We start from the raw sequence: 45,963 nt of genomic DNA, 5'->3' as shown, positions 1-45,963 counted from the left end.
TCTGATTAATCGAGCTCAGGTTACTAAATTATTAAAAGTAACTGTTTTGGCAGTAAAAACAGCAATAGCTGCCCCAATGCTTCTTCTAATTCTATCACCTGTTATTTGGGCGTAATTGCCATCGTTACCATACCCGTGTTGAATGGTAAATCCATCCAATACAGAACCATCGGCATCATCTCTTGCCGCTACTACGTGGTAAGCATCATCTGTATTGGCGGTATTGCTATTGTTTAAATCTCCACTTAGTATAGTTTCATTAAGGGTAGTAATGCTAGTTCTTTCGGCAATAGTTGCTTCTGTGCCAGCAAAGCCGCCATAAATTGCCACACCAGTTTTTAGTATAAATGACTTATCGCTATCGTTGGCAGCAGTTGGTGCAATAGTACCATCATCTGTACGTGCTGCATATATTTCTTCAGAAAGACGTTCGGTAGGTTTATAAATACCTTTTGCCACCCATACTTGTTTTGTTGTTGCACTTTCGGCTTCATTAATAGCCTGTTGCAGTTGGGTATTATCATAGGCATTGGCCCATGATGTTCCGTTTTTAAGGCCTGCACCCGCTTCGGTAACATAGATTTGAGCCATTAAAGCCGGAGAACCGAGCATCAATGATAATAGGGATAAGTAAATTTTCTTCATAATTTCTCTTGGTTTTTAGGTTAGTAATTAATTTAAAAGAAGCATTAAGCCTTTTGTAACCTAAAGACTGATTTATAGCTAGATAGGACCGTGTTTCTTTTAATGGTGATGAAACCACAGCCATATTTTACTTTGCTTTCCAAGCGATATGTTCATGTTAGTTTTATCAGTAAATAATTTACTTAATCAATTAGTTATTAAGTTATAATTTTAGAAACTGAAAAATTGTTGTTATACCTTTATCGGATCGAAAGGCAAATGAGCTTAATATGAGCTGATTTTCTGAATTAGAGCATTAATATTTTTAAATCGTACAATATATCATTAGCATGAGAATAATAGCAGAACTACCGCACCCACAATGTAAGATTAGCATCTTCAGTATGAACCAAAAATTCATTGTTAAATTTGAACAGGGGCCTTATGAACAGAGTTATAAAATTTCTGAATTAGATCTTACCGGAGGTGGTGTAAATGAAGTTTTTCAAATTATAGACGAAGCTTTTATTGAAACCGTAATAGAACGTTTTAAAACAATGAGAGTTGATTTTATAACGGCTTACCAAAGACAGCAATAGATTATTCAATTCTATCAAATAATTGATTTCCAGCGATAAAACTCATATTTCAGAATTTTATTTTGAATTTTTAACTGCTTTTTGCTGTTAAAATTACAGTTAAGAATACTTTTTGTTTAATTGAACTATATTTAACTAAAGATTTTCAATAAGTTATATTTTCAAACAAAATATTATTTTATCTTATTTTTTGCCAAATAAATGAGAGGTTTGTTGGTTTTTAGGTTCTTGTATCTTTTTATCCTTAATGCTATAAACACTAATTTATTCTTATTCTCCTACTTAGTTTCTGCATTTACATTACCTTTGCAACCCAACAAAATATAACATGGCGAACAAAAGAAATGCTGGTGTGTTGTTCATTCTGGTTACTATCCTATTCGATTGTATAGGGTTCGGAATTATTATTCCGATTATGCCCGCATTAATTAAAGAACTTACTGGAGCAAATTTGAGTGAAGCCTCGGAATATGGTGGGCTTTTACTTACCGCTTATTCGTTAATGATGTTTATTTGCTCCCCTATCCTGGGTGCTTTGAGCGATAAAATGGGACGAAGACCTGTCCTATTGATTTCGCTTTTTGGCATGGCAGTTGATTATTTCTTTTTATCGTTTGCGCATACCATTACTTTGTTATTTATTGGTCGTATTATTGCTGGACTTTGCGGTGCAAGTATTACTACAGCATCTGCTTACATTGCTGATGTGAGCACACCTGAAAAAAGAGCTCAGAATTTTGGTTTAATTGGGGCTGCTTTTGGTTTAGGTTTTATCATTGGCCCAGTAATTGGCGGCGTATTTAGTCAGTTTGGCACCCGCGTACCGTTTATGATTGCTGGAGGCTTATCGTTACTTAATTGGTTGTATGGTTATTTTATCCTTCCAGAATCCTTACAAAAAGAAAACAGACGCGAATTTGATTGGAAGCGGGCTAATCCGATAGGTGCTTTAATGCAAATTAAGCGCTATCCCTCTTTATTAGGTTTGTTGGCTTCGCTATTGATCTTGTACATTGCAGCCCAATCTACCCAAACGGTATGGTCGTTTTATACGCAAGAAAAATTTAATTGGAACGAAACTTGGATTGGCTATTCTCTAGGTTTTGTAGGTTTAACCGTTGCCATTGTGCAAGGTGGCTTAATACGGGTTATTATTCCAAAATTGGGACAAAAAAAATCTATTATGCTTGGCTTATTGCTGTATGTATTGGGTTTTGTACTTTTTGCTTTTGCCACTAAAGGTTGGATGATGTTTGCATTTATGGTGCCTTATGCCCTAGCGGGTATTACTGGCCCCGCCATACAGGGAATAATTTCTACCCAAGTAAAGCCAGATGAACAAGGCGAATTACAAGGAATTATGACCAGTTTTATGAGCTTGGCAAGTATTGTTGGGCCTTTGTTAATGTCGGCATTGTTTGCTCACTTTACCAATCCTAAAAATGGTAGTATTTATTTTCCGGGAGCTCCATTTATGATGGGCGCATTATTAACTTGTATTTCTATCGTAATTTGTTACCAAACGTTAAAGAAACATCATTAAAAAATTAGATGATTGGTTGATTTGATGATGAGCGAATGGATTGGTGGATTTTATAGCTTCTAGCTCTTAGTGATATTCATTATCACCAGTTGTTGATCTAGTCACAGCACTTGTCCACCTGTGGACAAATCTCCCAAATGGACAACATTATTATCCTATCATCTTATTAACTAATTAGCACATCATAAAAGCGCTGTAGCTAAATCTGCCAGTTCGCTCCGTTCTCCTTTTTGCAAGGTAATGTGTGCATAAAGCGGGTGATTTTTAGCATTTTCTATGAGGTAAGATAAACCATTACTTTCCGAGTCTAAGTAAGGAGTATCTATTTGATAGATATCGCCTGTAAATACAATTTTGGTATCTTCTCCTGCCCTGCTAATAATGGTTTTAATTTCGTGTGGCGTTAGGTTTTGGGCTTCGTCAATAATAAAGAATATCTTATTTAGTGTTCTGCCGCGTATAAATGCCAACGGAGCTATTTCTATTTTTTCGGTACGCACCAGTTCGTCAATTTTTAGCTGTGTTTTTTCTTCATTGGCAAATTGTTCCCTTATAAATTTAAGATTGTCCCAAATGGGTGCCATATACGGATCTACTTTTGATTTTACATCGCCTGGCAAAAAACCTATATCTTTATTGCTTAACGGTACAATAGGTCGGGTAATGTAAATTTGCCGGTATTCTCTGCGTTGCGCTAAGGCACTGGCTAAGGCTAGCAAGGTTTTTCCAGTTCCGGCATTGCCTTGTATGGTTACTAATTTAATTTCGGGGCTTAACAGTGCTTCTATGGCAAAACTTTGTTCGGCGTTACGTGGCTTTATTCCAAAAACAGCCTCTTTTTTAACTTGTTTTAAAAGGTTGTTGTTGATGCTATAAAAAGCGGCAATTTCTTTTCTTTTGTTTTTAAGGATATAAAAATGATTAGCATGCTTACAGGGCAAATTCAGTGCTGCTGCACTTATAGCGTATTCTTTCTTTAATTGTTCAAAAGCGGCTATCTCAAAGTTATTTACAATGGTTTTTCCGCTATAAAGTTCCTCTACATTCTTTACTTTTCCAGTTTCGTAATCTTCGGCATGTAAACCCAAAGCTTTTGCCTTTAAGCGCAAACAAATATCTTTAGCAACTAGAATTACTTTATGGTTCGGGTTTTCTTCTTTTAGCACCAGGGCCGAATTAAGTATTCTGTTATCGAACTTGCCATGGCTAAATAACGTTTCTGCATTTTGCTGACTTGGCACTTCTTCAATTTGTATTTTAAACTTTCCTAAACTCTTTTTATTTAACGTAAACCACGTATTGAGCAGATTATTCTTTGATGCTTTATCGATGATGCGAATGAAATTACGTGCTTCGAAATTGCGTGTATCGTTGCCACTTTTAAAATTATCCAATTCTTCTAATACCAATGCAGGCACGGCCACATCGTGCTCTTGAAAACTGTTTATTGCATCGTGGTCGTAAAGTATTACAGAGGTGTCTAGTACAAATATCTTTCTAGGAAGTTGTTGATCCTTTTTCGTCATAGTACTTTAAATTTAAGCTTTAATAAGTATAAAGTTAAATAACATCTATTTTTTTTTAAAGCTTAGTTTAACTGACATAGGGTTGTCAGTAGCGCATGTTAGGTTTGAAGTTTAATCAAAAATAGATCATGATAAAAAATCAACTTATTCAAAAATTTTATGTTGTAGGAGTTTCGATAAGAACAACTAACGAGAACGGGCAATCTGCAAAAGATATAGAAACCTTGTGGGGCAGGTTTTGGAAAGAGGATGTTCAAAAGCAAATTACCCATAAGGTTAGCGATGAAATTTATGCCGTTTATACTGACTACGAAACGGATTTTACCGGTTATTATACCACTATTGTAGGATTAGCGGTGAGCTCATTAGAAAATATTCCTCAGGGTTTTGTTGGACTTACTATTGAAACCGCTAACTACCAGAAGTTTATTTCTAAAGGGAAAATGCCCGAAGCCGTTTTTAACACTTGGCTAGAAATATGGGGAGGCGAAACCTTAAACTCAAAACGGGCCTACCAAGCCGATTTTACCATTCACGGAAAAAAATATCAGGATGGTGACAAGGCAGAAGTGGAGACTTTTATTTCTGTGAAGGATTAGCATTTATAGTTTTCGAGATTTTCTTTTTTAATCGCAAAGCCACCAAATAGCCCAAAAATTTATCCTTCGTGTTTTACTGCAATAATGATTTGCCCAATTTGTTGATTAGGACAACAAGATTTTAAAAAGTATGATAAACAAAAACGGAGAACTGCCTCTTTCGATTTGGTTCTCCGTTTTAAACCTACCCTTATTCGTAAATATGGATAAGCTATCAATTGAATTTTACTTTGCCCTTTTAAGCTTCTTTTCTTTCGAATGTTTTGCTTTAGGATGATGTTCATAGGCTTCCTTCCATAGAATTATAGCTTTTTTCCATCATTGTCTGTTATTGTTCAGTATTTGTATTGCTACTTTAGCGGCTCTATTTTTTCTTGCGAACAATTGGAGTTTGCTAATTATATTCATTTTAGTATAAAACTAAGCATGAACCTACTGCGTTACTTAAACACATATAGACTGATACAATTTGGATCCCGAAAGTTTTAGCTTTTCAGCTTACTTTTCGTTTTGGATTTTTTAAGACGGTCAAAGTACTTCGTTATTGATAGTATCTAAGTTAACTTGATAGGCAATATTTGCCAAGAAAATTGATTAAATGTTACTAACAACTTACTCACCAAATATTTAAGGTTGTTAACCGTTTTTAATGGTTAAAATATGAGCATTTTAGCGTTAATCTTAATATTGTGCAACAAACACTTCAAGTTGTTAACAATCAAGTTATTAACAAAAAATGTTGTTTTTACTAATTTTCAATAGCCATAGGCAGCTTATTTTGATCAAGTGCTTTGTATTTCTTTAAAATTTCGATTGTTTTTTTGATAGGTAGGGCTTTAACGGTTCTGCCATTTTTGCCCTTCATGTCTTCGGCCATAAATAGAGAATTGATTAATGCTTCTTGTGTAGCCTCCCAAACTGCCATAAACAATGGCGACATTTCATCGTTATTTAAATCGTCTATTGTTCTTACTTTTTCTCTAGTGGTATATGGCACACGGTTTTTGTTATAGGTAGAAAAAGCAATTGAATAATCGCCGCTGCCGTTTGAAGCGAAAGCACCTACATTGCCAAAGGCGATAAATGAACGCTTCGCTAAACGTTCAAGGTTTCTATCAGACAGAGGCGCATCTGTGGCAATAATAATCATGCAAGAACCATCTGCTTTAACTTGCTTGGTTTTGTCCATCATGTAGAAATTGTTTAGTTCGCGTCCTACTGGTGCCCCGTTAATTTGTAACACGCCCCCAAAATTAGACTGCACTAACACTCCTACCGTGTAACCACCTTTAGAAGCGGGCAATACACGAGACGAGGTTCCGATGCCTCCTTTAAAACCTAAAGCTTCGGTACCGGTACCAGCGCCAATTGCACCTTCGGCAACAGGGCCATTCTGGGCAGTTTTTAACGCTTGTAGCACATCTTCTGTTTTAACATGGCGGCCTCTAATGTCATTTAGTCCGCCATCGTTAGTTTCGCCTACCATGGCATTAACAGATTTTACATTTTCGTTGCCTGGCAGTGCCAACATATAGTCTAAAAGTGCATTTGCAACCATTGGTGCATTTAGCGTATTGGTTAATAATATTGGTGTTTCTATATTTCCCAATTCCTTAATTTGAGATAAGCCCATTGATTTACCGAAGCCGTTACCTACAAATACCGCTGCTGGTACTTTTTGCTGAAATACATTGCCCTCATGAGGAATAATTGCGGTAACACCAGTTCTGATTGAATCTTCTTTTATTAAGGTAGTATGGCCAACCTTTACCCCCGCTACGTCGGTAATGGCGTTGTGTTGTCCAGTTTTAAGAATGCCTATTTGCACACCAAAATCTCTGGCTCTGCCACGTTTTTCTTGTGCTTGTGCAACAACTGCAACTCCCAATAAAAGTACTGTTAGGGTTTTAGGGTATTTCATTATAAATTATAGTTTAAGTGTTCTTCCTAATAGTTTTCTGTTGTATTTTCCGTTCTCAATTGCAGATTTTCCATTAATAATCACGTAATCAATTCCGGTAGCAAGTTCATATGGATTGCTATAGGTGGCGTTATCCTTAATCGTCTTCGGATCGAAGATTACTAAGTCGGCATAGTTGCCTTCCTTTATGTAACCTCTGTGCTTTAACTTGAAAAAATCAGCTGTTAAACCTGTTGAGGTATATATAGCAAACTTCATAGAAATCAGTTTTTTATCTAAAACATACGTTCTTATTTTTTTGGCGAAGGAGCCTGCTGCCCTTGGATGTCCATGCACTCCATCAGAGCATGTAGCTATCCACTTGGTTGTGATAAAATTAAGTAAATCGTTTTCGTCCATTACAAAGGAATGCACCTCCATTGCCGGATATTTGGTTAAAGCCTCTACCACAATATCGTTAGCTGGTTTGTTGGTTTTCACAACAAGATCAGCAATAGTTTTACCATGATAATTTGTGTCATTAGGGCAATACAAACGTAGTTTATCGGCACCACCGAGCGTTTTAATTCGCATATTAATCCAATCCTTAATTACAACTAGCGAATCTGGCTGATTAAAATTAGCAAGCATTTGATTTTGACCCGTCCGTTTAGCCCAAGTTGGAATTAGGATATTAAGATCATCACCTGCAGCTAAATAAGGATAGACACTAGCGGTAACATTCTGCCCGTTATTTCTAGCTTGTGCTATATGTTGGATGATTTCAGTACTCATACCATGCGCTGCCGGCCCACTGGCTTTGATGTGTGAGATATGAATAGGAATATTGGCCTTTCGTCCAATTTCAAGGTTTTCATCAATAGCTTTAATACTGCCAGTATTTTGGTTGCGCATGTGCGTATCGTAAGTACCTCCGTATTTTGAAACTACTTCCGACAGTTCAATAAGCTCTGCAGTGGTGGAGAAATTTTGTGGGATGTAAGACAAGCCAGTGGAAATTCCAATAGCGCCCTCTTTCATTGCTTTTTCTACTAATTGCTTCATCTTTTCAGTTTCTGTTGCAGAAGGCAATCTATTATCATTAGCTAAAATTGCTTGTCTAACTGGACCAAAACCAACAAACGATGCCACGTTAGTACCAATGCCCGCCTTCCTAAACTTTTCGTGTTGGGTTTTAATGTTGTAAGTACCCCAGCCGTCGTTACCAAGAAAAACTGTAGTAATGCCTTGACTTAAGTATGGAAGATTAGCACGTTCAGTAGCTTTCAAAGAGTTTAAGGCAGTATCGGCATGAGTGTGCGGGTCAATAAACCCAGGCGCTACAATTTTACCTTTGGCATCGATAATTTTTTTCGCAAGAACTTTTTTTAGCGGTTTTCCTAAATACACAATTTTATCACCCTTTAAACCAATATCTCTGAAGGTAGAATCGCTTAAAGAACCATCAAAAACGCAGGCATTTTTGATATAGATATCGTATTGGGCTTTAGTTTGTGCATACAACTTGCTAAATGAGCAAAATAACATCGCTATAGTGAAGAATATTATTTTAGTAATGTAAATCTTACGCATCTTGTTTTTTTAATTTTTCCGCTGCCACTTCTCTTATTAATGCTCTAGCAATTATCCTGTTAGGGTCTATTAAAGGAATTCCTTTATATGATGTTTCTGGAAATGCTAAAGGTAATTCTGTACAGCCCAATATAAAATGAGTAGCGTTTTCTTGTATCAATACATCTATACATTGTTGCAGCTCTTGCACAGCTTTTTCCTTTACTGGCGATGAGAATGCTTTGATACCGTACGTTGGGTCATAAATGGCATCGTGTACCCTATTTTGCCAATCGATGCTAGGCTCTACCACTGTTAAACCAGCGTCAACGAGGATGTTTTTATATAAGCCAGTATTTCTAGTTCCGGTGGTAGATAGCACCGCCACTTTAGCGTTGGGCGCATTTAGCTTGATTTGGTTTACTGTTTCTTTTACCAAATGTAACAGCTTAATGTTCACCTTATTTTTTGCTAACTCTTGCTCTACAACAGAAAAAATAGCCTGCGCATGAGCCGTATTACAAGGAATAGCAGCTGCCGTTACGCCATTATCGGCCAGTTTTTTAATAATATCGGCTAGTGCATATGCTGGGTTAACATCAATTTTATTTAAAAGATATTCGGTTCTATCTACTATTAAATGTGGATAAGACATTAAGAGTACTGGCAAATGATCCTGATCTTTTTGTACATCAGTTTCCTCAATAATTTTCTTAAAAACATCTAGCCCCGCTAATGGTCCAACCCCACCTACTATCCCAATCATATTTCTTTATGCTTTTTAACTTTGTTTAATAATTAATCATTCATTTTTTCTTAGCGATTTCCCTGCTAAAACGCCTTTGTACACATCGTTTTCTATCACATGCTTGCCGTTTAAGAAAACATGTTTTATACCTGTTGCATATAAAGTAGGTTCTTGGTACGATGAGTTAGCTTTGTATTTATCCAAATCTATTACTAAGATATCAGCATAATTATCAACTTTCAAAAAGCCTCTCTTTTTTATACCAAATATTTCGGCAGTTAAACCCGATGAGGTGTGGATTGCTTGCGCTAAAGATTGCAAATTTTGGTCTGCAGCATACTTTTTTATTACTTCTGGAAATGTGCCCGTTGCCCTAGGGTGACTACTCACACCATCAGACCCAGTGACAACGAAAGGCTGTTTTAAAAACTCTTTCATCACGTCTTCGCTTTGGCTATAAGTATGTATGCCGATTCCCAGTTTGGTGTACAGCATATCTAAAACGGTATTGGCTTCAGTTTTACTTTGATTTTGTGCAATTTCATAAATGCTTTTACCTTTCCATAAGGGATTTGAATCGGCTACAACTATTCTTTTTGCACCTTCTTGGATATTCCCGCCAATGCTATTAAAATAATTGTTTACAGCATTCAGCATGTTGTTTTTATCGTTAGCGTTATTATATTTTGTGTTATATACCGACTGGGAAGTACGATAAGAGGTAGATAATATAGAACTTAATCCATCAGCCGAAGCTAAATATGGATACACGTTTGCCGTCATATCAATACCTCTGCTACGGGCATTATTCATTTGTGCAATAATATCATTTACCAAATGAAAATTAGAGATTGGCGTAACTTTAATGTGCGAAATGTGAACTTTAAGGTTGCCAGCATGTTCACTAATTTCTTCAACTTCTTTAATGGCATCAATTATACCACTACCCTGGCTTCTTAAATGAGTATCATAAACACCACCATAAGGTTGCGATGCTTTGGCTAGTTCTTTTACCTCGGTGCCCTTTCGTAGCGAATACGATTGAGGTAAGTAAGATAAAGCAGTAGAAAATCCAAATGCGCCCTCTTTCATAGCTTTAACCACCAATTCTTTCATTGTTGCCAATTGTAAAACACTGGGCTGTACATTGTCGCTACCTAATACTTCTTTTCTTACTTCGCCAAAGCCTACAAATAGGCCTGCATTGGTACCTATGCCTTCATTTTGCCATTTAGAAAGTTGTTGTTGGGTATTTATAGTACCATAACCATCGTTTCCGGTTAAAATGGTGGTAACGCCCTGCCTTAAATAAGAAAGGTTTGCTCTGGTTATGGAATTTGAGGCGTTTAATGTACTTTCACAATGGGTGTGCGGATCTATAAACCCCGGAGTAACGATAAACCCTTTAGCATCAATGGTTTTTTGAGCTGTTACATTTTTTTCATTGGCAGTTCCTATAAAAACGATAATGTTGTCTTTTATCGCAATATCCTTTATAGATGGTTCATTGCTTGTACCGTCGTATAAAAGTCCATTTTTAATCAAAATATCTGCTTCGGTAGCTTTATCCGTAGTTTTAACTTCGTTTGTAAATGCAGCATCAGTTCTACTTTTTTTACAATTTACTCCTATAAAACTAAGCGCAACAGCTATTAGGACAAATGCAATGGACTTCTTTTTCATGTTTTATTCTTGTTTATTATACCTAATTACCTTGCCTACAAGACTGCCATTGTACACATCGTTTTCAATTACCAACTGGCCATTTACAAACACCGCTTGTACGCCAGTAGCGAGATCTGTTGGGTTTTGATAGGTTGAATTTGCTTTGTAAGTTTTAGGATCGAAAATCACGATGTCGGCAATTGCACCTTCTTTTATTACTCCTCTATCTTTCAATTTAAATTTTTCAGCAGTTAGCCCGGTAGATTTATAAATCATTTCTTTTAAGGGCATTATTTTCTGCTGAATAACATACTCGTTAATTACTTTAGCAAAAGTTCCAGCGCCGCGTGGATGAGAGTCGGTACCATCTGAACCCACAACAATGTAAGGTTTTCGCAAAAAATTAAGCACATCACCTTCATCCATGCCAAATGATATTACACCAATGGTTGGATTTCTTTTCAGTATTCTGATGATAACTTCTTCCTCAGGCACGTCCCACATGTTAGCAATCTCGGCTACGGTTTTACCATTAAGGTTTGCCATCGATTTGCTTCGGGTAGTAATTAATTGAGTTTTACCGCCCCCATTTTTGATTAAACTTTGAGCAACTGCTGCTTTAATTTTCTCTAAAGAAACAGGGTCGTCAAAGTTTTTAACCATTTTCTCTGTACCCTCTTCACGAGCCCAAAGTGGTAACAAACCTCTTAAGCCATTGGCAGAAGCTGTATAAGGATATACACTAGCATCTATTGTAGAACCTTGTTTACGAGCTGCATCTAATAGCTTTAAAATATTAGTACTCTTACCAAAGGCAATAGGTCCAGAAGATTTAATATGCGAAATATGCACCTTAATACCTGCCTGTTTTTCTATTTCTAATACCTCTTCGATGGCACCTTTAGAGTTGGGCCAGCTTTGAGCACGCATGTGGGTGTCGTATATGCCATTGTATTTGGAAGCCGCTTTAGCAAGGGCAATTATTTCTGGTGTTTTAGCGAATGTTTGCGGCAAGTAAGACAATCCGGTAGAAAAACCTATGGCACCATCTTTCATGCCTTGTTCTACCACCTGCTGCATTTCAAGTACTTGTTTTTCGGTGGGTTGCACTGGCATATCGCCTACTACGGCAGTTCTAACTGGGCCAAAACCAACAAACATGGCTACATTTGGGCCTATACCGTTTTTCTCCCAGTTACTAAAAATTTGTCCAACATTGGTTTTACCATAACCATCATTACCTGTTAATACAGTGGTAACACCTTGTCTTAACCATATTAGCGCTGCTCTTTTTTCTTTATCATCAGAATCTAATAACCTTTCGATATGGGTATGTGGGTCTATAAAACCAGGTGCTATATATTTTCCTTTGGCATCAATTATTTTTTTAGGTGGTTGAGCCAATTTATTGCTATTACCTATAAATACAATTTTATTTTGGTAAATACCTATATCTTGTTGTACAGAATCTGCGCCAGTACCGTCAAATACATAGCCGTTTTTAATTAGATAATCTATTTTTTGAGCATGTGCACCAAATATTGCAGTAATTATGAGCAAGTTGGTTAAGCATAGTTTCTTCATCTATTTTATTTAATAAAAATGATAGACTTAATTTTTATAGAACCAATAAGTTTGATCTTTGCCCATGATTTGGTTAAGAACAGGTACGAAAGCCGTATTTCCTTTGCTTGAATTTGTAAATATTGTAATGGCCTTTTTGCTTTTTGGATATACCAAGAATACACACCTAAAACCACCAGATTTAGCACTTCCGTTTGAGCCCGTGTGCCAATATGCAGTACCCGCCTCGTTTTCTTGAATGCGAATACCTAAACAACCTTTCACATATTTATCCTTCTCTTTTTCTTTTCCTTTTAAGGCTGTGGTTACTGTGGGAGTTAGAAATTCTTGGTACATTTTTTTAGATAAGCCTTTGCCATTTAACACACCTTCTATAACAAATTTCATATACTCATCTGCTGTGGTGTATAAAGTATAAGCGTCATTACCTTCTGTAAATTTTTGTACTCTTCCCGAAGTAGTTAAATCATCTCTGTGGGCTAAAGTTATGTTTTTACCAATTTCATTGGTAAAGGTGTAATGAGATTTTTTCATCCCAAATGGTTTAAAAATATATTCAGTACAAATTTGATCTAAAGTTTTACCTGTAATTTTTTCGGCTACTAATTGTAGGTAATAGTAAGCCTCTCCAGAATAGGTGAAATCAGTTCCAGGAGTAAACCTTGTTTTTAATTCGCTGTTTTTCCAAGCGGTAGAACCTGCTGCTGCTTCCCAATTTACTAAACCCGTTTGGTGAGTTAATACGTGTCTGCCAGTCATTAACTCTTTATTCGGATCATTTTTTAAGCGATCGTACTCGTAATATTTCCATAAAGGTTTATCCAAATCTAGTAAACCCTTATCAGCCAATATTAAAAAAGCATAAGTGGCTACAACTTTGCTTAAAGAAGCTGCCTGAAATATGGTTTTGCTATCAATAGGTTCTGCAGTTGTTGTACTTTTTACGCCATAGTTATAGTGTTCTACTTTGCCATTGTTTAAATATGCTATTTGTATTGCCGGAGTTTTAGTTTTTGCAATTTCAACAAGTTTTAAATAAGTAATTGCAGAGTCTATTTTTTGAGCTTTTGCGCTAATAATGATTTCTTTTTTTCCAGCAGATACTAATACAAATAGGCAACTTAATGCGATAAATATTTTCTTCATTAACTTTTTATTAAAAGGGGTGTTTTATTAAGACGTTATTTTTAATTAGATAGTCCGTTTGAGCTTATAAAATAGATGTAATTATATTGCTTCATCGTTTTTTCGGCATTTCTGTCCAAATTTAACATTTTCCATCTCAAATAATATTAGTTTTGTATATGCTTCATAAACCAATTAGAGATACACAAGATTTTTTACTGAGCAATTATTTTGCAGAGGGTCTTCGTATTACTTTTGGTGTATTGTGTCCCTCGTTAATTATGGCACATTTTGGCATGCTACAGTATGGCATGACCCTATCTTTGGGCGCACTTTGTGTAAGCATTGTAGATTCTCCTGGCCCAATACAGCACCGCAGAAACGCCATGTTTGTAACTACCGCATTGTTGTTTTTGGTAACCATTATTGTTGGCCTTACCAATAAAAGCGACCTTTTTATTGGTATTTTGCTTGTGGCGTTTAGCTTTATATTTTCGATGCTGTTTCTTTATGGAGCGAGAGCCGCCGCAATAGGCACATCGGTACTGCTCGTTATGATTTTAAGTATTGACGATGTACGGCCTTGGCAGGAAGTGATTTTTTATAGTATGTTGGTCTTTATCGGCAGTATTTGGTACACTTCTTTAAGCTACCTCATTTATCGGTTACGCCCTTACAGACTTGCACAGCAAACATTGAGTGATGCTATACTTGAGATAGCTAATTTTTTACGAGTAAAGGCTAAATTCTACTCTCACAAAACCAATTACGAAAAGAATTTCGCCTATTTATTGCAATTGCAAGTAAACGTTCACGAAAAACAGGACGAAGTTAGGGAGGTATTGTTTAAAACCAGAGAAATAGTACGAGATTCTACCCCACAAGGTAGGTTTCTAGTTATTGTTTTTACAGATACGGTTGATTTATTTGAGCAGGTAATGTCAACCTACTACAATTATAAACAGTTGCACGAACAGTTCGATTCTATTGGGATTTTAGCACATTATGAAGAGGCGATCAATAAAATTTCGGATTCGTTGGACGATATTGCCTTTGCCTTAAAAAGTGGTGGCACACCTAGCCTTGCCGACAACCTGGAGAACGATTTAGTAAACCTGCGAAAAGAAATAAGTGATTTAGAACAAAGCAGCAGCAACGATTATAATACCTTGGGCATTATCGCCCTAAAAAATATTGAAGTAAATATTGAGAACATTGTAGCCAGAATAAAAACCATTAACAGGTATTTTAATAAGAAAGAACAAAAAAAGATAAAAAAAGGCGATGTGGATGTAGCCAAGTTTGTTACCTCGCAAGAGATTAACATTAAATTACTGTTAAACAACCTTACCTTCAGTTCCTCTACTTTTAGGCACTCGCTACGCGTAGCAATTGTGATGTTTATTGGCTTTGTTACTGCCAGAAGCTTAGATTTTGAGCACAGCTACTGGATTTTACTAACCATATTGGTAATATCTAAACCTGGCTTTAGCTTAACCAAAGAAAGAAACTACCATCGTATTATTGGTACTGTTGTTGGCGCATTTATTGGTATGGGCATATTGCACTATATCCACGATAAAAACACCTTATTTGTTATCTTAATTTTATTCATGATAGCCGGTTATAGTTTTCAGCGCAAAAATTATGTGGTTAGTGTGCTTTTCATGACTCCATACATCCTTATTATCTTTAATTTTTTGGGCATGGGTACCATGTCTATAGCTAAAGAAAGAATTTACGATACCTTAATTGGTTCGGGAATTGCTTTGCTGGCCAGTTATTCGCTTTTCCCTAATTGGGAACACCAAAAAGTTAAAGATGCCATGTTGGAAATGATTAAATCCAATCAGTGGTATTTTAAAGAAGTAACCAAGCTCTATTTCGAAAAAGGTTTTGATCTTACCAATTACAAATTGGCCAGAAAGGAAGTTTATGTAAAAACTTCAAATTTAGCTTCGATGTTTCAAAGAATGTTCTCGGAACCCAAAAGCAAACAGGTGCACATTAAAGAGCTTCATCAATTTACGGTGTTAAATCACCTGCTTTCCTCGTACATTGCCAGCTTATCATTGTACATTAAAGAACATAATTTTATTTATGTAGATTATCAGGATATTAGACCTATTGCCGACAATACGACCTACTTGTTAGAAAAGGCTGGAGATAACCTAGAACAGCAAACCAACAATTTGAGTAATGTGCCTTTGATAAGATTAAAGAACAATACGGATATTTCTTTAACCGATACAGACATTGTGATAGAAGAACAATTTGATCTGATACAAAAGGTTTCTTACGATATTTTTAAGCTTACTGAAAAAATTAAGATTTAAGTAGCGTAGTGCTGTATTGGTCGATATTTGTACGTTTTTAATGTAACGGATCATTATTGGTTTTAATGAGCTTCAACTTTGTAAATAGTAGCTCTTTAAAAGTACCATGTTCATAAGCCAGCAAACTAAAACCATCATTTATTTGTTGCGTCTACAAATTAAATAAGATGGAAAATATATATACAGCTACGGTTACCGTTATTGGTGGTAGAGATGGTCATGCAAAATCTAGCGACGGCATATTTGAAACTAGTTTGAGGAAACCGAAAGAAATGGGCGGACAAGGTGGTGCAACCAACCCCGAACAGCTATTTGCTGCAGCTTGGGGTTCTTGCTATTTAGGTGCCTTGCAAGCTGTTGCCGAGCCTGAAGGTATTGATACCAGTAATGCAATTATAAATGTGCATATATCTTTTAATAAACTTGAAAAGAGTTTTGTTCTTGCGGCAGATTTAGATGTGCATATACCGGGTATTGATATGGTAAAAGCCCAATCATTAGTAGATAAAGCACATGCTGTTTGTCCTTATTCTAAAGCTACAAAAGGAAATATAGCAACTAGGGCTACAGCTGTTTAGTCTTTGTTTTAACCTATGGTCAGTGTAATTGCTACTTGTTGTGGTAGAGTGATAACCCAAACACCAGTAAAATTGTTAGGTTGCTCACAGCTTTATGTAGTTTAAAACGCAACAAATACGTTTCCTCACAGCAAAAGTTTACTGGCTAAGCCCAACAATAGCAAGAAACCAAAAACATCTGTAAAGGTGGTTATAATAATAGATGAGGCGATTGCTGGGTCTATCCCTACCCTTTTTAAAATTAACGGGATACCGGCACCTGTAAAACCCGCAATAATAAGATTTCCGGTCATGGCCAGAAAAATTACTAAACCTAACATTAAATTGGCATCGAAGAAATAGGCAAAAGCCAATACAATTAAGCCGGTTACAGCACCGTTAATCATCCCTACGGTAAATTCTTTTAAAACTGCTCTATAAGCCTGCTGGTCTGTTAAGTCGAATAACGAAATACGCCTAACGGTAACGGCTAATGCCTGTGTGGCTGCGTTTCCGCCCATGCCTGCAATAATGGTCATATATGCAGAAAGAACTGCTAAATGCGCAAGTGTATTTTCGTAATACCTTATCACTGCCGAAGCCAAAAACGCCGTTCCCAAGTTAATGATCAGCCAAGGCAATCGAGATTTAACGGCATCTATCCAATTACCTGCCAATTCTTCATCTTCAGATACCCCCGATATTTTTAAAATATCTTCTGTATTCTCGTCTTCTAAAACGTCTATCACATCGTCGAAAGTTACCCTGCCCAATAGCTTCGCATGCTTGTCAACCACCGGAATACTCGTTAAATTATATTGAGATAATAGTTTTGCCACTTCTTCTTGGTCTGTATCTGCTTTTACATAAACAGCATTGGGGTTTACCATATCGGTAATTTTCACATTACCTTTTGCCTTGATGATATCTTTTAATGACACAATGCCTTTAAAACAGCTTTCATCATCTACCACAAAAACTGTATAAAATTCTTCTATTTCTTCGCTTTGCCTAATAATTTCGTCAATCGCATCCTTTTTGGTTAGGTTAATGTTCACCTTAATCATTTGCGTATTCATTAAACCACCAGCAGTTTCCTCATGGTAGCTTAATAAATTCCGGATACTTTCGGCATCATCTGCGCTTAAATCTTCTAGAATTTCCTGCTGTTCTTCTGCATCTAACTGCGAAATAATGTCGGTTGCATCATCATAATCCAGTTCTTCTACAATTTCTGTTCTTTTTTCGGGGTGCAACTGTATCAAAAGCTCTTCTGGATGGGCTTCTTCGCTCATCTCGGCAATTACTTCTGATGCTTTTTCTACCTCTAGCAGGTTAATGATACGCTGTCTATCCTCAGCATTAATATTTTCGAAAAGAATAGCAATTTCGGAAGCATGGTATTCGGCTAAAGTTTGGGCCAATAATTGGTCATTGCCATTTATGGCTTTATTTAGCTTAGAAAGATCTGTTTTATCTAATTCGAACGATTGCATTGACACGCGTTGTTAAAATATTTTTTTCATTATAATTTAATAGAAGTGATACCTAAACCTACCGCCACAGCAATGCCAAAACTTAACAAAGTGCCTATTAAAACATACTCGGTAAGTTTTAACTCATTTCCTTCCTTTAGGTTACCAAACCTAAAGATTGATTTTGCTGCCAAAAGAAAGCCCACCGCTTCTAAATGATTGGTGAGTACAAAAATATAAATTAGTAGCCTTTCTAAAATACCAATAAACTTGCCAGCATTTTGTAATGAAATAGCATTTTTACTTGGTATAAATCTGGCAATAACTACCTTAATAACAATTGCCGTTGGTAGTGTTAATAGTAAACCGCCAAAAAGATACAGCCAAAATTTAACGTTTTGTAAAAAGCTAAAATTTATAGTTGCACCGTCGTAAAAGCTTAGCCAACAAACTATAATTACAGCAATATGCAATGCTTGGTCTGCAAAAAACCATGCTTTTTTAGTTTTAGTTTGCTGAAATAGTAACTTAGTGGCATCTATTATATAATGGGTAACACCAATAATTAAAGCTTGTAGCCAAACATCAAACGAAAAAAAGACAAGAAATATCAATGCAAAGTGTAATGCCACATGGAAATATAACTTACTAGATTTTAGTTTCATACGCTCTTTTTCTACCACCCATTTATCTGGTTGCAGAAAAAAATCACCCATTATGTGAGCTAAAAGAAGTTTAATTAATACGATTTCCATTGCTCAAAAACTTTAGCTACCAACAGTCTGTACTTTTTTTCCAGCTCCATTATCTCCGAAAAATGCGCTCTTTTAAGTGCTTCGCTAATAGAAGATTGGCTTCTTCCAGAAATTTTCGCAATCTTATCTTGGTTTTCATTTTGGTTTTCAATGGTTTGCTTTACTACCTCAGAAGCTATCGGGCTCCAACTGTCCATGGCAATTAAGGCCAATTTAAAGTACAGGTTCATATCTTCATCAAACTCAACTGATGGGCTTTTTACCACTAAGTTTACTTTATTGCTTTTCAAGCCATCAAATCCCTCTCCCGAGTTTACGTAAGCTTCTCCGCTAGCTTCAGTAACTTTAGCTGTAGCTATTTTTGCTTTCTTACCTAAACCAATACTTAACCTCACATCTGCCCCTTTAATAGTCTTTATACACGCTTTAATATACACCGAAGTAAGCAAAGCCTGTTGCGAAGGCAATTCTATTTGAAAGCTATCACCTCTAAAAATTTCCCATTTGGTATCTTCCTTTGGCAAAGCCGATAAAGCTTCTTTCAAAATCTCTATCCAAAGAGATGGTAGCTCTCTCGAATTAACGATATCTCCTGTAATTACTGCAATCATAACTCTAATATCGGCAAAAAAGCCGATAAATCAAATTATCGGCTAAATGCCCGATAATTAAGAATATCGGACAAAGAACCGATTTTTAAATATGGGTACAGCTAATGAGTAATTCTCACACAATGCACAATGAGCTAATTAAACGTTATTTGACAAAACAGCCACATATAAACCATACTAATTTTGCAGTTTTGAAGTAAATTTAACTAACGATGAATTTAGATACTAAAGTAGCCTATATTACAGGCGGAACAAAAGGCATTGGTTTTGGTATTGCGAAAGCATTGGTGCAAGCTGGTGTAAAAGTGGCCATATCTGGCCGGAAATTAGAAGATGTATTGCAAGCAAAAGCCAACTTGGGCAGCGAAAATGTATTAGCCATTGCTGCTGATGTAAGAAATTTTGAAGACGAAGAAAAAGCTGTAGCGCAAATTGTAGCCAAATTTGGAAAATTAGACATTGTAATTGCCAATGCAGGCTTGGGCAAGTTTGCGCCCATAGACCAATTAAGTTTAGAAGATTGGAATGCGATGATTGACACCAATTTAACTGGCGTTTTCCATACGCTGAAAGCCAGTGTAGCACAGCTAAAGGCAAATAAAGGTTACTACATTTCTATCTCTAGCCTAGCAGGCACTAATTTCTTTGCCAATGGCGCTGGTTACAACGCTTCTAAATTTGGTGTAGTTGGTTTTACACAGGCCGCTATGTTAGATCTAAGAGAGTACGACATTAAAACCACGACCATTATGCCCGGTTCGGTAACCTCGCACTTTAACGGCCATCAACCTAACGATGCTGATGGCTGGAAAATACAACCCGAAGACATAGGTCAAATGGTAGTAGATTTACTGAACTTAAATCCTAATGTATTGCCTTCAAAAATTGAGGTAAGACCAACTAGAACTAAATAGTTTTTTTAAGCCACAGTTGCACAAATGAATATTTTAAACAAAGAAATCTATGTAGCTGTGGCACTATTTTACAAAAATACATCCTTATAAAAATTATAAACAAGCCTTGCTTTTGCATTATCATTTGTAGGTCAATGTATTGGCTTGCTAAAAAATTTATTATCAACAGGGCAGCAACAACAACTTTATTTTCATACCTTTGTATCCCGTACAAAAAGCAGCAAAATGTATTTGTTGCACCAAAAATTCATCCATGACTAAGTATATTTTTGTTACGGGCGGTGTTACTTCCTCCTTAGGAAAAGGCATCATTTCCGCATCTTTAGCTAAACTTTTACAAGCCAGGGGTTACCGAGTAACCATTCAAAAGTTCGATCCTTATATCAATATCGATCCAGGAACCTTAAATCCTTATGAACATGGCGAGTGCTTTGTAACTGAAGATGGTGCAGAAACCGATTTAGACTTAGGACACTATGAGCGTTTCTTGAACGTTCCTACCTCGCAAGCCAATAACATCACTACTGGCCGTATTTACCAGAATGTTATCAACAAAGAGCGTCAGGGCGAATTTTTAGGTAAAACCGTACAAGTGGTGCCTCACATTACCGACGAAATTAAGCGCAACATGCGCATTTTGGGCGAAAGCGGCGATTACGACATTGTAATTACCGAAATTGGTGGTACAGTAGGCGATATTGAATCGCTGCCTTTTGTAGAGGCCGTTCGTCAGTTTAAATGGGAAGAAGGCAACAACAATGCTTTAGTGATCCATTTAACGCTAGTTCCTTATTTAGCTGCTGCTGGCGAGTTAAAAACCAAGCCTACACAACATTCGGTTAAAGCATTGTTAGAGTATGGCATACAACCAGATATTTTGGTTTGCAGAACAGAACACCCAATAAGCCAAGATATTAGAAGAAAAATTGCATTGTTTTGTAATGTTAACATTAACGCAGTGGTAGAATCTATAGATGCACCGTCTATTTATGATGTACCTCTATTAATGTACAAAGAGCAATTGGATAAAACAGTATTGAGCAAGCTAAAACTACCTACCAAGGCAGAACCTAGCATGGAAAGCTGGAAAGACTTTTTAGGCCGTTTAAAAAATCCAACTTCTGAAGTAAAAATAGGCTTAGTAGGTAAATATGTAGAATTGCCAGATGCTTATAAATCTATTACAGAAGCCTTTATACACGCTGGCGCAAAAAACGAATGTAAAGTTCGTGTAGAGTACATTCCGTCCGAAAGTGTTTTTGCAGATAATGTAAAAGAAAAATTGGGCCACTTAGACGGAGTGTTGGTAGCCCCAGGTTTTGGTAGTAGAGGCATAGAAGGGAAAATTGATGCTATTAAATATGTTAGAGAGAATAATGTTCCTTTCTTCGGTATTTGCCTAGGCATGCAATGTTGTGTAATTGAATTTGGTCGAAACGTTTTAGGTTTAACGGGTGCAAATACCACTGAAATTGACGAAAACACTCCCCATCCGGTAATTAATATGATGGAAGACCAAAAAAATATAACCGAAAAAGGTGGTACTATGCGTTTAGGTGCATATCCATGTGATATTAAAAAAGGTACAAAAGCCTTTGCTGCGTATGGCAAACAGCACATTTCAGAACGTCACCGTCATCGTTACGAGTTTAACAACGCTTACTTGGCGCAATACGAAGCCGCCGGAATGATTGCTTCGGGCATTAACCCAGAAAGTAATTTGGTAGAGATTGTAGAACTTAAAAACCATCCGTTTTTTGTAGGTGGACAGTTCCATCCAGAATTAAAATCAACAGTTGCTAATCCTCACCCACTTTTTATTAAATTTGTGGCCGCTGCAATGGAGCAAGTTAAAAAGAAAGCAACAAAATAGAAGTACAATAGAATATAATGGATAGAAATACATTTACAGGTCTGTTCCTGATTATGATTATTTTGGCAGGTGGCGTGTTTTTCATGAAACCATCAGAAGCCGAATTAAAAAGAGAACAACAGGTACAAGACTCAATTAAAAATGCAGGTTTAAAGTCTGCCCCAGCAGCAAAACCGGCAGTAACGCCCGTAAAAACAGTCGACTCAACTGCCGTTAAAGGCCCTTTTGGAGCCAATATTAACGGAACAGAGCAAACAACTGTTTTAGAAAACGAGAACTTTAAAATTACGTTTACTAATTTAGGAGGTAAAATTAAATCGGTTGAGCTTAAGAACGAGAAAACTTATCAAAAACAACCTTTAATTTTATTTGATGGCAACCATAATAAATTTGGGTTAAACCTAAATATAGATGGTAAAGTTATCAATACCAATAACTTGTATTTTACGGCAACAACTACCAATAACGGCATTACCATGCGTGCCAACTATAGCGAAGACAAGTATGTAGATTTTATTTATAACATTCCTGCAAACAGCTACAATATAGATTTTAATGTTAACCTAAATGGTTTTAATCAAATTATACAAGGTAACAACATTAGTTTAAACTGGGAAAGTACATTATTACAACAAGAAAAAGATGCCAAAAAAGAGCGAGAACATTCGGCACCGTACTTTAAATACGTAGAAAAAACTCCTGATTATTTAGATCTACATAAAGACGAGAAAAAAGAACTTACCGAAGGTAAGATAGAATGGTTTTCGTTTAAACAACACTTTTTCTCGGCTGTACTTATACCATCGGTACCGTTTGAAAAAGGAGATTTAGAAGTAAAGTTTACCAACGAACCCGGAAAGATTAAATGGTATGGTGCTAATATGCAATTGCCTTTTAACCAGTTAGCAGCTCAAAACTATAACTTTAAATTTTATTTTGGTACCAATAAATTTAGTGTACTAAAAGGTCAAGGTCACGAAATAGAAAAACAAGTTGACTTGGGTTACTGGCCATTAAAATACATTAACCGCTTTGTAGTATTGCCAGTATTTAACTTCTTAGAAGGCTTTAACTGGGGCTATGGTTTAATTATCTTGGTGCTTACCATTCTATTAAAACTTGCCATGTCGCCGTTAACTTACAAATCGTATGTTTCTATGGCTAAAATGAGAGTTTTAAAACCAGAAATGGACGAGATTAAAGCTAAAGTTGGCGAAGACAACCCTACCCTTTTACAACAAGAATACTTGAAACTGTACAAGCAGGTGGGTGTTAATCCAATTGGAGGTTGTTTGCCTATGTTGCTACAATTACCTTTTGTAATGGCTTTCTTCTTCTTCTTCCCTAACCTATTCGAGTTAAGGGGAGAAAGTTTCCTTTGGATGAAAGATTTATCAACTTACGATAACTTTATAAACTTTGGTTTCAATGTTCCGTTCATAGGCGACCACTTAAGTTTAATGTGTATTTTAATGACTATTTCTACCTTAATTTACACTTACTTTAATAATCAAATATCTGGTGCAACCGGGCAAATGAAGTACATTGGCTACATTATGCCAATTATTTTCTTAGGGGTTTTAAATAGTTATCCATCGGGATTAAACTATTACTACTTCTTAGCCAACATGCTTACTTTCTTGCAACAATTCTTAATTAGAAAGATGGTTAATGATGACAAAATCCATGCTATTTTGCAAGAGAACAAAGCAAAGCCTAAAGTAGAGAAAAAGAAATCTGGTTTTCAGGCACGTTTAGAAGATTATATGCGTCAGCAACAACAACAGGCTAACCAGAAGAAAAAACAATAACGAATTACAATAAAACAATAATTAAAAAATCCCGCAGTTGCGGGATTTTTTTGTTTAACCAAATTTTATATTTGTTGGCAAAAGATATTGCAACACACTTTAATATTACATAAAGTTATGAATGAAATAATCTTAGAAACTCCACGTCTTTACTTAAAAGTAATTACACCAACCTTAATACATCACTTGTTTAACACCCAAACCGCCGAAGAAATTTGTGCGTTTTTTGGCCTAAACGAACAAGGTTATCAGAAATATAAAGAGATGCACCAAAAAGGAATGGAAACTTATCAACTTTCGTTTTTATTCTTTCTGTTAATAGACAAAACTACTCGTCTTCCCATTGGAGATTGTGGTTTTCATACATGGAATAAAAAACATAGTAGAGCAGAGTTATTTTATTTCTTAAAAGAGGATAGTTTTAAACAAAAAGGTTTTATGACAGAAGCACTACCCTATGTTTTGAAATATGGTTTTGACCAAATGAATTTAAACAGAGTAGAAGCCTTAATTGCCCAATGGAACGAACCTTCGTTAAGGTTAATTAGTAAGTATGGATTTACCAAAGAAGGTGTAATGCGTAAAGACTATTTTGAAAATAACAACTTCGAAGATTCGATTTGTTACTCGCTACTTAGAAGCGAATTTGCAATTAAAAATTAGCAATGAATATGACACTTTTCTTATCTCTTTTATACAGAGGTTTTAAAAAACTCACAGGCTTTTTTATATCAAATTACAATTGTCTAATTTGATTTTCTAATGTCACTAACAATTCATCCGCTTGTGCTTTGTCAAAGTCTTCGTGTTGTTTTTTCTTTACGCCAACTTTAGATAAATCCATGTGCAAATCAGGCTTTAGGCCATGGTTATCCAAACAAGCTTTCGCACATGCCAAAGGGCAACCGTCTATCACTACCATCTTGCGCCCCGATTGGGCCGTTTTTACCAGTTTCTTAACATTGCCACCTACCCCAACAATGCACGACATTTCGGCAACATTATTTCTATCTAAACGAACCGCCATATAATTTGCCATTTGTGCCGCATTAGAACAGCCCGAACAAGAATAAACTATGGGTTTTTCTTCTGTTTTCAAATCCATCTGTAAAGCATATCAAAATAAAAGACAAATATATCTTGTATTATTTTAGAAATGAAATGTAAACCTAAACACATTTCATTTATTGTAATATTTATCTTAAAATTTGCTTTAACACGCTATTATTTCGATTTTTAAAACAATTTAACCAACAACTTAAAAGTATTTATAAAAATCTCATGCAAAAGAAACTCTTTTTGTATTTTGTACTATTCAGCAGTGCTGTTTTTGCACAAAAAAAGCCTTTAGACCACAGTGTTTACGATGGTTGGCAAGCTGTAGGTAGTAAACAGTTAACCAATAATGGTATGTGGGCTAGCTTTATTGTTAGCGTACAAGAAGGTGATGCAAATCTCTATTTTCAAGAAACAATTGCTCCTATTGGTCGTAAACTTACCGTAGCCAGAGGAACAAACCTATCGTTCAGTAACGATTCGAAATTTGCGGCATTAACCATTAAACCTTTGTTTAAGGACGTTAGAATGGCCAAAATAAAGAAAAAGAAAGCTGATGAACAAACCAAAGATACTTTAGCTATTGTTAATTTAACCACCTTAAATGTAACCAAAGTTCCTCGGGTTAAGTCGTTTTCATTTCCAGATAAAGGTGCAGCTATTATTGCCTATAATTTAGAAAAACCGTTAGATAGTGCTAAGAAAGCAAAATCTCCATCGGCTGCGCCAGAAAAAAAAGATAACAACTTATTTGCCGATGAGCCCGCTAACGGTGCTAGTGCAAGCAAAGAAGGCACAGACTTAATTGTTAAAAACCTGGTTACAGGCATTGAAAAAACTTACAAATATGTAACCGGATACGAGTTTAGCAAAGACGGAAAACAATTGGTTTTTACCTCTTCAGGCTCTAAAAAAGACAAAGATGCTAAACACGGTGTATTTTTATTAAATACTGAGAAATGGACATTAAAAACCTTGGTAAAAGACAAAGGCAATTTCAAAGGTTTTACTTTTGATGATGAAAGTGAGCATTTAGCATTTCTAGGTGAAACCGACCCAGAGAAAAAAGAAATCAAGGATTACAACATTTACTACAATTCATTATCGTTAGATACTGCACAAGTTTTGGTTGATAATGAAACTCCTGGTTTGCCAGCTAAATATGCCATTAGCGCAGATGGAAGATTAAATTTTAGCAAAGATGGAGCTAAATTGTTCTTTGGTATTGCACCAGAAAAGAAACCAAAAGATACTACGTTGATAGACTTCGAAAATGCGAAACTAGATATTTGGGGCTATAAAGACGATTATTTGCAAACTATGCAGTTGAAAAATGCTGATAGAGAACCCAAAAGAAGTTATTTGAGTGTAATTGACGTTTACAGTGCTGATCCTAAAATTATCCCGTTAACTGATGTAAAATTACCAGATGCCTCATTAGTTGACGAAGGCAATGCAAGTTATGTATTGGCTTCTACAGATTTTGGCAACAGAGCAGCACAACAATGGACTGGTAGTACCAAAAGAGATATTTATTTGGTTGATGTAAAAAATGGTAGCCGTAAAAAAATTATCGAAGGGTTAAATGGTCAAGCAATGGCTTCTCCAAGCGGAAATTATGTACTTTATTTTAACAATGAAAATGGCAACTGGTACACCTACCAAGTGGCTACTGGTAAAATCACTTTGCTAAATAACAACATGTCGGTAAAATTCGCCGATGAAGAAAACGACGTTCCAGATTATGCAAGAAACTACGGAATTGCCGGCTGGACCGAAGACGATAAACTAGTTTTAATTAACGATCGTTACGATGTTTGGGCTTTTTCTCCCGATGGTAAGTCAGCACCTAAAAATGTAACCATCGGCTTTGGGCGTTCAAACAATATCACGCTTCGTGTAGAGCGTATAAACATAGGCTCTGACCGAATTTCAGGTGGTTTTAGAAATACGGGTGGCAACAGCGATGAACGCTTCTTCAAGAAAAATGAAGTGCTTTATTTCGATGGTTTTAATAACCTTACCAAAGAAAATGGCATTTTCCGCAAAGCGATAAACGACAACAAATTACCAGAGCAGTTAACTATGGAAAAAGCAAAATTTTCTTCGTTGGTTAAAGCTAAAGACGCCAATTTATTTATCTATGATAAAGGGAGCTATATCAAATCGCCAGATGTTTACATTTCTAAGGATTTTAAAACGGCAACTAAGTTAAGCAGTACCAATCCGCAACAAGCTAACTACAATTGGGGCACTACCGAATTGGTAAATTGGACAACACCAAAAGGCTATAAATCTCAAGGTATTTTATACAAACCAGAAGATTTTGATCCTAACAAGAAATATCCAATGATTGTGTATTTCTATGAAAAACTTTCTGATGGTTTGTACACCTATCAAGCCCCTGCTCCTACGCCATCGCGTTTAAATATTCCTTTCTTCGTAAGCAACGGTTACTTGGTTTTTGCACCAGATATTAGCTACGAAATTGGCCACCCGGGCAAATCTGCAGAAGAATTTATCAATTCTGGTGTAGCACATTTAAAGAAAAACAGTTGGGTAAATGGCGATAAAATTGGCATTCAGGGGCAAAGCTGGGGAGGTTACCAAGTGGCCCATTTAATTACTGTAACCAATATGTATGCTGCTGCTTGGGCAGGTGCACCAGTAGTTAACATGACTTCGGCTTATGGTGGTATTCGTTGGGAAAGCGGCATGAACCGTCAGTTCCAATACGAAAAAACACAAAGTAGAATTGGTGCAACCTTATGGGAAAAACCCGAATTGTATATTCAAAACTCACCTTTGTTTAACTTCCCTAAAGTGAACACTCCTGTGGTAGTAATGGCAAATGATGCTGATGGTGCTGTGCCATGGTACCAAGGTATTGAAATGTTTACAGGCTTAAAACGCTTAGGTAAACCAGTATGGTTGTTAAATTACAATAATGAAGCCCACAACTTGGTACAACGTCAGAACAGAAAAGATATTCAAATTCGCGAACAACAGTTCTTCGATTATTATTTGAAAGACGCCAGAGCACCAGTTTGGATGGTAGGCGGCATACCTGCCACCGAAAAAGGGAAAACTTGGGGCTTTGAATTAACTGACGAAAAACCTTAATCAGTTTAGCAGTAAACAATATATTAGCCGTCATTTAGAGCGGAACGCAGTGAAGTCGAGAAATCTTTAGATAAAACAGTTTAAAGATTTCTCCATTCCACTAAGTTCCAATAGGAATGGCGGTATTTTTATACCAAAAAAAATGAGCATTCCATCAATATTTTCCAATTACTCTACTTTTGAAGAAAAAGCACTAAACAATCGTTTTTTCAAGCATGAAGATATTGTTCCTTTAATTAATCAATTGCCTGCTGAGTTTACAATTGAGCAGCTTGGCAGTTCTGTAAAAGGCAAAAGTATCAACGCTGTAAAGTGGGGAAATGGCAAAACTAGGGTAATGTTATGGAGCCAAATGCACGGCGATGAAGCCACAGGAACCATGGCATTGTTCGATTTGTTTAATTTTTTACAACAAGGCCATGAAATGGTACGGCTTATTAATGAAAAATGTGAATTGCTTTTTATACCAATGGTTAACCCTGATGGCGCAGCTAGGTTTACCAGAAGAAATGCACAACAGATAGATATTAATAGGGATTTTATACAAACTGTTAGCCCAGAAGCTAAAATTTTAAAACAAACCAGAAACAATTTTGAACCTCATTTTGGTTTCAATTTGCATGATCAAGTTACCTTATGGAGCGTTGATGAAACCTTAAAACCTGCTACACTTTCTTATTTAGCACCTGCGTTTAACAAGGCACTTGCTGTAAACGATGCACGTAAAAATGCGATGTTGGTTATTGCAGACATGTTTAAAGAGCTAAATCAGGTACTACCAAACCAAATTGGTTTATTTAATGACGAATACGAACCAAGGGCATTTGGCGATAATTTTCAAAATGCCGGAACTTCTACCATTTTAATTGAGGCCGGAGGCTACCAAGACGATCCAGAAAAGCAACAAATCAGAAAATATTATTTTGCTTCCATCCTATCGGGATTACTTTCTATTGCAAGCAAAAGTTACGAGCAACAACACACTGAAAATTATTTTGCCATTCCTCAAAATAACAAGCAAATTTTTCACCTCATGATTAACAACCTTATTTTAGATGGCATAAAAGTAAGTGTTGGCATTAATTACGAGGAATATCCAAATAGTGACGGACGGAGTACGTACAAAACTTATAGCATACAAGATATTGGAGATTTAAGTTTCTGCGACGCTTACAAAGTATATGATGCTCATAATTGTCAATTAAGAGGAAATATATTGTTCAATAAAACAGCAGATTTCGAATTATTAACAGAAGGCCAAATAATTTTAGCGTTTAAAAACGGAGAATTACTGCAAAAACACTAAATTCAACGCACAAAATAAACCTAAACAAATGGCATTAAGTAGAATTTGGTCGGCATTTATTATTGTGGCTATTACAGTAGCTGCTATTAAATGCTTCTTTTTTGGTCAAACAGAAATATTTAGCTGGATGATAATTGGCAAAGCCGATGACCCTACCAATCTCACTAAGGTTGATGGCGTAATACAAACCTGTTGGAATGCAGTAGAAATGTGCTTAAAACTCATTGGGGTATTGGCATTTTTTATGGGCTTAATGAGCATTGCTGAGAAAGCCGGCGGTATTCGATTGTTATCTAAAATTGTTGGGCCTTTTTTCTCTAAACTATTTCCAGAAGTTCCAAAGGGGCATCCCGCTACCGGGCACATGGTCATGAATTTCTCTGCCAATTTACTGGGATTAGATAATGCGGCCACTCCTTTCGGTTTAAAAGCCATGGAAAGCTTGCAGGAGCTTAACCCTAACAAAGCAGTGGCGAGCAACTCTCAAATTATGTTCTTATGCTTACACGCTGCAGGTTTAAGTTTAATTCCGGTAAGTGTTATTGCATTAAGGGCTTCTTCCAATGCTTCAGATCCTACAGATATCTTTATTCCTTGCTTAATTGTAACTTTTGTTGGTACCATGACAGCCATGCTCATTGTTTCTTTCAAGCAAAAGATCAACATTTTTCAACCAGTAATTTTAGGTTGGATATTAAGCATTAGCGCTGTAATTGGTTTATTGGTTTGGTACATTACCACTTTAAACTCAAAAGATATTGCCTCCTTTTCTGGAACATTAAGCAGTGGTGTTATTCTCTTTATTGTGCTGGCTATTTTGTTAGGCGGTGTTTACAAGAAGATAGATGTTTTTGATGCCTTTGTTGATGGCGCTAAAGGTGGATTTGAAACAGCAGTAAAAATTATACCTTACTTGGTAGGTATGTTAGTAGCCATTAGTATGCTGCGTACCAGCGGAACTTTTGATGTGGTTATTTTAGGAATTAAAAATTTCTTTAACTTTTTTGGAGCTGATACCCGCTTTGTAGAAGCCTTGCCAACAGCGCTTATACGTCCGTTAAGTGGTGGTGGCGCCAGAGGTATGATGGTAGATACGATGACAGCTTATGGACCAGATTCGTTTGCGAGTAAACTTTCGGGGGTTTTTCAAGGTGCTGCAGATACTACTTTTTATGTAATTGCGGTGTATTTTGGTTCGGTTTCGGTTAAAAACACACGTTATGCTATAGGCACTATGTTATTTGCAGATTTAGTGGGCGTATGTACTGCCATAGGTTTAGCTTATTTACTTTTCGGCAATGCTGCTTAAAATTTAGTTGCAATAAAAAAGCCACTCTTTTTGAAGTAAGAGTGGCTTTTTTTGTTGTTAATAATCAACTTATTATTTGCTTGCTTCTTTTTTCCATTTTATGGTGCAACCAATAGCTTTGGTTGATGCCACGCTAGGCTTCTCTCCTTGTAACAACTGATTTACGGCATTTTGCACATAATTTTCTCTTTGTGGATTTTCTAGTTGCTGGTCATTATCGATAGCGCCAATGTAAGCTACTTCGTTTCCTTTTTTGGTTTTCTGCAGCACAAAAACATGCGGAGTTCGCATAGCGCCGTATTTCTTCGTATAAACATGATCAGGATCTAATAAATAAGCATAGCTGAAATTTTTCTCTTTAGCTCTTTGTTGCATTTTTTCATAAGTATCGCCTGGCGATGCCACAGGGTCGTTGGTATTGATGGCCACTACAGGGTAACCTTTGGCAGCATATTTTTTGTTTAATTCTTCTTTGCGGCTTTCGTATGCTTTAGAAACCGGGCAGGTGTTACAAGTAAATATCACAATATAACCTTTGGCATCTTTATAACTTGCCAAAGATACCTGCTTGCCATCAATGTTTTTTAAATTAAAATCTGAAGCTAAATCGCCTACTTGATAACCATTTTGAGCATTTAACGTGCTTGCCAAAAGAAGTACAAAACATGCTAACATTAACTTTTTCATCATTATTTTTATTTAAGAGATTATGGTTTAACTAATGTAGAAATAGCTTTGGTTAATTGTTCGTAGGTAAATGCTTGTTCGTAAAATCCGCGTACTTTTTTAGCCGTATTTAAAATTAAAGTGGCAGGTATTGCCCCCGACCAGTTTTTGTCTATACGATCTATATATTTTTGCTGATCTATTTCATTTATCACATAAACCTCAGCTTTAATTTTATTTTTAACCACAAATGGTATTACTGCTGTTTTTAATTTCGATTTAAAATCTAAACTTATCAGTATCACTTTAAACGGTTTTTTAGCGTTTTCGGTACTTAGTTTTTCAAAATAAGGCAGTTCTTCAACACAAGGGCCACACCAAGTTGCCCAAAAATTAACCACATAGGTAGTATCTTTTCCTTTAGCTATCCGTTGCTCTAATTCATTTAAAGTTAATAATTTAACTTGTAAATTACTGCTATTCTGCTGTGATTTAACAGGTAATACAAAAACAACTAAGGCAATTATTATAAACAAATATTTTCTCATCAGTTTAAGGTTCCGGTTTTAACAATAGCTTTTTGGTACACAGGCATAGTCAAATCATCAACAATTACGCCTCTGGTAGTTGAAGCGTGTACAAAAAAATCGCCATTTAAGTATATACCTACATGATCAACCTCTCTACCTCCGAAAGAAAAGAAAATCAGATCGCCTTCTTTTAGGTTGCCAAAACTTTTCTTTTTAATCGCATTAGCTTGATCTTTTGATCTACGGGGCAAGGTTTTTCCGTAAATATCTTTTTGCAGCAAATAAGCAAAGCCAGAACAATCTATCCCACTTTTATCTAAACCACCTAATTTGTACCTCACGCCAGTCCAGCTAGTAATAAATCGATAAAGGGGCTTACTTTTCAAGTTAGCCATTGCATCGGCAGCACGAGATGCATTGGTATTATTCGTGTGTTTTCTTGAGCCACAAGAAGCTACAAATAACATCAAAACAAGGCTCAACCATACTAATTGACTTTTTTGTACTCTCATAATTTAAAACATACCTCGTAATGACGAGAAGGGTAAAATTAATTCTTTATCAATCGTTGTATTTCGTCTAATTTTAATAACGCTTCTACCGGAGTTAAGGTATTTACATCTAAGTTATTCAAAGAATCACGAATTTTAACTAGCACAGGATCATCGATAGCGAACATTTGTAACTGATAGGCCTGATTTTGAACTTTTTTGATACTGTCTTTCACACTTTGCCCTTCAGTTCTATCTATCTCTAAACGTTTCAAAATTTCGTTAGCTCTACCTATCAGTTTTGCTGGCATACCTGCCATTTTAGCCACTTGAATACCAAAACTATGCTCGCTGCCACCCGGAACCAGTTTACGCAAGAAAATAATCTTGTTCTGCAATTCTTTACTGGTAACATTAAAGTTCTTAATGCGACTCATGGTATTTTCTAAGTCGTTAAGCTCATGATAGTGCGTTGCAAACAGGGTTTTTGGCCTAGCTGTTGGGTGTTCGTGCAAATATTCTGCAATGGCCCAAGCAATAGAAATACCGTCGTAAGTACTGGTGCCACGGCCAATTTCATCCAATAAAATTAGGCTTCTATCAGAAATATTATTTAAAATACTGGCGGTTTCGTTCATTTCTACCATAAACGTACTTTCTCCGCTCGAAAGATTATCGGAAGCACCTACCCTTGTAAAAATCTTATCTACAATGCCAATGGTAGCCGATTTTGCAGGTACAAAGCACCCCATTTGTGCCATCAATACAATTAAAGCGCTTTGGCGTAAAATAGCCGATTTTCCGGACATGTTGGGCCCGGTTATCATCATGATTTGTTGCGTATCGTTATCTAAATACACATCATTGGTAATGTATTCTTCGCCTACTGGCAAACGCTTTTCAATTACCGGATGGCGACCTCCTTTAATATCTAGCTCTTTTTTATTGTTAAGCTCGGGCTTGGTGTAATAGTTTTTAACCGCCAATTGTGCAAAACACAATAAAACATCTAGTTGCGCTACCAAATAAGCATTTAATTGTATCGGTTTAATAAAATGAGCAACCTGATACATTAATTCGTTGTACAAACGAACCTCAATGGCTTGTATTTTTTCTTCGGCACCTAAAATCTGTTCTTCGTACTCTTTTAGCTCGGGTGTAATGTATCGCTCTGCGTTAACCAAAGTTTGCTTACGAATCCAACTTTCGGGCACTTTATCTTTATGGGTATGGGTAACTTCTAAATAATAGCCAAAAACGTTATTAAAAGATATTTTTAAGGAAGGAATACCGGTAGCTTCTATTTCTCTACGCTGAATTTCTACCAAAAACTCTTTACCACCAAAAGCAATTTTGCGTAACCTGTCCAATTCGTCATCAATGCCATTGGCAATTACATTTCCTTTGATCAATAACGCTGGCGGATCGGGCTGTAATTCTCTTTCTAACTTGTCTTTTATAGTTGTACAAGGATTTAACTGCGATGCTAAAACCTCCAAATACGGGTTTTTGCTTTCTTCGGCCAAACGCTTAATTTCTGCTGTATGTGTTAAGGCACGTTTCAGTTGTAACAGTTCTCTTGGTCCGGCTTTCTGTAAACCCACTTTAGAAATTAGGCGTTCTAAATCGCCGATAGGCTTAATGTGCTGCAGAAGTTCATCGGCAAGCATTTCGTTTTTCACCAAATAATCTACCATGCCCAAGCGTTCCTGAATAGGTTTCAGTTCTTTGAGCGGCATGATGATCCATTTGTGCAATAATCTTGCTCCCATTGGTGTACAGGTCTCATCCAGCACCTCAAACAAGGTTACGGCATTATCGTTAGCAGAACTTACCAATTCTAAATTACGGATGGTAAAACGATCTAGCCACATGTATTTCTCTTCCTCAACACGAGAAATAGACGTAATGTGTTGAAGATTTCTATGTTCTGTTTCGCCAAGATAATAAAGTACCACACCTGCGGCTACAATACCAGCATTGAGTTTATCTACCCCAAAACCTTTCAGTGAATTAACCTCGAAATGTTTGGTTAAAACTTCGGTAGCGTAATCTTCGGTAAAGGCCCAATCGTCGATGTGAAAAGTGTAAAACTTATCGCCAAACAAGCTGGTAAAATCGTTTCGTTTACTTTTTTGAAACACTACTTCTGTAGGTTTAAAGCTTTGTAAAAGCTTATCTACGTATTCGGTACTGCCCTGAGCAACTAAAAATTCTCCGGTAGAAATATCGCAAAAAGCAACACCCATGCCATTTTTTTCGAAATAAACGGCAGCAAGATAGTTGTTCTTTTTTTGGTTCAGAATGTTATCACTATAGGCAACCCCCGGTGTAACCAATTCGGTAACTCCACGTTTAACAATGGTTTTCGTCATTTTGGGGTCTTCCAACTGGTCACAAATAGCTACCCGTTGCCCAGCCCTAACCAATTTTGAGAGGTAGTTTTCTAAAGAATGATGCGGAAATCCAGCTAGTTCTAATGCGCCATTTGGGCCTGTGCCACGCTTTGTTAAAACTATACCCAAAATTTGGGCAGTTTTAACCGCATCTTCTCCAAATGTTTCGTAAAAATCTCCAACCCTAAATAGCAATAATGCACCCGGATATTTCGCCTTAATGGCGTTATATTGCTGCATTAATGGGGTTTCTTTTGTATTTGCTTTGGCCAAAATTATCCTAATTTACTAAAGAGGTAAATATACCATTTGCCAAGTGTACGGCTCGTTTTTGTTGAAAACTATTGAGCGTGTTGATAGTCAGGAATTTTTTAAGAAAGCTTTGTTGATGTTAACGATGATAAGCGTTTAAGTTTTATAAACGACGGTGCTTTGTTTTAGGTTTGACTATACGTCATTTTATGAGCCAAATACTAATGCCTATATTTGCCAAATATTAAAAATAAGATATGGCAATTTTACATCGTAAAGAAGAAAAAATACAAGTAGTGTTAGGTAGGTTGCCTAAAAAATACACTCACGAAGAGTTTGTGGAGATGTTTATTAAATTATACTCTAAAGAATGGGGTAAAATTAAATCGGCTTACATTAAACAAAACCAGGATAAAGAACCTGGAACGGTGGTTAATATGCCCAAACCAGATCTTTACCTAAAACAGGTTTTGGAAAGCTATCTTTCTACCAAACCAGTACTACAAGAACCTATTAAGGAGGAAATAACAACTACAACCACCGCAAAAAAGAAAGCTGAAACTAAAGTAGAGCCCGCCAAAGAAACAAAAATAAAAGCGGCTCCTAAGAAAAAAGCTACTGAAGAAAAAGTAGCTAAACAAAAGGTGGCTAAAAAAGAAAAATAAAAAATATCAGTTGCACAATAAATTGTTTTTTAAACTGTTTATATTACTGAGAGCGTTAATTTAGATGGCGGGGATCGAGAAATCTACACAGGTTTGATCCCCGTTTCTTTTTACTAGAAAATAGCTTTTGTAATATTTCTCCCTGCTCCTTACAGCAAATAACTTCTTGCCTACCATATATTAAAGGTTAATAACTTAACAGATGTGAATAAATAACATAAACTACTGATTTATAAATGCTGTTTATATATTTAATTAAAGTTAATGTTATGGAAACTGAAACTAAAAAATGTATCTACGTATTAGAAGATAATGTGAACATTGCAGACATTATTGAGTTTTTATTAACCGAAGAAGACTATGCTGTTGAGGTATGCAAAAATGCCAATTCTTTTTGGCAAAAGATGGAAGAACATACACCAGATATGATTGTGCTAGATGTGCTTTTACCAGATGCAAATGGTGTAGATATTTGTTTAAGTCTAAAAAGAAATATCAGAACGCATCGTATTCCAGTACTTATGATGTCGGGCAACAACCATTTAAACAAAGTTAAAGCTAAATGCGATGCAGATAGCTACATTAACAAACCCTTTGATTTGAATGACTTTGTGCAACGGATTGATTATTATAGCCGTACTGCCTTTTAGCGGATATTTCAATTTAAACGTTTACTTCATTGATTAAGCTTAAGAATAGTTCTTTACCTTTTAGTTTATCGGCCGTAAGCTCGAAATTTAATTTATGAAGTAGATAATCTGTCATGTCTATGCCTGTTGTAAATGGCAAACCCTCAATTACTGTCGTAATATTGGCAATTCCTTTAGCTAGCGCAGTATCGAAATCTTTTAAAAAATCTGCTGGAAGCGGTTTGTTGGCCACCCATGCGGCGTACATAAAAGGTAGCCCGGTAAATTTCATCCACTCCTCGCCCATATCGTAAGCATAGTTAAAATCATCTTTTTTACCAAAAGTTCTATCACCTATCAGTACAATGGCATCAGTTTCTGCAGTTTGGTCTGTGGTAAAGCTTACTTCTACCTTAAAGTGCTTTTTTAATAAAACCTTCGCTAAGTTGTTTGAAGTACGAGATTGTAGATCTAATTTAACGGTTTTGATTTCTTCTACGGGTAGGTTAGAAAATATAAAAACAGAATTTACAGCCCCTACAGAGCCAATACAAAACGAACTGATAATTTGTGCATTGGGTACAAACGGAATGGCCGCAACTGGTATTAAGCCAATATCAACCTTGTTTTCGATAAGCTTTTGTGCGCAATCTGCCGGATTATCTAGGCTTAAATCTATCTGTTCTGAAACTGGTGAATGTTGCAAACCATAAATAAAAGGTTTAGAATTGGTATATGAAACCGATGAAACTTTAATTTTATTCAAAGCTTATGATAATTGTGCTAAATGTGAAATATTATTTGAGTCGAGTAGCGTAAATTTTTCTCCATTGTATTGTAGGCGGTACAACGTTGTATTTGAATGCGGAAATTCTTCCATGTCACTAAATGGTTTGTTAAGCAACATACACAACAGCAAACGCATTGCTCGACCGTGCATGCAGATTAGAATACATTTTTCTTCGCTTTGCTTTGTAATATGCTCCATTGCTTTGGCCATACGAGCACCAACTTCATTCGGACTTTCGCCTCCGCTAAACTTCGCATCGTAATTGCCCAATTGCCATTCTTTAACCACGGCCCTAAAAGCTATTCTCGCTTCTTCGGTGTTTGGTTTGCCTTCCCATTCTCCCCAAGCTAACTCATCTAATCCTTCTAATTGTTCCCAAGCCAAACCTAGGTCTATAAACTCTTTAACTGTTTGATGTGTTCTTGTTAAAGATGAAGTATATATCTTATCAAATTTAACCGAATGGTAGGTGTTAAAAAAGGCTGCTGCTTGTGCAATTCCAGTAGCATTTAATTCGGCATTTACGCCCCTACCTTGTACTATTCCTAATCTATTAAGTTCTGTTTCGCCGTGGCGGATGATATATAGTTCTTTCATACCCCAACCCCTTAAAGGAGCTTTTTAAAAATTTAATGTTTTAAGTATTCACACCATGAAGTCCCCTTTGGGGATTTAGGGGTTAACAACCGGTAATTTATAATATGATGGTTTCACATCTTCTTCAAAAACATGATCTGTATAGTCGGTAACAACATTGTATAATGTGTCGCGTTCAATTGGTTTGCGTTTTACATTCCTAATCAGGTCAACCAGCTCTTTAGTACTCATGGCAGGAGTTTGCTCTTCTGCACCAGCCATCGAATAAATTTTAGTGGTATCATCTAAAGTGCCATCAATATCATCTACACCAAAATTTAAACTTAGTTGAGCAGTTTCTCTACTAATCATAGCCCAATAAGCTTTAATATGCTCGAAATTATCTAAATAGATACGGGCAATGGCATAATTGCGTAAGTCTTCTACTACAGAAACCTCAGGCACATCACTCATTTGGTTGTTCTGGTTCCTAAATTTCAACGGAATGAAAGCTTGGAAACCTCCTGTTTTATCTTGTAATTGGCGTAAGCGTTCCATGTGATCTACCCTGTGCCAAAACTGTTCGATATGCCCGTAAAGCATGGTTGCATTGGAGCGCATGCCCAACTTGTGAGATTGCTCGTGAATATCCAACCATTGCTCTGCATTACATTTATCGTGAGCAATCTTTTCTCTCACCTCTGGATGAAAAATTTCGGCACCGCCGCCAGGCATCGAATCCAAGCCTGCCTCCTGCAAATATTTCATACCATCATAATGACTTAATTTCGCCTTTTTAAAGATGTAGTAATACTCTACTGGTGTAAGCGCTTTGATATGTAAATCAGGTCTGTGTGCTTTTGCTTTACGAAAAAAATCAGCGTAAAAATCTAAGTTTTGCTTAGGCACCACACCGCCGGTTATGTGTACTTCGGTTACCGCTTCATCATCGTATTTCTTAAGAATATCAATCATGCCATCTACTTCCATTTCCCAGCCTTCTTCACGTTGCTTAATCATTCGGCTATAAGAGCAAAACTTGCAATCGTACACACAAATATTGGTAGGTTCAATGTGAAAATTCCTATTAAAATAGGTTAGATCTCCATGTTTTTTCTCACGGATGTAATTGGCCAATGTTCCTAAATAGCTTAATTCGGCATGTTCATAAAGATAAACGCCTTCATCAAAACTAATACGCAAGCCATTTTTTACTTTTATGGCAATATCTTTTAATGGCTGGGCTAAGTTTGGGTTTTGTATAAGTATAGCTAACGATTGCACTATTTTTCTCCTTAAGATTTACGCAAAAGTACGTTTTATTGTTTAATAGTCGGAAGTCGGAAGTCAGAAAGTGCGATGATATTGACCCCTAATTGACGAATTTCGTTAATTAGTAATCTAAAAAACCAAACAACAAACCAACTAAACAACTTACCTTTGCACCATGATACAAAACCAATATAGCATTTTCGAAAGTGAGCTAACTGTGCGTCCGGATGATATTGATATGTTTAACCATGTACATAATAGTAAATACCTAGACTACGTGTTAGCCGCCCGTTACGAGCAAATGGATAAATTTTATGGCATGAGCTGGGAAAAATTCGAAGAATTGGGTTATGGCTGGGTAGTATCTAAGGTAACCATTTCGTTTAAACGTGCCTTAAAAATGGGCGACCAACTGATTGTTAAAACTGGCATTTTAGAAATGAACGAAAAAGGCAGTAATGTACAGTTCGAAATTATTAATAAAAAAACTGGTAAAGTTTCTTCAGATGGGATTTTCGAATATGTAATGATTGATTTGAAAACACAGCGTTCTTGTAAAGTTACACAAGAAATGATTGATGCTTATAGTATTTAATCTAATGTAAGCGAACAACTTTAAGATTATTTTCCTGAAAAAATGGGACAAATTGTTTCTAACGATGAGGAAAAATGTTATGTATATTTTCAATTTTTTCTCTACTTTTGTACTCATCAAAATCTTAAGAACCATGAAGTTTTTTAGCTTCCGTATCAGAATAGCTTAACTAAGCGAGGGCTCCTACATCAAAAAAACAATTAATCGATGTCGTTTGTCGGCATCTCATGGTATTTTCTTTTTATTATTTTTATATATGTTACAACCTACTAGGGCAACAACACGTTTGTCTAAATTTTTTAATGTACTTGTTCAGGCTTTTAAGGGCGCTGAAATTGATTATACTTCCATCAGTATCAGAAAAGCTATTGTGCTTTTAGCTATTCCAATGATGTTAGAAATGATCATGGAATCAGTTTTTGTACTAGTAGATCTTTATTTTGTTGGACACTTACCCAACAGCGCAGAAGCTATTCAGATTGTAGGTTTAACCGAATCTGTACTAACCATTATTTACTCTTTGGCCATGGGTTTAGGAATGGCCGCTACTGCTGTTGTTGCTCGTAGAATTGGCGAGAAAAATAGTGAAGCCGCTGCAAAAGCAGGTATGCAAACCATTGCCTTAGCTTTAACGGTGGTTATCGTCATCAGCCTTGCTGGATTAATATTTGCAAAAGAGATTTTACTGTTAATGGGCGCTTCAGAAGCCACTGCTACTGAAGGCGTAACGTTTATGCAAATTATGATGGGAACTAGCGTAGTTATTATGCTATTATTCTTAATTAACGGTATTTTTAGAGGTGCAGGTAACGCTGCTATTGCTATGCAAAGTTTATGGTTAGCCAATATTATCAATATCATTTTATGCCCTATTTTAATACGTGGGTTTGGCCCCATACCGGCAATGGGATTAACCGGTGCCGCTTTGGCTACGGCTATTGGTAGAGGTACAGGCGTACTGTTCCAAATTTATCATTTGGCAAAAGGTAGTGGCAATTTAAAAATGAAGCTAGCCTACTTAAAACCACAAATAGAACAAATGAAAGCCATTGTGAAAATTGCAGCACCTGCGGTTTTACAGTTTATCATTGCTTCATGTAGCTGGATTTTCTTGGCTGAATTAGTAGCAACTACTGGTGGCGACCATGGTTCGGCCGGTTATCAGATTGCTTTGAGGTTAATGATGTTCTTTATGTTGCCCGCATGGGGGTTAAGCAATGCCGCCGCTACACTTGTTGGACAAAATATGGGTGCAGGCAGCATGGATAGAGCAGAACAAGCTGTTTTACTTACTATCAAATATTCGATAATTTTTATGGGCGTAGTAATGGTATTGTTTTTAGCCTGCGGGCATTTCTTCACGGCATTCTTTACCGAAGATCACCAGGTTAGAGCTATTGCGGTAGAAGCTTTAAGGATTTTAAGTTATGGTTTTATTATTTACGGAATTGGAATGGTATTTATAAGTGCGTTTAACGGTGCTGGCGATACTTGGACGCCAACCAAAATCAACATCATTGCTTTTTGGTTATTTCAGATACCCTTTGCCTACTTTTTGGCCAAATATATAAATATGGGCCCTACGGGTGTCTTTATTGCCATTCCTGTAGCGGAAATTGGTATTACAATTGCTTCCTTTTTTATCTTTAGGAAAGGAAATTGGAAGAAAACAGCAGTTTAACAAAACGTCATTTTAACAGAAAAAAGGAGAAATCTAACGCATCATATTTAAGCGTTAGATTTCTCCCTATAATCTAAATGATGTCAAAATTTCTATATTGTTTCTTCTAGTACTTGCGTATAAAAATCTTGTAATTTCATACCCATTGCAGCTACTTGCTGGGGAATAAAACTAGTTGCTGTTTGCCCAGGTATGGTATTAATTTCGATAAAATAGAAATTTCCTGTACCGTGTTCCAAGAAATAATCGATACGTACAATACCGCGACAGTTTAATTTCTGATAAACAGCAGTTACAACCTGCTCTACTCTACTTTTCTCTTCATCTGTCATGTAACCGGGGGTAATTTCCTCTGTAGCTCCAGGGGTGTATTTTGCATCGAAATCAAAAAATTCGTTAGTAGTCTTAACTTCGGTAGTTGGCAGTACTATAATTTCTCCTTTGCTTTTAAATACCCCAATAGAAAATTCCCTGCCTTCTACAAACTCTTCTACCAATACTTGAGTATCTTCGTTAAAAGCTTTGTCCAAAGCACTTTGTAATTCCTCAAAGCTTTTCACCTTGCTCATACCAATACTGCTACCACCGTTGTTTGGTTTTACAAATAAGGGCAGTTTAAGCTGGTTTTTTACATCGGCAATATTGTATTCTTCTTTAAATAATTGCAGCGACTTAGCTACGTTTAAATTTTTAATTCCATCTACAACAGCTTTTGTATAACCCTTGTTCATAGTTATAGCGCTAGTTAGCGCATTACAAGTAGTATAAGGGATACCTAGCATATCAAAATAGCCTTGTAGTTTCCCATCCTCTCCCGGCGAACCATGTATTACAATAAAAACGCCATCAAACACTATCTTTTTACCTTTTACCGTAATTGAAAAATCATTTTTATCTACTTCAATTTTTACCGAATCTGCAGGTTCGTAAAACCATCCGGTTTCGGTAAGCATAATCTTATATACCTCATACTTATCCGTATCAATGTTTTGTGCAATAGTTGCAGCACTTTTTACTGATACAATCCACTCCCCTGTGGTTCCACCTGTTAACAACGCTATGTTTTTTTTCATTTACGATATAATTGGTTAAAGTTTAAATAATTTAGACTGTGCATAAAACATAAGGTACCGTTAATTAAATTATTTTGGGATAAAATTACTTTTATCCTAATCAAAATAAGGGGGTATCTTAAACTTCTTTTAACAATATGTTGCCGTAAAATTAGGTAGATTTGTTTTTAATTTATGATAAATATTTTTTTAACCTAAATTTGGACTTCAAATTATAAAATATAAACTGCTAATGGGCAACTTTACCGAGTACCTTAAAACCAAATCGTTCAGAAGAAATCTAATTGCAGCGGTTTGCACTTTTTTTGGTTTGCTATTAATTGCATTTTTTAGTCTTCGTTATTATACCAAACATGGCGAAGGTTTAAATGTACCTTCTTTAAAAGGGCTAAAAGTTGAAGATGCGATTAGTAAACTGGAAGGACTGGGTTTACGTTACGAGATAGACTCTGTTTATATTCAAGATCAACCACCGGGCATTGTTACCGACCAAGACCCAAACCCTGAAACCTTTGTAAAAGACAATAGGACTATTTATCTCACTATCAACACCAATCAGGCACCTAATGTTAGGTTTCCCGATATCGAAGCCAAATCGTTACGTGAAGCCAAATCGATTATTGAAAGTTATGGCTTAAAATTGGGCGATACTACTTATAAACCTGATGTAGCTAAAGATGTAGTGCTTGAAGTATTATTTGGTGGGCAACCAATTAAAACAGGCGAAAGTTTGCCAAAAGGCTCGAGGATAAACTTAGTATTGGGCGATGGTCGTGGCAACGAAGATGTAGAGTTACCAAACTTAACAGGATTAACTATTGACGAAGCTAAATTCTCCTTAAAAGGTGCTATGCTTACTATCGGTATCATTAGCTATCAAGGCACCATTACCGATACGGCTAATGCAGTCATCATTAATCAATTTCCATTAGCTACCGATAGTGTAACCAAGGTACGTATTGGTACACCAATAAATATAACGCTTGCCAACAAACCATAAAATACATGAATACCAAATCAAAAAATAAAAACATTAAGATTGCCGCAGCCATTTTTGCTATTGTTTTAATTATTGGCGGATATTTGGGTGTCAAATTTTACCAAACCTACTTTGCCGCCAATGTAACCGGTAACGAGAAATATCTTTACGTTAAAACAGGCTATGTATTTGAAGATTTGGTAACCGACCTTCGTTACAAAAAAGTATTAAATGATATTGGTACGTTTTGGGAAGCAGCAGAAAAAATGGACTTACAAGGACCTTTAAAACCCGGCAAGTATCGTTTAAAAGAAGGAATGAACAACCGTACGCTAATTAATATGCTAAAGGCGGGAAACCAAGAAGCCGTAAAGCTGAAATTTCAAAATATTAGAAAAAAAGAAAACTTTGCTGCTTTACTTGCTAAAAACCTAGAAGCCGATTCGTTAGCTTTTATCCGTTTGTTAGATTCGGCGGTATTTGTAGAAAAATATGGCTTTAATACGCAAACCGTATATACCATGTTTATTCCAAACACTTATGAAATGTGGTGGAACACGTCGCCAGAAGATTTTTTTAAGAAGATGAACGCGGAATACCTAAAGTTTTGGAATAATAAACGCAGAGCAAAAGCCGATGCTTTAGGTCTAGATCCTATAAAAGCAACTATTTTAGCTTCTATTGTTGATGCCGAAGCACTTTACGATAGGGAAATGCCAATCATTGCGGGACTGTATTTAAATCGCCTTAAAAAAGGGATGTTATTACAAGCAGACCCAACGGTAATTTTTGCCAATGGCGATTTTACCGTAAAACGTGTTACAGGTGCATTATTAGCTGTAGATTCTAAGTATAATACCTACAAATATGTTGGCTTGCCTCCAGGCCCAATTAATATGCCAAGTATTAGTGCAATAGATGCTGTTTTAAATAAAGAAGACAACAATTATTTGTATATGTGTGCCAAAGAAGATTTTTCTGGCTATCATAATTTTGCGGCTACCGTACAAGAACACAACATTAACGCTAAGAAATATAGAGAAGCCTTAAATAAGAGAAATATATTTAGATAATGTTTACTTACGAAACACAGGTTAAAGTGAGATATGCCGAAACCGACCAAATGGGTGTTGTTTATCACGGAAACTATGCTCAATATTATGAAATTGCCCGTACCGAATGTTTTGAAGCCTGTTCTGGCATGACCTACGCTTCTATGGAGGCCGATGGCGTAATGCTCCCGATTTTAGAACTGCAATCAAAATACTTAAAGCCTGCCTTGTATAATCAAGTATTAACCATAAAATCTATAGTAAAAGAATTGCCCACTGTGCGTTTAAATGTAGAATACGAAATTTATAATGAAGCAAAAGAACTGATTAATATTGGTAAAACAACGTTAGTTTTTGTAGATAAAGAAACCCGTAGGCCATGCCATCCGCCAGAAAATTTTATGAAAAATGTAAGGCAGTTTTTTTGATTGACGAGTTGCGATTTTTTTAACTACAAAGGCACAATAGCAATTTTTTCGGGCAACTTTTAAACTTTACAACGTAACAATAACACCATTTAGCAATACAATATCCATAAATGAATTGGCTACACAAGCAACTTTTAAAATTTAAGCTCTATTCTAAATTTATAGAGTGGACTAAAGTTTGTGTGCTACCGGGTTTTAGCCCCTTGCCTATTTACACTGTTGCTACATTTTTCTTTAAAGAAATTGGAAAAGACACCTTAGTAAACAAAGCATCTTCGCTTGCCTATAACTTTATGTTGGCCATTTTTCCTGGCATCATATTTTTATTTACCTTAATTCCATACATCCCAAAACGTATTGGTTTTCAAGAAGGATTAATGTCTTTATTGGCGCTTGTACTACCAACCAATGCTTTCTTAGCATTCGAAGCCACTATTAATGACATTGTAAACATCCAAAACGGCAGCTTGCTTTCTATAGGTTTTTTTCTGTCTTTATTTTTTGCCACTAATGGTATCCATAATTTAATGATGGCTTTTAATAAATCTTCCTTAATTGTAGAAACCAGGACTTTGTTAAAACGAAGGTTAGTTGCGTTAATATTAACTATGGTATTAGTAGTTTCTATGATTTTGTGCATTGCCGCCATGACACTGGGCGAAATTACCATCAACTACCTCAAAAAAGAAATAGCGTACGACGGCAACTTAACTATTTACCTTATCAAATTGACGCAATGGGCATTGTTGGGGGCATTGTATTTCATCAACGTGTCTATTTTGTACCGATATGGCCCAGCACACGCTAAAAAGTGGAAGTTTTTTAGTGCAGGTTCGTGGCTGGCTACTATCTTAGCTTTTTTAACCATCTGGGGATTTTCTTTCTACATCAATCATTTTAGTGCTTACAATAAACTTTATGGCTCTATTGGCACTTTAATGGTAATTATGATTTGGCTTTATCTAAACTCCTTTATTTTATTGATAGGCTTTGAACTCAATGCCAGTGTAGATTTATCAAAAAGAAGTGTAAAAATTATTAGGCCTAACTTCAATCTGTTTAAAAGTGGCAATACTGACAATAAAAAATAGTTACTTTTTCTTCCATCATCTCCTATTCCATATTTTTTAATACTGACAACGAAGCACTTAAAGAAAAGTTAGTAAAATACCCTTTCTTAAGTTTGCAGAATTGCCCCGTTTTTGTACTTTTGCGGAGGAGAGCTGGCAGAGTGGTCGAATGCGGCAGTCTTGAAAACTGTTGACTGTAACAGGTCC

Annotated in this window: 40 protein-coding genes and 1 tRNA gene (1 of these 41 only partly in view); 21 read left to right on the top strand and 20 right to left on the bottom strand. The window is 36.2% G+C overall.

The genetic code is table 11. The features are described 5' to 3' along the window. Positions 1-15: 15 nt before the first annotated feature. On the bottom strand, positions 16-645 hold the full coding sequence (locus tag B3I52_RS02655) for a hypothetical protein (protein ID WP_293298348.1): 630 nt from the start codon (positions 643-645) through the stop codon (positions 16-18). 329 nt (positions 646-974) lie between these two features. Here B3I52_RS02655 and B3I52_RS02650 point away from each other — a divergent pair, with 329 nt between their 5' ends. Both B3I52_RS02650 and B3I52_RS02645 read left to right on the top strand, forming a co-directional pair. Continuing rightward, a complete protein-coding gene (locus tag B3I52_RS02650; protein WP_293298345.1) occupies positions 975-1,223 on the top strand; it encodes a hypothetical protein in 249 nt (82 codons plus the stop codon). Positions 1,224-1,551: 328 nt separating this feature from the next. Then, on the top strand, positions 1,552-2,766 hold the full coding sequence (locus B3I52_RS02645) for a TCR/Tet family MFS transporter (RefSeq protein ID WP_293298342.1): 1,215 nt from the start codon (positions 1,552-1,554) through the stop codon (positions 2,764-2,766). Between the two features lie 182 nt (positions 2,767-2,948). Here the strand turns inward: B3I52_RS02645 and B3I52_RS02640 are convergent, their stop codons facing one another. Further along, entirely contained in the window at positions 2,949-4,292 is a 1,344-nt protein-coding gene (locus tag B3I52_RS02640) for a PhoH family protein (RefSeq protein WP_293298339.1), read from the bottom strand. 128 nt (positions 4,293-4,420) lie between these two features. On the opposite strand from B3I52_RS02640, the gene B3I52_RS02635 reads away from it, so the two are divergent. Next, the gene (locus tag B3I52_RS02635; RefSeq protein ID WP_293298337.1) at positions 4,421-4,891 is read left to right on the top strand and encodes a GyrI-like domain-containing protein; all 471 of its coding nucleotides are present in this window, start codon (positions 4,421-4,423) and stop codon (positions 4,889-4,891) included. Between the two features lie 748 nt (positions 4,892-5,639). Here the strand turns inward: B3I52_RS02635 and B3I52_RS02630 are convergent. The 6 genes from B3I52_RS02630 to B3I52_RS02605 are packed head-to-tail and all read right to left on the bottom strand — an operon-like array spanning position 5,640 to position 13,506. Further along, on the bottom strand, positions 5,640-6,812 hold the full coding sequence (locus B3I52_RS02630) for a P1 family peptidase (RefSeq protein WP_293298335.1): 1,173 nt from the start codon (positions 6,810-6,812) through the stop codon (positions 5,640-5,642). A gap of 6 nt (positions 6,813-6,818) precedes the next feature. Next, the gene (locus B3I52_RS02625) at positions 6,819-8,384 is read right to left on the bottom strand and encodes an N-acyl-D-amino-acid deacylase family protein (RefSeq protein WP_293298332.1); all 1,566 of its coding nucleotides are present in this window, start codon (positions 8,382-8,384) and stop codon (positions 6,819-6,821) included. Beyond that, positions 8,377-9,129 (bottom strand): aspartate/glutamate racemase family protein, encoded by a 753-nt coding sequence (locus B3I52_RS02620; RefSeq protein ID WP_293298329.1) that lies wholly within the window; start codon positions 9,127-9,129, stop codon positions 8,377-8,379. Before B3I52_RS02620 ends, B3I52_RS02625 begins: the two co-directional genes overlap by 8 nt. A 36-nt stretch (positions 9,130-9,165) precedes the next feature. Then, positions 9,166-10,794: an N-acyl-D-amino-acid deacylase family protein gene (locus tag B3I52_RS02615; RefSeq protein ID WP_293298326.1), complete on the bottom strand. Its 1,629-nt coding sequence runs from the start codon at positions 10,792-10,794 to the stop codon at positions 9,166-9,168. Positions 10,795-10,797: 3 nt separating this feature from the next. Further along, entirely contained in the window at positions 10,798-12,360 is a 1,563-nt protein-coding gene (locus B3I52_RS02610; RefSeq protein WP_293298323.1) for an N-acyl-D-amino-acid deacylase family protein, read from the bottom strand. A 27-nt stretch (positions 12,361-12,387) separates the two neighbouring features. Continuing rightward, complete coding sequence (locus B3I52_RS02605; protein WP_293298321.1) at positions 12,388-13,506, bottom strand: serine hydrolase domain-containing protein; 1,119 nt, start codon at positions 13,504-13,506, stop codon at positions 12,388-12,390. A 158-nt stretch (positions 13,507-13,664) separates the two neighbouring features. On the opposite strand from B3I52_RS02605, the gene B3I52_RS02600 reads away from it, so the two are divergent. Together B3I52_RS02600 and B3I52_RS02595 are read left to right on the top strand one after the other, a co-directional pair. Continuing rightward, positions 13,665-15,821 carry an FUSC family protein gene (locus B3I52_RS02600; RefSeq protein ID WP_293298319.1) on the top strand — a complete coding sequence of 719 codons (2,157 nt, stop codon included), beginning with the start codon at positions 13,665-13,667 and terminating at the stop codon, positions 15,819-15,821. Between the two features lie 167 nt (positions 15,822-15,988). After that, positions 15,989-16,399, top strand: coding sequence for an organic hydroperoxide resistance protein (locus B3I52_RS02595; protein ID WP_293298317.1), 411 nt, complete (start codon positions 15,989-15,991; stop codon positions 16,397-16,399). A gap of 125 nt (positions 16,400-16,524) precedes the next feature. Here the strand turns inward: B3I52_RS02595 and mgtE are convergent, their stop codons facing one another. The 3 genes from mgtE to B3I52_RS02580 are packed head-to-tail and all read right to left on the bottom strand — an operon-like array spanning position 16,525 to position 19,219. After that, the gene (gene mgtE, locus B3I52_RS02590; protein ID WP_293298314.1) at positions 16,525-17,874 is read right to left on the bottom strand and encodes a magnesium transporter; all 1,350 of its coding nucleotides are present in this window, start codon (positions 17,872-17,874) and stop codon (positions 16,525-16,527) included. 29 nt (positions 17,875-17,903) lie between these two features. Further along, a complete protein-coding gene (locus B3I52_RS02585; protein ID WP_293298312.1) occupies positions 17,904-18,569 on the bottom strand; it encodes a DUF3307 domain-containing protein in 666 nt (221 codons plus the stop codon). A 23-nt stretch (positions 18,570-18,592) separates the two neighbouring features. Then, positions 18,593-19,219, bottom strand: a complete 627-nt coding sequence (locus B3I52_RS02580; RefSeq protein ID WP_293298309.1) for a hypothetical protein — start codon at positions 19,217-19,219, stop codon at positions 18,593-18,595. A gap of 212 nt (positions 19,220-19,431) precedes the next feature. On the opposite strand from B3I52_RS02580, the gene B3I52_RS02575 reads away from it, so the two are divergent. The 4 genes from B3I52_RS02575 to B3I52_RS02560 all read left to right on the top strand — a co-directional run bounded on the left by B3I52_RS02575 (position 19,432) and on the right by B3I52_RS02560 (position 24,480). Further along, positions 19,432-20,133 carry an SDR family oxidoreductase gene (locus tag B3I52_RS02575; protein WP_293298306.1) on the top strand — a complete coding sequence of 234 codons (702 nt, stop codon included), beginning with the start codon at positions 19,432-19,434 and terminating at the stop codon, positions 20,131-20,133. 253 nt (positions 20,134-20,386) lie between these two features. Continuing rightward, positions 20,387-22,006 (top strand): CTP synthase, encoded by a 1,620-nt coding sequence (locus B3I52_RS02570; protein ID WP_293298303.1) that lies wholly within the window; start codon positions 20,387-20,389, stop codon positions 22,004-22,006. Between the two features lie 17 nt (positions 22,007-22,023). Next, positions 22,024-23,817, top strand: coding sequence for a membrane protein insertase YidC (gene yidC, locus B3I52_RS02565; RefSeq protein ID WP_293298301.1), 1,794 nt, complete (start codon positions 22,024-22,026; stop codon positions 23,815-23,817). 117 nt (positions 23,818-23,934) lie between these two features. Next, positions 23,935-24,480, top strand: a complete 546-nt coding sequence (locus B3I52_RS02560; protein WP_293298299.1) for a GNAT family N-acetyltransferase — start codon at positions 23,935-23,937, stop codon at positions 24,478-24,480. Between the two features lie 73 nt (positions 24,481-24,553). On the opposite strand, the gene B3I52_RS02555 is transcribed toward B3I52_RS02560, so the two are convergent. After that, the gene (locus tag B3I52_RS02555; RefSeq protein ID WP_293298296.1) at positions 24,554-24,922 is read right to left on the bottom strand and encodes a putative zinc-binding protein; all 369 of its coding nucleotides are present in this window, start codon (positions 24,920-24,922) and stop codon (positions 24,554-24,556) included. A 176-nt stretch (positions 24,923-25,098) separates the two neighbouring features. Between B3I52_RS02555 and B3I52_RS02550 the strand changes: the two genes are divergently transcribed. From B3I52_RS02550 to B3I52_RS02540, 3 genes are all read left to right on the top strand, one after another. Continuing rightward, positions 25,099-27,996 carry a S9 family peptidase gene (locus tag B3I52_RS02550; RefSeq protein ID WP_293298294.1) on the top strand — a complete coding sequence of 966 codons (2,898 nt, stop codon included), beginning with the start codon at positions 25,099-25,101 and terminating at the stop codon, positions 27,994-27,996. A gap of 142 nt (positions 27,997-28,138) precedes the next feature. Further along, positions 28,139-29,302: a M14 family zinc carboxypeptidase gene (locus B3I52_RS02545; protein WP_293298292.1), complete on the top strand. Its 1,164-nt coding sequence runs from the start codon at positions 28,139-28,141 to the stop codon at positions 29,300-29,302. A 28-nt stretch (positions 29,303-29,330) separates the two neighbouring features. Next, on the top strand, positions 29,331-30,611 hold the full coding sequence (locus B3I52_RS02540) for a nucleoside recognition domain-containing protein (protein ID WP_293298290.1): 1,281 nt from the start codon (positions 29,331-29,333) through the stop codon (positions 30,609-30,611). 72 nt (positions 30,612-30,683) lie between these two features. Here B3I52_RS02540 and B3I52_RS02535 read toward each other — a convergent pair whose 3' ends face one another. From B3I52_RS02535 to mutS, 4 genes are read right to left on the bottom strand one after another with little or no spacing between them, the layout of a single operon-like run. Continuing rightward, a complete protein-coding gene (locus B3I52_RS02535; protein WP_293298288.1) occupies positions 30,684-31,301 on the bottom strand; it encodes a thioredoxin family protein in 618 nt (205 codons plus the stop codon). Positions 31,302-31,318: 17 nt separating this feature from the next. Then, positions 31,319-31,825: a TlpA disulfide reductase family protein gene (locus B3I52_RS02530; protein ID WP_293298286.1), complete on the bottom strand. Its 507-nt coding sequence runs from the start codon at positions 31,823-31,825 to the stop codon at positions 31,319-31,321. Further along, positions 31,825-32,319, bottom strand: a complete 495-nt coding sequence (locus B3I52_RS02525) for a C40 family peptidase (RefSeq protein WP_293298283.1) — start codon at positions 32,317-32,319, stop codon at positions 31,825-31,827. The genes B3I52_RS02530 and B3I52_RS02525 overlap by 1 nt, the downstream gene beginning before the upstream one ends. A gap of 38 nt (positions 32,320-32,357) precedes the next feature. Beyond that, positions 32,358-34,967 (bottom strand): DNA mismatch repair protein MutS, encoded by a 2,610-nt coding sequence (gene mutS, locus B3I52_RS02520; RefSeq protein WP_293298280.1) that lies wholly within the window; start codon positions 34,965-34,967, stop codon positions 32,358-32,360. 236 nt (positions 34,968-35,203) lie between these two features. Here mutS and B3I52_RS02515 point away from each other — a divergent pair, with 236 nt between their 5' ends. Further along, a complete protein-coding gene (locus B3I52_RS02515; RefSeq protein ID WP_293298277.1) occupies positions 35,204-35,611 on the top strand; it encodes a hypothetical protein in 408 nt (135 codons plus the stop codon). Positions 35,612-35,880: 269 nt separating this feature from the next. Then, positions 35,881-36,261, top strand: a complete 381-nt coding sequence (locus tag B3I52_RS02510) for a response regulator (RefSeq protein ID WP_293298275.1) — start codon at positions 35,881-35,883, stop codon at positions 36,259-36,261. A gap of 13 nt (positions 36,262-36,274) precedes the next feature. On the opposite strand, the gene B3I52_RS02505 is transcribed toward B3I52_RS02510, so the two are convergent. The 3 genes from B3I52_RS02505 to mqnE all read right to left on the bottom strand — a co-directional run bounded on the left by B3I52_RS02505 (position 36,275) and on the right by mqnE (position 38,890). Beyond that, entirely contained in the window at positions 36,275-37,006 is a 732-nt protein-coding gene (locus B3I52_RS02505) for a menaquinone biosynthetic enzyme MqnA/MqnD family protein (protein ID WP_293298273.1), read from the bottom strand. 3 nt (positions 37,007-37,009) lie between these two features. Continuing rightward, a complete protein-coding gene (locus B3I52_RS02500) occupies positions 37,010-37,627 on the bottom strand; it encodes a histidine phosphatase family protein (RefSeq protein WP_293298271.1) in 618 nt (205 codons plus the stop codon). Positions 37,628-37,702: 75 nt separating this feature from the next. Further along, on the bottom strand, positions 37,703-38,890 hold the full coding sequence (gene mqnE / locus B3I52_RS02495; RefSeq protein ID WP_293298268.1) for an aminofutalosine synthase MqnE: 1,188 nt from the start codon (positions 38,888-38,890) through the stop codon (positions 37,703-37,705). Between the two features lie 163 nt (positions 38,891-39,053). Between mqnE and B3I52_RS02490 the strand changes: the two genes are divergently transcribed. Continuing rightward, on the top strand, positions 39,054-39,473 hold the full coding sequence (locus B3I52_RS02490) for an acyl-CoA thioesterase (protein ID WP_293298266.1): 420 nt from the start codon (positions 39,054-39,056) through the stop codon (positions 39,471-39,473). A 256-nt stretch (positions 39,474-39,729) separates the two neighbouring features. Next, on the top strand, positions 39,730-41,154 hold the full coding sequence (locus tag B3I52_RS02485) for an MATE family efflux transporter (RefSeq protein WP_293298264.1): 1,425 nt from the start codon (positions 39,730-39,732) through the stop codon (positions 41,152-41,154). Between the two features lie 92 nt (positions 41,155-41,246). On the opposite strand, the gene B3I52_RS02480 is transcribed toward B3I52_RS02485, so the two are convergent. Next, the gene (locus B3I52_RS02480) at positions 41,247-42,227 is read right to left on the bottom strand and encodes a D-alanine--D-alanine ligase (protein ID WP_293298261.1); all 981 of its coding nucleotides are present in this window, start codon (positions 42,225-42,227) and stop codon (positions 41,247-41,249) included. A gap of 232 nt (positions 42,228-42,459) precedes the next feature. Between B3I52_RS02480 and B3I52_RS02475 the strand changes: the two genes are divergently transcribed. From B3I52_RS02475 to B3I52_RS02455, 5 genes are all read left to right on the top strand, one after another. After that, positions 42,460-43,227, top strand: coding sequence for a PASTA domain-containing protein (locus B3I52_RS02475; protein ID WP_293298258.1), 768 nt, complete (start codon positions 42,460-42,462; stop codon positions 43,225-43,227). Between the two features lie 5 nt (positions 43,228-43,232). After that, positions 43,233-44,279, top strand: coding sequence for an endolytic transglycosylase MltG (mltG, locus tag B3I52_RS02470; RefSeq protein WP_293298255.1), 1,047 nt, complete (start codon positions 43,233-43,235; stop codon positions 44,277-44,279). Continuing rightward, entirely contained in the window at positions 44,279-44,686 is a 408-nt protein-coding gene (locus tag B3I52_RS02465; protein WP_293298253.1) for an acyl-CoA thioesterase, read from the top strand. The genes mltG and B3I52_RS02465 overlap by 1 nt, the downstream gene beginning before the upstream one ends. A 110-nt stretch (positions 44,687-44,796) precedes the next feature. Continuing rightward, positions 44,797-45,777: a YihY/virulence factor BrkB family protein gene (locus tag B3I52_RS02460; RefSeq protein WP_293298251.1), complete on the top strand. Its 981-nt coding sequence runs from the start codon at positions 44,797-44,799 to the stop codon at positions 45,775-45,777. Positions 45,778-45,903: 126 nt separating this feature from the next. After that, a tRNA-Ser gene (locus B3I52_RS02455) sits at positions 45,904-45,963 on the top strand (it continues 134 nt past the right edge of the window).

It is taken from the genome of Pedobacter sp. UBA4863, assembly GCF_002399615.1.
Lineage (GTDB): Bacteria > Bacteroidota > Bacteroidia > Sphingobacteriales > Sphingobacteriaceae > Pedobacter.
The sequence above is the reverse complement of the archived record's forward strand: the minus strand, read 5'-3'. Positions and strand labels throughout refer to the sequence as shown.

Bases quoted from the DNA above. Each gene is read 5' to 3' on its own strand.
- B3I52_RS02525 (WP_293298283.1), bottom strand. From the start codon at position 32,319: ATGAGAGTACAAAAAAGTCAATTAGTATGGTTGAGCCTTGTTTTGATG.
- B3I52_RS02650 (WP_293298345.1), top strand. From the start codon at position 975: ATGAGAATAATAGCAGAACTACCGCACCCACAATGTAAGATTAGCATC.
- B3I52_RS02580 (WP_293298309.1), bottom strand. From the start codon at position 19,219: ATGATTGCAGTAATTACAGGAGATATCGTTAATTCGAGAGAGCTACCA.
- B3I52_RS02640 (WP_293298339.1), bottom strand. From the start codon at position 4,292: ATGACGAAAAAGGATCAACAACTTCCTAGAAAGATATTTGTACTAGAC.
- B3I52_RS02600 (WP_293298319.1), top strand. From the start codon at position 13,665: ATGCTTCATAAACCAATTAGAGATACACAAGATTTTTTACTGAGCAAT.
- B3I52_RS02620 (WP_293298329.1), bottom strand. From the start codon at position 9,129: ATGATTGGGATAGTAGGTGGGGTTGGACCATTAGCGGGGCTAGATGTT.
- B3I52_RS02485 (WP_293298264.1), top strand. From the start codon at position 39,730: ATGTTACAACCTACTAGGGCAACAACACGTTTGTCTAAATTTTTTAAT.
- B3I52_RS02610 (WP_293298323.1), bottom strand. From the start codon at position 12,360: ATGAAGAAACTATGCTTAACCAACTTGCTCATAATTACTGCAATATTT.
- B3I52_RS02550 (WP_293298294.1), top strand. From the start codon at position 25,099: ATGCAAAAGAAACTCTTTTTGTATTTTGTACTATTCAGCAGTGCTGTT.
- B3I52_RS02630 (WP_293298335.1), bottom strand. From the start codon at position 6,812: ATGAAATACCCTAAAACCCTAACAGTACTTTTATTGGGAGTTGCAGTT.
- B3I52_RS02545 (WP_293298292.1), top strand. From the start codon at position 28,139: ATGAGCATTCCATCAATATTTTCCAATTACTCTACTTTTGAAGAAAAA.
- B3I52_RS02530 (WP_293298286.1), bottom strand. From the start codon at position 31,825: ATGAGAAAATATTTGTTTATAATAATTGCCTTAGTTGTTTTTGTATTA.
- B3I52_RS02490 (WP_293298266.1), top strand. From the start codon at position 39,054: ATGATACAAAACCAATATAGCATTTTCGAAAGTGAGCTAACTGTGCGT.
- B3I52_RS02595 (WP_293298317.1), top strand. From the start codon at position 15,989: ATGGAAAATATATATACAGCTACGGTTACCGTTATTGGTGGTAGAGAT.
- B3I52_RS02655 (WP_293298348.1), bottom strand. From the start codon at position 645: ATGAAGAAAATTTACTTATCCCTATTATCATTGATGCTCGGTTCTCCG.
- B3I52_RS02480 (WP_293298261.1), bottom strand. From the start codon at position 42,227: ATGAAAAAAAACATAGCGTTGTTAACAGGTGGAACCACAGGGGAGTGG.
- B3I52_RS02570 (WP_293298303.1), top strand. From the start codon at position 20,387: ATGACTAAGTATATTTTTGTTACGGGCGGTGTTACTTCCTCCTTAGGA.
- B3I52_RS02575 (WP_293298306.1), top strand. From the start codon at position 19,432: ATGAATTTAGATACTAAAGTAGCCTATATTACAGGCGGAACAAAAGGC.
- B3I52_RS02540 (WP_293298290.1), top strand. From the start codon at position 29,331: ATGGCATTAAGTAGAATTTGGTCGGCATTTATTATTGTGGCTATTACA.
- B3I52_RS02625 (WP_293298332.1), bottom strand. From the start codon at position 8,384: ATGCGTAAGATTTACATTACTAAAATAATATTCTTCACTATAGCGATG.
- B3I52_RS02510 (WP_293298275.1), top strand. From the start codon at position 35,881: ATGGAAACTGAAACTAAAAAATGTATCTACGTATTAGAAGATAATGTG.
- yidC (WP_293298301.1), top strand. From the start codon at position 22,024: ATGGATAGAAATACATTTACAGGTCTGTTCCTGATTATGATTATTTTG.
- B3I52_RS02500 (WP_293298271.1), bottom strand. From the start codon at position 37,627: ATGAAAGAACTATATATCATCCGCCACGGCGAAACAGAACTTAATAGA.
- B3I52_RS02560 (WP_293298299.1), top strand. From the start codon at position 23,935: ATGAATGAAATAATCTTAGAAACTCCACGTCTTTACTTAAAAGTAATT.
- B3I52_RS02465 (WP_293298253.1), top strand. From the start codon at position 44,279: ATGTTTACTTACGAAACACAGGTTAAAGTGAGATATGCCGAAACCGAC.
- B3I52_RS02645 (WP_293298342.1), top strand. From the start codon at position 1,552: ATGGCGAACAAAAGAAATGCTGGTGTGTTGTTCATTCTGGTTACTATC.
- B3I52_RS02535 (WP_293298288.1), bottom strand. From the start codon at position 31,301: ATGATGAAAAAGTTAATGTTAGCATGTTTTGTACTTCTTTTGGCAAGC.
- mltG (WP_293298255.1), top strand. From the start codon at position 43,233: ATGAATACCAAATCAAAAAATAAAAACATTAAGATTGCCGCAGCCATT.
- B3I52_RS02585 (WP_293298312.1), bottom strand. From the start codon at position 18,569: ATGGGTGATTTTTTTCTGCAACCAGATAAATGGGTGGTAGAAAAAGAG.
- B3I52_RS02460 (WP_293298251.1), top strand. From the start codon at position 44,797: ATGAATTGGCTACACAAGCAACTTTTAAAATTTAAGCTCTATTCTAAA.
- B3I52_RS02635 (WP_293298337.1), top strand. From the start codon at position 4,421: ATGATAAAAAATCAACTTATTCAAAAATTTTATGTTGTAGGAGTTTCG.
- B3I52_RS02475 (WP_293298258.1), top strand. From the start codon at position 42,460: ATGGGCAACTTTACCGAGTACCTTAAAACCAAATCGTTCAGAAGAAAT.
- B3I52_RS02615 (WP_293298326.1), bottom strand. From the start codon at position 10,794: ATGAAAAAGAAGTCCATTGCATTTGTCCTAATAGCTGTTGCGCTTAGT.
- B3I52_RS02555 (WP_293298296.1), bottom strand. From the start codon at position 24,922: ATGGATTTGAAAACAGAAGAAAAACCCATAGTTTATTCTTGTTCGGGC.
- B3I52_RS02605 (WP_293298321.1), bottom strand. From the start codon at position 13,506: ATGAAGAAAATATTTATCGCATTAAGTTGCCTATTTGTATTAGTATCT.
- B3I52_RS02515 (WP_293298277.1), top strand. From the start codon at position 35,204: ATGGCAATTTTACATCGTAAAGAAGAAAAAATACAAGTAGTGTTAGGT.
- mgtE (WP_293298314.1), bottom strand. From the start codon at position 17,874: ATGCAATCGTTCGAATTAGATAAAACAGATCTTTCTAAGCTAAATAAA.